The 57,377-nt window shown below is 61.5% G+C and carries 52 protein-coding genes and 1 tRNA gene (1 of these 53 running past the window's edge); 23 read left to right on the top strand and 30 right to left on the bottom strand.

The features are described 5' to 3' along the window. The 4 genes from K7H22_RS17455 to K7H22_RS17470 form a co-directional block, all read left to right on the top strand. Window positions 1–634 (top strand): NAD(P)/FAD-dependent oxidoreductase (locus K7H22_RS17455; RefSeq protein WP_230802130.1); only part of this gene is annotated, 634 nt, incomplete at its 5' end. After that, a complete protein-coding gene (locus tag K7H22_RS17460; protein WP_230802131.1) occupies window positions 624–1,445 on the top strand; it encodes an isoprenylcysteine carboxylmethyltransferase family protein in 822 nt (273 codons plus the stop codon). The genes K7H22_RS17455 and K7H22_RS17460, both read left to right, overlap by 11 nt. Then, window positions 1,432–2,145, top strand: a complete 714-nt coding sequence (ubiG, locus tag K7H22_RS17465) for a bifunctional 2-polyprenyl-6-hydroxyphenol methylase/3-demethylubiquinol 3-O-methyltransferase UbiG (RefSeq protein WP_230802132.1) — start codon at window positions 1,432–1,434, stop codon at window positions 2,143–2,145. The genes K7H22_RS17460 and ubiG overlap by 14 nt, the downstream gene beginning before the upstream one ends. Window positions 2,146–2,206: 61 nt before the next feature. Then, a complete protein-coding gene (locus K7H22_RS17470; RefSeq protein WP_230802133.1) occupies window positions 2,207–3,550 on the top strand; it encodes an ABC1 kinase family protein in 1,344 nt (447 codons plus the stop codon). Here K7H22_RS17470 and K7H22_RS17475 read toward each other — a convergent pair. Next, window positions 3,547–4,080, bottom strand: coding sequence for a hypothetical protein (locus K7H22_RS17475; protein WP_230802134.1), 534 nt, complete (start codon window positions 4,078–4,080; stop codon window positions 3,547–3,549). The two genes, K7H22_RS17470 and K7H22_RS17475, sit on opposite strands and share 4 nt — an antisense overlap. Next, entirely contained in the window at window positions 4,070–4,858 is a 789-nt protein-coding gene (locus K7H22_RS17480; RefSeq protein WP_230802135.1) for a helix-turn-helix transcriptional regulator, read from the bottom strand. The genes K7H22_RS17475 and K7H22_RS17480 overlap by 11 nt, the downstream gene beginning before the upstream one ends. Before the next feature lie 808 nt (window positions 4,859–5,666). On the opposite strand from K7H22_RS17480, the gene K7H22_RS17485 reads away from it, so the two are divergent. The 5 genes from K7H22_RS17485 (at window position 5,667) to K7H22_RS17505 (ending at window position 15,295) form a co-directional block, all read left to right on the top strand. After that, window positions 5,667–7,796, top strand: coding sequence for a hypothetical protein (locus K7H22_RS17485; protein WP_230802136.1), 2,130 nt, complete (start codon window positions 5,667–5,669; stop codon window positions 7,794–7,796). 96 nt (window positions 7,797–7,892) lie between these two features. Further along, complete coding sequence (locus K7H22_RS17490) at window positions 7,893–9,881, top strand: hypothetical protein (RefSeq protein ID WP_230802137.1); 1,989 nt, start codon at window positions 7,893–7,895, stop codon at window positions 9,879–9,881. Between the two features lie 38 nt (window positions 9,882–9,919). Continuing rightward, window positions 9,920–12,208 carry a type I secretion system permease/ATPase gene (locus K7H22_RS17495; protein WP_230802194.1) on the top strand — a complete coding sequence of 763 codons (2,289 nt, stop codon included), beginning with the start codon at window positions 9,920–9,922 and terminating at the stop codon, window positions 12,206–12,208. Next, on the top strand, window positions 12,201–13,541 hold the full coding sequence (locus K7H22_RS17500) for an HlyD family type I secretion periplasmic adaptor subunit (RefSeq protein WP_230802138.1): 1,341 nt from the start codon (window positions 12,201–12,203) through the stop codon (window positions 13,539–13,541). Before K7H22_RS17495 ends, K7H22_RS17500 begins: the two co-directional genes overlap by 8 nt. Window positions 13,542–13,897: 356 nt before the next feature. After that, window positions 13,898–15,295 (top strand): efflux transporter outer membrane subunit, encoded by a 1,398-nt coding sequence (locus tag K7H22_RS17505; RefSeq protein WP_230802139.1) that lies wholly within the window; start codon window positions 13,898–13,900, stop codon window positions 15,293–15,295. 68 nt (window positions 15,296–15,363) lie between these two features. On the opposite strand, the gene K7H22_RS17510 is transcribed toward K7H22_RS17505, so the two are convergent. The 4 genes from K7H22_RS17510 to K7H22_RS17525 all read right to left on the bottom strand — a co-directional run bounded on the left by K7H22_RS17510 (window position 15,364) and on the right by K7H22_RS17525 (window position 19,623). Beyond that, window positions 15,364–16,428, bottom strand: coding sequence for a GGDEF domain-containing protein (locus tag K7H22_RS17510; protein WP_230802140.1), 1,065 nt, complete (start codon window positions 16,426–16,428; stop codon window positions 15,364–15,366). After that, complete coding sequence (locus K7H22_RS17515; protein ID WP_230802141.1) at window positions 16,429–17,040, bottom strand: heme NO-binding domain-containing protein; 612 nt, start codon at window positions 17,038–17,040, stop codon at window positions 16,429–16,431. It lies immediately after the preceding gene. 202 nt (window positions 17,041–17,242) lie between these two features. Continuing rightward, window positions 17,243–18,802: a trimethylamine methyltransferase family protein gene (locus K7H22_RS17520; protein WP_230802142.1), complete on the bottom strand. Its 1,560-nt coding sequence runs from the start codon at window positions 18,800–18,802 to the stop codon at window positions 17,243–17,245. Between the two features lie 119 nt (window positions 18,803–18,921). Beyond that, window positions 18,922–19,623 (bottom strand): HAD family hydrolase, encoded by a 702-nt coding sequence (locus K7H22_RS17525; protein ID WP_230802143.1) that lies wholly within the window; start codon window positions 19,621–19,623, stop codon window positions 18,922–18,924. Between the two features lie 81 nt (window positions 19,624–19,704). Here K7H22_RS17525 and K7H22_RS17530 point away from each other — a divergent pair, with 81 nt between their 5' ends. After that, complete coding sequence (locus K7H22_RS17530; protein WP_230802144.1) at window positions 19,705–20,199, top strand: MarR family winged helix-turn-helix transcriptional regulator; 495 nt, start codon at window positions 19,705–19,707, stop codon at window positions 20,197–20,199. A gap of 18 nt (window positions 20,200–20,217) precedes the next feature. Here K7H22_RS17530 and K7H22_RS17535 read toward each other — a convergent pair whose 3' ends face one another. Further along, window positions 20,218–20,502, bottom strand: coding sequence for a DUF3572 domain-containing protein (locus tag K7H22_RS17535; RefSeq protein WP_230802145.1), 285 nt, complete (start codon window positions 20,500–20,502; stop codon window positions 20,218–20,220). 99 nt (window positions 20,503–20,601) lie between these two features. On the opposite strand from K7H22_RS17535, the gene K7H22_RS17540 reads away from it, so the two are divergent. Beyond that, window positions 20,602–22,089 (top strand): diguanylate cyclase, encoded by a 1,488-nt coding sequence (locus K7H22_RS17540; RefSeq protein ID WP_230802146.1) that lies wholly within the window; start codon window positions 20,602–20,604, stop codon window positions 22,087–22,089. Between the two features lie 25 nt (window positions 22,090–22,114). Here K7H22_RS17540 and K7H22_RS17545 read toward each other — a convergent pair whose 3' ends face one another. From K7H22_RS17545 to K7H22_RS17560, 4 genes are all read right to left on the bottom strand, one after another. Beyond that, window positions 22,115–22,648, bottom strand: a complete 534-nt coding sequence (locus K7H22_RS17545; protein WP_230802147.1) for a periplasmic heavy metal sensor — start codon at window positions 22,646–22,648, stop codon at window positions 22,115–22,117. A 2-nt stretch (window positions 22,649–22,650) separates the two neighbouring features. Then, entirely contained in the window at window positions 22,651–23,046 is a 396-nt protein-coding gene (locus tag K7H22_RS17550; RefSeq protein WP_230802148.1) for a hypothetical protein, read from the bottom strand. Further along, complete coding sequence (locus tag K7H22_RS17555; RefSeq protein ID WP_230802149.1) at window positions 23,039–23,623, bottom strand: RNA polymerase sigma factor; 585 nt, start codon at window positions 23,621–23,623, stop codon at window positions 23,039–23,041. The genes K7H22_RS17550 and K7H22_RS17555 overlap by 8 nt, the downstream gene beginning before the upstream one ends. A 120-nt stretch (window positions 23,624–23,743) precedes the next feature. Then, window positions 23,744–24,283, bottom strand: a complete 540-nt coding sequence (locus K7H22_RS17560) for an EF-hand domain-containing protein (RefSeq protein ID WP_230802150.1) — start codon at window positions 24,281–24,283, stop codon at window positions 23,744–23,746. Between the two features lie 195 nt (window positions 24,284–24,478). Here K7H22_RS17560 and K7H22_RS17565 point away from each other — a divergent pair, with 195 nt between their 5' ends. Beyond that, entirely contained in the window at window positions 24,479–24,907 is a 429-nt protein-coding gene (locus K7H22_RS17565; RefSeq protein ID WP_419248193.1) for a DUF983 domain-containing protein, read from the top strand. Between the two features lie 24 nt (window positions 24,908–24,931). Further along, window positions 24,932–25,636 carry an NUDIX hydrolase gene (locus K7H22_RS17570; protein ID WP_230802151.1) on the top strand — a complete coding sequence of 235 codons (705 nt, stop codon included), beginning with the start codon at window positions 24,932–24,934 and terminating at the stop codon, window positions 25,634–25,636. Here K7H22_RS17570 and K7H22_RS17575 read toward each other — a convergent pair. After that, entirely contained in the window at window positions 25,599–26,501 is a 903-nt protein-coding gene (locus tag K7H22_RS17575; RefSeq protein ID WP_230802152.1) for a DMT family transporter, read from the bottom strand. The two genes, K7H22_RS17570 and K7H22_RS17575, sit on opposite strands and share 38 nt — an antisense overlap. Before the next feature lie 21 nt (window positions 26,502–26,522). After that, the gene (locus K7H22_RS17580) at window positions 26,523–27,437 is read right to left on the bottom strand and encodes a fatty acid desaturase (protein WP_230802153.1); all 915 of its coding nucleotides are present in this window, start codon (window positions 27,435–27,437) and stop codon (window positions 26,523–26,525) included. 104 nt (window positions 27,438–27,541) lie between these two features. On the opposite strand from K7H22_RS17580, the gene K7H22_RS17585 reads away from it, so the two are divergent. Then, window positions 27,542–28,402 (top strand): helix-turn-helix domain-containing protein, encoded by an 861-nt coding sequence (locus K7H22_RS17585; protein WP_230802154.1) that lies wholly within the window; start codon window positions 27,542–27,544, stop codon window positions 28,400–28,402. Between the two features lie 38 nt (window positions 28,403–28,440). On the opposite strand, the gene K7H22_RS17590 is transcribed toward K7H22_RS17585, so the two are convergent. From K7H22_RS17590 to K7H22_RS17620, 7 genes are all read right to left on the bottom strand, one after another. Then, window positions 28,441–29,940, bottom strand: coding sequence for a carnitine 3-dehydrogenase (locus K7H22_RS17590; protein WP_230802155.1), 1,500 nt, complete (start codon window positions 29,938–29,940; stop codon window positions 28,441–28,443). Beyond that, window positions 29,940–30,455, bottom strand: a complete 516-nt coding sequence (locus tag K7H22_RS17595; protein ID WP_230802156.1) for a lipocalin family protein — start codon at window positions 30,453–30,455, stop codon at window positions 29,940–29,942. The genes K7H22_RS17590 and K7H22_RS17595 overlap by 1 nt, the downstream gene beginning before the upstream one ends. Then, window positions 30,452–31,366, bottom strand: coding sequence for a 3-keto-5-aminohexanoate cleavage protein (locus K7H22_RS17600; protein ID WP_230802157.1), 915 nt, complete (start codon window positions 31,364–31,366; stop codon window positions 30,452–30,454). The genes K7H22_RS17595 and K7H22_RS17600 overlap by 4 nt, the downstream gene beginning before the upstream one ends. 101 nt (window positions 31,367–31,467) lie before the next feature. After that, window positions 31,468–32,721, bottom strand: coding sequence for an organoarsenical effux MFS transporter ArsJ (gene arsJ / locus K7H22_RS17605; RefSeq protein ID WP_330165863.1), 1,254 nt, complete (start codon window positions 32,719–32,721; stop codon window positions 31,468–31,470). Window positions 32,722–32,723: 2 nt separating this feature from the next. Beyond that, window positions 32,724–33,734: an ArsJ-associated glyceraldehyde-3-phosphate dehydrogenase gene (locus K7H22_RS17610; protein WP_230802158.1), complete on the bottom strand. Its 1,011-nt coding sequence runs from the start codon at window positions 33,732–33,734 to the stop codon at window positions 32,724–32,726. After that, on the bottom strand, window positions 33,731–34,585 hold the full coding sequence (locus K7H22_RS17615; RefSeq protein WP_230802159.1) for a helix-turn-helix domain-containing protein: 855 nt from the start codon (window positions 34,583–34,585) through the stop codon (window positions 33,731–33,733). The genes K7H22_RS17610 and K7H22_RS17615 overlap by 4 nt, the downstream gene beginning before the upstream one ends. A 50-nt stretch (window positions 34,586–34,635) precedes the next feature. Beyond that, on the bottom strand, window positions 34,636–35,682 hold the full coding sequence (locus tag K7H22_RS17620) for an aldo/keto reductase (protein WP_230802160.1): 1,047 nt from the start codon (window positions 35,680–35,682) through the stop codon (window positions 34,636–34,638). Between the two features lie 109 nt (window positions 35,683–35,791). Between K7H22_RS17620 and K7H22_RS17625 the strand changes: the two genes are divergently transcribed. From K7H22_RS17625 to metG, 3 genes are all read left to right on the top strand, one after another. Beyond that, complete coding sequence (locus tag K7H22_RS17625; RefSeq protein WP_230802161.1) at window positions 35,792–36,427, top strand: ImuA family protein; 636 nt, start codon at window positions 35,792–35,794, stop codon at window positions 36,425–36,427. A 105-nt stretch (window positions 36,428–36,532) separates the two neighbouring features. Beyond that, window positions 36,533–37,762, top strand: a complete 1,230-nt coding sequence (locus K7H22_RS17630) for an MFS transporter (protein WP_230802162.1) — start codon at window positions 36,533–36,535, stop codon at window positions 37,760–37,762. 67 nt (window positions 37,763–37,829) lie between these two features. Beyond that, window positions 37,830–39,551 (top strand): methionine--tRNA ligase, encoded by a 1,722-nt coding sequence (gene metG / locus K7H22_RS17635; RefSeq protein ID WP_230802163.1) that lies wholly within the window; start codon window positions 37,830–37,832, stop codon window positions 39,549–39,551. 96 nt (window positions 39,552–39,647) lie between these two features. Here the strand turns inward: metG and K7H22_RS17640 are convergent, their stop codons facing one another. From K7H22_RS17640 to K7H22_RS17655, 4 genes are all read right to left on the bottom strand, one after another. Beyond that, the gene (locus K7H22_RS17640; protein ID WP_230802164.1) at window positions 39,648–42,842 is read right to left on the bottom strand and encodes an efflux RND transporter permease subunit; all 3,195 of its coding nucleotides are present in this window, start codon (window positions 42,840–42,842) and stop codon (window positions 39,648–39,650) included. Then, window positions 42,839–43,804 (bottom strand): efflux RND transporter periplasmic adaptor subunit, encoded by a 966-nt coding sequence (locus K7H22_RS17645; protein ID WP_230802165.1) that lies wholly within the window; start codon window positions 43,802–43,804, stop codon window positions 42,839–42,841. Before K7H22_RS17645 ends, K7H22_RS17640 begins: the two co-directional genes overlap by 4 nt. A 229-nt stretch (window positions 43,805–44,033) precedes the next feature. Next, window positions 44,034–45,884, bottom strand: a complete 1,851-nt coding sequence (locus K7H22_RS17650; RefSeq protein ID WP_230802166.1) for an ATP-binding protein — start codon at window positions 45,882–45,884, stop codon at window positions 44,034–44,036. Window positions 45,885–46,160: 276 nt separating this feature from the next. Continuing rightward, a tRNA-Leu gene (locus tag K7H22_RS17655) sits at window positions 46,161–46,246 on the bottom strand. A 189-nt stretch (window positions 46,247–46,435) separates the two neighbouring features. Between K7H22_RS17655 and K7H22_RS17660 the strand changes: the two genes are divergently transcribed. Further along, the gene (locus K7H22_RS17660; RefSeq protein ID WP_230802197.1) at window positions 46,436–47,236 is read left to right on the top strand and encodes a rhomboid family intramembrane serine protease; all 801 of its coding nucleotides are present in this window, start codon (window positions 46,436–46,438) and stop codon (window positions 47,234–47,236) included. A 2-nt stretch (window positions 47,237–47,238) separates the two neighbouring features. Further along, window positions 47,239–47,622, top strand: coding sequence for a GFA family protein (locus tag K7H22_RS17665; RefSeq protein WP_230802167.1), 384 nt, complete (start codon window positions 47,239–47,241; stop codon window positions 47,620–47,622). 10 nt (window positions 47,623–47,632) lie between these two features. Here K7H22_RS17665 and K7H22_RS17670 read toward each other — a convergent pair whose 3' ends face one another. Both K7H22_RS17670 and metF read right to left on the bottom strand, forming a co-directional pair. Then, window positions 47,633–48,121: a PaaI family thioesterase gene (locus K7H22_RS17670; protein WP_230802168.1), complete on the bottom strand. Its 489-nt coding sequence runs from the start codon at window positions 48,119–48,121 to the stop codon at window positions 47,633–47,635. A 59-nt stretch (window positions 48,122–48,180) separates the two neighbouring features. Then, complete coding sequence (gene metF, locus K7H22_RS17675; RefSeq protein ID WP_230802169.1) at window positions 48,181–49,047, bottom strand: methylenetetrahydrofolate reductase [NAD(P)H]; 867 nt, start codon at window positions 49,045–49,047, stop codon at window positions 48,181–48,183. Between the two features lie 95 nt (window positions 49,048–49,142). Between metF and K7H22_RS17680 the strand changes: the two genes are divergently transcribed. Continuing rightward, the gene (locus tag K7H22_RS17680) at window positions 49,143–50,048 is read left to right on the top strand and encodes a LysR family transcriptional regulator (RefSeq protein WP_230802170.1); all 906 of its coding nucleotides are present in this window, start codon (window positions 49,143–49,145) and stop codon (window positions 50,046–50,048) included. A gap of 69 nt (window positions 50,049–50,117) precedes the next feature. Here K7H22_RS17680 and wrbA read toward each other — a convergent pair whose 3' ends face one another. After that, window positions 50,118–50,711, bottom strand: coding sequence for an NAD(P)H:quinone oxidoreductase (gene wrbA, locus K7H22_RS17685; RefSeq protein ID WP_230802171.1), 594 nt, complete (start codon window positions 50,709–50,711; stop codon window positions 50,118–50,120). A 197-nt stretch (window positions 50,712–50,908) separates the two neighbouring features. On the opposite strand from wrbA, the gene K7H22_RS17690 reads away from it, so the two are divergent. Then, a complete protein-coding gene (locus K7H22_RS17690; RefSeq protein WP_230802172.1) occupies window positions 50,909–51,703 on the top strand; it encodes an inositol monophosphatase family protein in 795 nt (264 codons plus the stop codon). A 15-nt stretch (window positions 51,704–51,718) separates the two neighbouring features. On the opposite strand, the gene K7H22_RS17695 is transcribed toward K7H22_RS17690, so the two are convergent. The 3 genes from K7H22_RS17695 to K7H22_RS17705 all read right to left on the bottom strand — a co-directional run bounded on the left by K7H22_RS17695 (window position 51,719) and on the right by K7H22_RS17705 (window position 56,356). Then, entirely contained in the window at window positions 51,719–52,780 is a 1,062-nt protein-coding gene (locus K7H22_RS17695; RefSeq protein WP_230802173.1) for a DUF2235 domain-containing protein, read from the bottom strand. Continuing rightward, complete coding sequence (locus K7H22_RS17700) at window positions 52,755–55,064, bottom strand: xanthine dehydrogenase family protein molybdopterin-binding subunit (RefSeq protein ID WP_230802174.1); 2,310 nt, start codon at window positions 55,062–55,064, stop codon at window positions 52,755–52,757. Before K7H22_RS17700 ends, K7H22_RS17695 begins: the two co-directional genes overlap by 26 nt. 161 nt (window positions 55,065–55,225) lie before the next feature. Next, window positions 55,226–56,356, bottom strand: coding sequence for a type III PLP-dependent enzyme (locus K7H22_RS17705; RefSeq protein ID WP_230802175.1), 1,131 nt, complete (start codon window positions 56,354–56,356; stop codon window positions 55,226–55,228). Window positions 56,357–56,476: 120 nt separating this feature from the next. Here K7H22_RS17705 and K7H22_RS17710 point away from each other — a divergent pair, with 120 nt between their 5' ends. Continuing rightward, window positions 56,477–56,908, top strand: coding sequence for an Lrp/AsnC family transcriptional regulator (locus K7H22_RS17710; RefSeq protein ID WP_230802198.1), 432 nt, complete (start codon window positions 56,477–56,479; stop codon window positions 56,906–56,908). Between the two features lie 79 nt (window positions 56,909–56,987). Continuing rightward, on the top strand, window positions 56,988–57,377 hold the start of the coding sequence (locus K7H22_RS17715; RefSeq protein WP_230802176.1) for a valine--tRNA ligase. It continues 2,724 nt past the right edge of the window; 390 of the gene's 3,114 nt are visible here — the first part of the coding sequence; the start codon lies at window positions 56,988–56,990; its stop codon lies off the right edge, out of view.

The following is a 57,377-nucleotide window of genomic DNA, read 5'->3' on the forward strand; positions in this document are numbered from 1 at the left end:
TTTGCGCCGCCACGTGGCCGGTTTTGTCTCCGCCGTTGACAGCAGCGCAAACGGCTGGGCTATCACCAGCGCCGACCAGACAACGCGCCATGCAGCACAGATCGTGCTGAACATCCCAGCGCCGCAGGCGTTGCGGTTGCTGGGGCCGGATCACCCGTTTGCCGGCGCGCTGAACGCCGTGCAGATGGCCCCTTGCCTAACGCTCATGGCGGCCTTTGCCGCTGACGCGCCGCGCCCTTTTGCCAACCGCAGCGATCCCGACCATCCGCTGGCATGGATCGCACAGGACAGCAGCAAACCGGACCGCACGGGCCCTGTGACGACATGGGTCGCGCAGGCCAGCCCCGCATGGAGCGCGCACTATCTAGAGGAGTCACCCGAGCAGATCGCTGCCCGCATGCTGCCGCTACTGGCCGAGGTGCTGGGGCTTTCCGCAGCGGATGCACGTTACGCCGCCGCCCATCGCTGGCGCTATGCCCGAGTGACAACACCGCTGGGCCAACCGTTCTTGCACAGCGGGCAAGACGCGCTTTATCTGGGGGGTGACTGGTGCATCGGGCCACGGGTCGAGGCCGCATGGCAAAGCGGTGACGCGATCGCGCAAACTATCATCAAGGCCCGCGATGCTGGATGATCCCCGCATCAAAGGTCTGTGGACACTGATCAACGCGGCGCTGCATCCGCCACGCGGTGCCGGACGGATCACGCTGGCGCTGGTGATGGGGGCCTCGTGCCACCTTGTCTTTGCGGCAGCGGTTCTGGCGATGATCGTGGCCATGTTCTTTGGCATGAGCAAAAGCCTTGGCAATGCGCCATGGCCTTGGGCGGTCATCGCCAATGCAGCGCTTCTGGTACAATTTCCGCTGGTCCATTCCTTGCTTCTGACCGGACCGGGTGGGCGCTTTCTGGCCGGGCTGATCCCCGGACCACATGGCCGGACATTGACCACAACAACCTATGCGCTGATCGCCTCGTTCCAGCTTCTGGCGCTTTTCGCGCTCTGGACACCCAGCGGGATCGTCTGGTGGCAAGCGGAAGGTGTGACGCTCTGGCTGGTCTGTGCGGCCTATGCCGCATCGTGGTTGCTGCTGCTCAAGGCCAGTTTTGACGCCGGTGCCGAAGTGCAATCCGGGGCGCTGGGGTGGATGTCGCTGATGGCAAGAATCAAGCCGGTTTTTCCGGATATGCCAACTTTGGGGATGTTCCGCGTGATCCGACAGCCGATCTATGTAGCCTTCGCCCTGACCCTCTGGACCGTGCCGGTCTGGACACCGGATCAACTGGCGGTGGCGTTATGCCTCAGTGCCTATTGTCTTGCTGCACCGCGCCTCAAGGAACGCCGCTTTGCCGCGCGCTATGGCGAGCGGTTCCAGAGATACCGTGCCAGCGTGCCCTATGTCCTTCCCGATGTTCTGCCACAGCGAGGTCCCCATGACGCGCAATGACTTGACCATCTATGACGACGTGGCCGATCAATGGTGGTCGGACAAGATCCGCTGGGTCCGCACGTTGAAAAACCTCGTGCCCGGACGGTTGTCATGGTTTGACCGGCAGATCGACTGGCAAGGCAAAACGGTGCTGGATCTGGGTTGCGCAGGTGGCTTCATGGCCGAGGCGCTCGCCCTGCGCGGGTCGCAAGTCACGGGAATCGACCCTGCTCGCGCCGCAATCGACGCTGCGCGCGCCCATGCAGGCCAGTCGGGTCTGGACATAGCCTATGACGTGGGTGTCGGTGAGGCGTTGCCCTATGACAGCAAGGCTTTCGACGCTGTCGTCTGTGTCGATGTGCTGGAACATGTCAGCGACCTGACCCTTGTGCTGTCCGAGGTAACGCGTGTCCTGCGTCCGGGCGGGCTGTTCCTGTTCGACACCATCAACCGCAACCTTTTGGCGCGTCTGGCCACGATCACGGTGGCCGAGGATGTCTTGCGCCTGCTGCCGCGCGGGACGCACGATCCGGCCATGTTCATCACACCAACGGAATTGCGCGACGGTCTGGCCAAGGCTGGGCTGGTGGCGGGGCCAATCACCGGATTAGGGCCGCGCGGCATCAACCGGCGCGGAGACCTGACCTTTGGCCGCCTGCCGCTGACGACGATCCTGTATATGGGAACCGCGCGCAAACCCGTTCTGCCGGCAAACTGACCGGCCTCTACACCCTTGCCGCCCTATCTTGCCTAGCAACCCACAACCGGAAGTGCCCGCCATGTCCGAGGACCAGACTGATCAGGATGCCGCCCCCGTGCCGGATGGCAGGGTGGGACGGTTGCTGCGTCTGGGGAGTATGACCTCGGGATTAATGGGAGATATGGCGATCAGTGGTCTGCGCCAGATCGCCAAAGGTCAGCGTCCCAGTTTGCAAAACATGCTGATGACCCCGATGACCGCAACGCGCGTGACCCGCGACCTGCGAACAATGCGGGGTGCCGCCATGAAAATGGGGCAGATGTTGTCGATGGACCCCGGCTTTGTTCTGCCGCCCGAGATGACCGTGATCATGGCCGCCCTGCGGGACGAGGCGCGGCACATGCCGCCACAGCAGTTGCGCGATGTGCTCAATGCCGAATGGGGCCCTGACTGGCGGCACCGCTTTACACGCTTCGATGTCCGCCCCTTTGCCGCCGCCTCGATCGGACAGGTGCACCGGGCGCGCACGACCGACGGACGCGATCTGGCGATCAAGGTGCAATATCCCGCAGTGCGTGACAGTATCGACAGCGACATCGACAATATCGCGGCCCTTTTGCGCCTGTCAGGTATGGTGCCGCGCGGAATGGATATCGACCCGATGTTGGCCGAGGCGCGCCAGCAACTGCATCAGGAGGCCGATTATAAGGCCGAAGCCGACAACCTTGCCGCCTTCAATGCCTTTCTGGCGGAGTCGGATGATTTCCTTCTACCCGCCTGCCATCCTGACCTGAGCACGCCGCGCGTGCTGGCGATGACCTATATCGACAGCCAGCCGATTGAAGCGCTGGAGAGCGCATCGCAATCTCTGCGCGATCAGGTCGCCGCGCGGATGATTGATCTTGTCTTGCGCGAGCTGTTCACCTTTCGCACCATGCAAACCGATCCGAATCTGGCAAACTATCGCTTTGATCCCGTGACAGGCCGCATTGTCTTGCTGGATTTCGGGGCGGTAACCCGCCTTGCCCCTGCACTGACCGCACAATTCCAAAACCTTCTGGACGCGACCCTGTCAACGGATCGTCACGCAACCCGCGCGGCGATGCACGCGATCGGGTATTTCGGGTCCGCAACGGCTGCGCATCACAGCGATCTGATCTTCGAGATGTTCGAGACAGCCATGATTCCGATAAGGCAGGAAAACCCGTTTGATTTCGGCACGTCCGACATAGTGACACGGCTGCGCGATATGGGGATCGCACTGGGGCGTGACCGTGATCTGGCGCATGTGCCCCCCGCCGAGACGCTTTTCCTGCATCGCAAGATCGCGGGTATCTACCTGATGGCTGCAAGATTGAAAGCGCGGGTTGCGATCAGACCGATTGTTGCGCCCTATAGCCGGATCGGAACAGCAGCCTTCTAACGCGGATAGCCGTAAGCCGCGATATGCGCCCAGATATTCTGATTGATGCGTGACAGTTCGGAAATCGAGCGCCGGATCGTGTCCAGCGCCGCGGCGTCCAGATCAATGGTCTGGCCCATACGGATCTCGTCTTTGCGATCGGCAATCCGCATCAGGATGGATTTGGGCGGCCCGCCATCGGGGTCGAAAGCATAGATGCAATGGTTGTAGCGGTTGCGCGCACCAGACAGTTTCATCATGTCGCGGGTCAGGGCCAGCACGGCATCGCGCTCGGCCTTGGCCTGATGGGGCATCTTGGCCAGCCTCTCGACCAGATCGACACGCGCACGGGTGGTGTTCAGCGTCAGGAAAATGACCACGGCCACATCCTTGGTCGTGCCCGACAGCCCTGCAATCAGATGCAACAGCAGGCTTTCGGTATTCGTCCACGTATAGTTCAACCGCCCGACCAGCAACAAAATCTCGTCGAAGGCAGCAGGCTGCGCCCCGAAACCGCCCTGCCCGACCACGGCTTTACTGTCAGAGTTCATGGCCCCCCTCCATCTGCCGCGACAGATACCAAGTTGCGGCTTCGGTTCGGTTACGTGCACCGATCTTGGTGATCGCATTGTGCAGATGCAGCTTCACAGTATGTTCGGACAGCGACATCTTATGCGCGATTGTCTTGTTGCGCCCGCCTTGCGACACCAGCGCGAGCACCTCTTTTTCGCGGCGCGTCAGACCGTGCTCGCCGCCAGTCTGGCACTGTACCTCTTCGGCCATCTCCACGGCTTCATGGGCATGTGGCGCGGGACTTGCGCGTTCGCCGCTTTCCTTACGACGCGCCTGCGGAGCATCCACTGGCCCGATTAAGTCACCCGACGCAATGAACTGGCCAGCAAGGACAAGCCGCAACATGGCGGACCAAGGACAGATCGGCAGGTTCATCGGCAAGAGCAGGATATCGGCCAAACCCTGTGAGGTCTCCCGCGCACGCAGCAATCGGCGCGCAATCCTCGGGTCGCGGTAAGCCAGTATCCAGTCCGCCTTTGGCAGTCCGGCATGATACAGTTCGAGGTCACGCAATATCTCGGTTGCAAGCCGATCGTCGAAGAAAACCTTTCGTACAGAAATCGACCTGTCACGGACCAGAGACAGCAAGTCCCTGACCGACTCCAGCCGGATCGCGTGAACACTCCCCGCCTCTTGCTCGGCGATGCGGAGGATCGAATTTGGAAACTCGAGTATGCTCCCGAGAAACACGAAAACTTCAGTACATTCGTTACGGTTGAAAATAGTGGCAACTTTATTGGAATCACGTTCAAACATGGCAACCTCCCCAGGCTGTCAAACGCTTAATATGTCTAAAAAAAGGCAGCTCTACATAACCGGATTCACCAAAACATCCTTATTGATATACTACATTTCGCTAGTTTGCGTAACTACCCGAAAGATTAAGGTCAAAATATGGCAACCCTAGCCAAAGCTTTATAAGGCCCATTGTGACATCGCCGAAGCTGGTCGTTGAAAAAGGTTCTGATTCTTCCCAAGGCTGTTGGGCTTGGATTAGCAAGCGAGATCATGCCGCTACGGGACAGATGCCGTTCGGGAAGGCGCTATGAAACCCCAGGAAACAACGGCAGAAAATTGACATTTTCTTTCAGCAAAAATGATCTATCTAAAATTGATTACTGTCTGTTCTCAATTTCGATACAATAAAAATTAGCAATAAAACCAATAAGTTGATGAATCCTTAATCATTCGTCCAACTTCCGAATCTGGGGCGGGAATGTGACCTTTTCGGTGTCGCTCAACTTCAGAGTGACCATTGCAGAAAACATATTTGAATCGGCCGGACGCTGATCGTCCCTCGTACGTGACCACCGGCCCGCAGTGGCCAACGCCCGGACCCTTTGGTCCGGACGCGGAACCTCTGCACCCTGACGAAGGAGGACCGCAGACACGACCTCGAATAGACGGGCCGCGCTGTTGGTATGGCAGTACCGCATGTTCGGCCATCTACACCTTAATCTGAAACCCACATACGCCGCGCAGTTGTCACTTTTGAGATGATTGGTGACCAGTCCGGGGCGTTCCGGAGGAAAGTACGATGAATACCCAAAATAGAAACACGAACATGATCTTGGACGATATCAATATCAAAGAGATCGACGCCGATTTCAACACAGTTGCTTTCGTGGACGACGCGGAGATCGAGCTGGACGTGCAAGCACAGCAGCAAGACGCCAGCGCCGAAGCCGAGGTTGAGGTCGAAAACGAGAACAAGAACGACACCGACGTCGACACTGACCAAGGTCAACTTCAGGGCCAGCAGCAAGCGCAGCAGCAAGGTCAGGATACTACCCAAACTCAGGGCACAATTGTTGCCAACGAGAATGGCGACAATGACAATTCCACAGTCGTGAAAAACGACATCGACATCGACTTCGGCGAAGGCGAGTGGATTCCGCGCGATGACGATTTCATCGACATCGACATGAAGGGCAGCGCCTCGATGGGCGATGTTCTGGGCGTCAACGGTGACTATGACCCCGGCAACGACCTGAGCATGTCCGATGTGCTGAACGACCTGACCTTCGGGGATGGCAACAGCAACGCGTTCAATATCGGCCAGTCCAACAATCTGGTCGACAATGACACGCTGAAAAACCCCACGGTCGCCAACAATGACTCGTTCGAGCAGAACGGTGATGCAAGAGGCGGCACCGCAAGGGCTGAAGAAGGCATCAACGCGGCCTCTGTCGGTGGCCAGGGCGGCGGCGATGCCGACGCGGATGGCGGCGACGCAACAGGCGGCTTGGCGGCTGGCGGTTTTGCCATCGCAGGGACCGACGCTGAAAGCGAAGGTGGCGAAGGCGAAGGCGAATCCGGCAACGGCGGCAGCGCCGATACCGAAGGCGGTTCCGTCCTTGGTCTGGCCGTTGGCATTGCTGCAACCGACAGCGACAGTGAAGGCGGAAATGGCGGCGACGCTGACGCCGAAGCCGAAGCCGAAAACGAAGCAGAAAGCGAACAAGACGGGGAAGCCGACGGCGGCAACAGCGGCGATGCCGGTGCCCTTGGTCTTGGTCTGGGTGTCGGCCTTGCCGGTTCCGAAGCGGAAGCCGAGGACGCGGAAGGCGGAAATGCCGGTGCTGATGGCGCGGGTCTGGGTCTTGGCTTGTCAGGCGCAGGTGCGCTTGCAGGTGGCGGCACAGGCGGCGAGTCCGAAGCCGAAGCCGAAGCGGACGCCGAAGCGGACGCCGAAACCGACGCTGATGCTGATGGCAGCTTGGGCGGCGACTCGGGTGCACTGGGCTTGGGCGCAGGCCTTGGCGATGGTGACAGCGACGCAACAAGCGGTGCAATCGGTGGTGGCGCTGGTGCTGCCGCAGGTAGCCTTGGCCTTCTGGCCGCATCACTGGCTGGTGCTGACGGCGGTGACGCCGGAAGCGGTGCAACCTCGGGCAATGCGAATGGCACGGGGACCGGCACAGGCACGGGCGCATCGAACGGCGGCGCTGCTGGCGCGACCGACGCAACATCGGGCAATGCCTCTGCGCCTGCAGACGCAACGGCCGATGCCGATAGCGAAGGCGGGCTGGGCACTGGTGGTGTAGCGGACGCCAACTCGGACGGCACCGGAACCGGTACCGGCACGGGTGGCACGGCAGGCGGTGGTGCCGCAGGCAATACCGCAGGTTCCACAGCCGGAGCCGACTCTGATGGTACTGGCGGTGCCAATGCTGCAAGCGGTGATGGTGGTCTTGGCCAGGTCTTCGCCCTGAGCGACATCGACGGCAGTGCCGACAGTGTGGCTGATGCGATCGCGGGCTACGGCGGCAACGGTTCGTCCGATGACGACGCGTCCAACACCACCGGCTTCAGCGGCACATCCGGCACTGCTGGCGGTGCTGGCGGAGGTTCGGGCGCGGCCTATGGCACGGGCGGCGATGCTGGAAACATCATGGGCGGTGACGCTCTTGGTGGGAACGGCGTGGTCGGCGATGCAATCGGCGGCATGGGTGGCTATGCCACAACCGGCGCAGGTGGCGCAGGCGGCAGCGCAGGCTCGTGGGGGTCTGGCAACGGCGATGACGGCTTTGTCACCGGGGAATCCTATGCCTCGGCTGCGGCAGCGGTCAACGTCACGGCCTTCAACCAGAGCATCGTGATGGGCGCCAATGTCCTTGGCAACGCGGTCGACATGACCGTGGTTGGTGGCTCGTTGAGCTCCAGCGTGGTTGGCGACGACGACCTGACCTGAGCCTGACAAACAAGAACCGGGGCCGGTTTCCGGCCCCGGTTTTTCCACAGCGTCATACCTAGCGACGCCGCACGGACAAACAGGGGGGACTGCGACATGGCACTGGACCGCATCAGCGAGGAGATTTCCCATTTCGTCGGATTGTTCCACCTTGAAATTGAAGCTGCAAAACTGCGCCTCGACTATCAGGCCTTCCGCCTGAAGGAAGATGGCCCCGGACTTGATCCGCTGACGGAAGATCCGTTCTCAGGCCGCTCTGAACTGTCTTTGCGCGACTATAATCCGAAGCAGAAACACCCCGACGCCAAAGCGGCGCCCCCTTCCCCGACCCCGTCCAATGTGGCAGCGCAACAGCCCGGTGACACGCGCGCCGATCCCGTCATCATGCAGGCCGATCTGACCGATCCGGACAGCCCTGCGGCACCGATGACAAAGATCTCGGTGACCGGACCCAGTTTCGAGATCATGCCGAACTCGATCGTGATGTCGATCTCGCAGACGGCATTTCTGGACGATAACGACCTGCTGATTTTTGACGGAAGCGCCGATTTCGTGGACCCCGCGCATTTCCTGACGCTGCTGATGGATCTGGGCGCGCTGGCGCAATCGCTGAGCCTGATCAATCCGTGGATCTGGTCGCCCGTGGACGGGCCTGCCTTTGACGCGGCAATGCAGCTTATGCAAAGCCTTGACGAGATCGAGCCCCCGCAAGTCGACGGGCTGGAAACTGTAATCCTGCGCGGCGACGAGGCCGAGGGTATTTTTATAGATGGCGAAAAGGTGGATGAAGCCCCCGTCATCAAGGATCTCTTGCCTGAATTCCTGCAACTCGAGGAGGAGGATGAGGCAGAACTGGCCGCAGCCGAGATTCCGTCCGACGGTGTGACAGATTATGACCCCGGCCCGTTTGCTGTTGATCCCGGCCACCACGTCGTGACAGGCGGCAACCGCGTGATCAACGAAACCGTGCTGAAATCTGTCTGGGTCGATGCGCCGGTGATTGCCGTAGGCCAGAACGTGCTGCGCCTTGATACAATCCAGCAGATCAATCTGCGCGTCGAGACCGCAGACCTGCCTGATCATGGCACACCTGCCCCGTCAAGTTCGATGAATATCGCGCATTTGGAGCAGACATTCTCGATGATCGAGGATGACGACAAATCCGACGGACCCGATCACTATGACGGGATGCCCAGCTTCTGGAATGTTACCCGCCTTGAGGGCGATCTGATGCTGATGAACTGGGTTCAGCAGCATATTTTCGTGACCGACACCGACCGCGTCGAGGTCAAGTTCACGGGGGCCGCCACCTATATGGGCACTGGCGAGAACCTTGTATTCAACGAAACGATGATCCTGAATCTGGGCTTCCATTACGACCTGATCATGATCGGCGGCGATATGGTCACGGTGAACCAGATCTCGCAGATCAATGTGCTGCTGGATCAGGACAAGATCACTGGCGATGTGCCCGCAGGCGCAACCCTGCATGCCGGAGACAACCTGCAGGTCAATTCAGCCAGTATTTTGACCACCGGTGTCGACAGTGAAATCAACTCAAGCCCCCATTTCGCGCAGGCATTGGCCGATTTGAAGGCAGGCGCCACAACCCTTTCCGCAGATGTCGCCAAGGACGAGCTTTTTGCCGGAAAGGAAATGCTCTCGGTACTTTATATTGAGGGCGACATGATCCAGACCAACGTGATTGAACAGATCAGCTATCTGGGAGACGCGGACCAGATCCACTTCATTCAGGATATGTTCTCGACCGCTGCCGGAGCCGATGTGACGGTCACCAGCGGGTCCAATGCACAGATCAACTCTGCCGCCATCGTGGCCGAAGGACTTGACAGTCAGGTGATGGCGGGCGGTGAAACCTATAGCGACGCATTGATTTACCAAGCCAATTTGATTGACGAAACAGCAAACCCGACGGGCGTCCAGATGGACAAACTGGCCAACGAAGCCGTGGCCTTTCTGGTCGACGATATGATCGACCCGAAAACCGTCGACGACTGCACCCCTGACAGCACGGTCCATGACAGCGTTGGATCAGTGGATGTGATGCAGACCATGCTTGCCTGAGCCGATCCCGAATTGACCGGAGATAAACTTTGAACAAGATGATTGAAAGACCGTTGGAATTCAGGACGGTCCGGGGCGGCGCACCCGACCCTGACCGCAGCAAACCGTTGCACCTGAACGCACAACATAGGGTCTGGCCGGATCACAAGGACTCCGCCCCCGCTGCAGCCAAGCCGGAACATACGGTAACGCAGTCTGCCGATAACGCCACCGATACCAAAGCGGAGGCTGTGCCGCCCGCGACATCCTCACCGAACAGCGCCAAAGTCCAGCAGAACGGCACCGCGCCCGAAACCGCAAAACCCGCGCCAGACAATGCTGCGCCGCAAGGCAAATCCAGCACGCCGGACACGCAAACCAGCGCCAAGGCACCGTCCGACGGAGTCGACGCCAAGCCCGATGCCGCGAAAATGGAGGCCCTGCGCGACAGCAATGCAGGCTCGCTGGCGGGCGTCACGATTGAGGGCAAAACCGGCGGTCCGGTCGTGCCCGGCCCCGGAAAGGCGGTTCCCGGTCAAGGCGGCGGGCGCGATGGTGGCGAGGGGGGCGCGAAGTTCCACAAACGCATGGGCCCCGAGAATTTCAACGAAAGCCTTCAAAAAGGCATTCGTCTGGTCTGGCGCAACCTTAGCTTTGTGATGCTGATGACTTGCGCTACCAATGTGCTGATCCTTGCGATCCCGATTTATCTGTTCCAGATTTCTGATCGCGTTCTGACCAGCCGTTCGATTGACACGCTGATCATGCTGACACTTGTGATCGCGGGCGCTGTCATCCTGCAGGCCGCATTCGATGCGGTTCGGCGTTTCATGCTCATGCGGACGGCTGTCGAGGTGGCGACAAGACTGGGCGCGCCGGTCCTGAGCGCGGCCGCAGCCGCCTCGTTGCACGGGTCGGGGCGCGAGTATCAGACCTTGGGCGATCTGCAACAATTGCGCGGATTTCTGGTGTCCGGCACGCTGATCTCTTTTCTGGATGTGCCCTTCGCACCGCTGTTCATCACGGTAATTTTTCTGATCCATCCCCATCTGGGTATGATCGTTGTCGGCAGCGCATTGTTGCTGCTTGTAGTGGCGCTGGTGAACCAGCGGATCACCGCCAAACCCTTTGCCGAGGCGAATTTCGCGCAGGCCAAGGCAAATATGCATCTCGACTCGATGTCGCGGAACAGCCAGATCATCAATGCGATGGCGATGATCCCCGAAGCGGTGACGATCTGGGGGCGCGATACTGCCGCCTCGCTGATCGCGCAGGTGCGCGCGCAGGATCGCAACATCGTCAGCGCCTCGGTCAGTCGCGCGGTGCGGATGCTCACACAGGTGGGCATGCTGGGGTGGGGGGCTTTTCTCGCCATTGACGGGCAGATCACAGGAGGCATGGTGATCGCAGCCTCGATCATCGCGGGTCGTGCGCTGGCCCCGATCGAGGGCTCGATCGAGGGATGGAACAACTTTATCCTGTCGCGCGCCGCCTATGGTCGTGTCGCGGCCCTTCTCAGATCCTCGCGCTTGCAGTTCGAACGCCTGTGGCTGCCGCGCCCCGAGGGGCGGCTGAATGTCGAACGTCTGCTGTTCGTGCCGGGCGGCACCAAGCAGGTCATCCTGAACGGGATCAGTTTCGCGCTGGATCCCGGCGATACGCTGGCGGTGATCGGCAATTCGGGTGCTGGCAAAACGACCTTGGGCAAGATGCTAGTCGGGTCGATCCTGCCCACATCCGGCAATGTGCGGCTGGACCTGATGGATCTGCGCAACTGGGACCCCCGCCAGTTGGGCGAGAATATCGGCTATCTGCCGCAGGATGTGCAGCTCTTCCCCGGCACGATCAAGGACAATATCGGACGTATGCGTGGTGATGCAACGGACGAGCAGATCCATCACGCAGCGGTTCTGGCCGATGTCCACGAGATGATCGCAAGCCTGCCGCAAGGCTATGAGACCATGGTGGCGGCAGATGGATCGCCCTTGTCGGGCGGCCAGAAACAGCGTATCGCGCTGGCCCGCGCCTTTTTCGGTAATCCGCGCCTTGTGGTGCTGGACGAGCCGAATTCGAACCTCGACACGGCGGGCGACAAGGCCTTGGCCCGCGCCATCGACCATGCGCGCAAGGAAAAGATTACCGTGGTCGTGATCACGCAAAAACCCTCGCTGCTGAATGTGGTCGACAAGATCATGCTGCTGGCCAATGGCGGCGTGGCCCTGTTCGGGCACCGCGACAAGGTCATGGCACAACTGAACCCGGCCGCCGCCACCTCGGCGCAACTGGGCAAGGGCGGCCCTGCAAGCATCGCCAAAACCCCGCAGGGAGGCACCCCCGGACATGTCTGATCTGTCTATCACACCCCGCAACGACCTTTGGTATCAGGAAGTCCCCCGTTCCATCGGAAAGCAGGCTTTCTTCGGATTTCTTCTGCTGGTTCTGACCTTTGGCGGCTTTGGAAGCTGGGCAATGCTGGCGCCGCTCGCCGCTGCCGTGATCGCGCAGGGCAGTTTTGTGGCGACCGGCCAGAACAAGATCGTCCAGCATCTGGAAGGCGGCATCATCTCGGACATACTTGTGAAAGAAGGGGACCATGTCACCGAAGGCCAGATCATGCTGACACTGGACCAGACATTGGCGCTGGCTACCAATCGCGAACTGGACTTGCGCCGCATTCGGCTTGAAGCCACTCAGACGCGGCTTGTGGCAGAGCATGAGCACCACGAAACCCTGACATTTCCGCCCCATCTCGAGGCCGAGCGCAGTGACCCCGAAGCCGCCATGATCCTTGACGGGCAATCCCTTGCCTTTCAGGCATCCACCGCCAGCCTTGCCAATGATGTCAGCGTGATCAGCCGCAACCTCGAGGCGCTGGACATCCGCACCACCGGATATAGCATCCAGTTGAAGGCCACGCGCAGCCAGCTTGGCCTGTTGGGAGAAGAGCTTGAGTCGAAATCCAAACTGGTCGAAAGCGGCCTGTCGCGCCGCAGCGAGGCGTTGGCGCTGCGCCGCGCCATGTTCGAGGCCGATGGACAGGTCGGACGACTGGAGGCCGAAATCGCGGAACTGACCGAGATGCGCGCGAAATTCGAGGCGCAGATAATCAAGACGCGCGATGAATACAGCCGCAACGCGCTGACCCAGTTGCAAACCATCGAAAGTGAACTTGAAAGCGTGCGCGAACAGTTGCGCAAATCCGCCAATATTCTGGACCGTACCCATGTGATTGCCCCGGTCTCGGGCACCGTGGTCCGGCTTTACTACCACACGACGGGCGGCGTTGTGGAAACAGGTCGGCCGATCGTCGAAATCCTGCCCGCCGATGCCCCGCTGATCATCGAGGTTCTGGTGCCACGCGCCAATATCGACAGCGTGAATGTCGGCCAGATGGCGACGGTCCGGCTGACCGGTCTGAACCAGCGCACGACGCCCGTCCTGCACGGAACGGTCGATTATGTCTCGGCTGATGCCATCGCCGATGGCTCGAACGGGACCCGCCGCGAGGTGTATCTTTCGCGTGTGACCGTGTCCTCTGCGGAAATGCAGCGTGTTCAGGGTTTCTCGCCCACGCCCGGCATGCCAGCAGAAATCATGATACAGACAGAAGAGCGCACATTCGCGCAATATCTCGCAAAACCGGTGATGGACAGCATGACACGCGCGTTCCGCGAAGAGTAAGGATAGCCTCTTAATTGGCTGTTTTTGTAATAAAAAAATCGGCAAACAGGCATGCAGACGATTGTTGCCGCGCAATAAATGCAGAACTGCGGCATCATTGATATCCGGCGCGAAACGCGAGGTCGCAACCCCGAAGGCGGTCCCATAAACCAAGGCAAGTGCAGTGATGTACCAAGGCAATAACAACCCTTGAACAACCCTTGGAATATTGCAACCAAGCCACACTCTACCTTGACGGTTTTACTTTTCCTTGTTTTTGAAGGCTTTTGACCGCACGATCCCGTCCAGAGCAAGCCTGTGAAAACAGCCGGCATCCAAGTCTGGCGGTCACGGGACGAAACAGGCAGGACATAGACATGGCTGGACTTCTCTGGCGCAGGGCGGGACGCGGGACCGTTTTATTGGCAGCGCTCTCGCTGGGTGCAGGCTGTAGCGATGATCCCTATAACCCGCCGATTTTTCCCTTTCTCGCATCCTACAAAGCGCAAGCCGACAGCGTGCCGCGCGTTCTGGACAATCTGGGATGGTGGACGGGTTTCAACGATCACACCCTCAACAGTCTTGTTGAAACGGCCCTAGCCGGCAGCCTGAACCTGAGCCTTGCCCAGGAACGAGTGATCGAGGCGCGCGCTGCGCGTGACAGCCTGCCGATGGCCGCCTCGCTTTCGCCAAGTGCGCGGGTGCAACGGGAACGGGTCGATGGTGGCTCTGATCTGACACGGTCCGAGGCGACTTTGGGTTTCGACTGGCTGCTTGATATCTACGGCGCGCGCCGCGCGCAGATCGAGGCCGCCGGTGCCCGTATCGAAGTTGCGGATGCCGAGGTCGACGCCGCGCGCCTGTTGCTGCTGCTTAATCTTGCCAATGCCTATGTGGATCTGCGTTTCCAACAAAACAGTCTGCACTTGCGGCGCGCCGAGTTGCGTTCGCGCGGGCAGACGCTGGATCTGGTGAAATCGCTGTTCGAGGGCGACGCCGCCACACGGATCGACGTCGTGCGCGCACGGGCGCTGGTCTCCGAGACGCGCGCGGAATTGCCAGGGATCGAGGCTGCTATTGCGGGGCTGAAAAACCAGATCGCCGTCCTGTCGGGCCGGATTCCCGGCCTGCCGATGATTGATCTGGATGCCCGCACGCCGCAACCGCGCCCTTCGCTGTCGCCGCAAGTGGGCATTCCCGCCGATCTGCTGCGGAACCGGCCCGATATCCGTATCGCCGAACGCAGCTATTATGCCGCGCTGCGCGACGTGAAAACCGCGACCGCCGCGCTGTATCCCCAGTTGTCGCTGGGTGGTACCCTCAGCCTTGCCTCGCTGTCGGGCAGCCGGACCACCGACTATGTTTTCGGCCCTGCCTTGCGTCTGCCAGTCTTGCCGGTAAGCGGGCAGCGCGCGTCCGTTGAACTGCGCGAGTCGCGGGTAAGACAGGCGCATACCGGATGGCGCATTGCCGTTCTGGAAGCCATTGGCGAGGTTGAAAGTGCCCTTACCAATTACGAGGCCAGCGGGAAGGCGCGACGCGACGCACAAGAAACAGTGCGCCTCTACACTGAAGCTGTGAACCTGACGCGCGAGAGTGTGACGCGCGATGGCGGCACGGTGCGCGACCTGATCGACGCCGAGCGCAACCTGTCCGTCGCGAATATCGGCCTTGCAAACGCATTGCGCCAGCTTGGACGCAGCTATATCGCGCTGAATGTCAGCCTTGGCGCGGGCAACAGCTATGGCAGCGCGCCACAGATAGCCGCAAAATAGCGTCAAATACGCAAGGCGCTGACCCCATCCGCGCGGAATATGTGCTGGTGGGGTGGCAGTAATCCGCTTCACGATGCGAAAAACCTGTGGCAGCCGCGACCGTCCCGTTTGGCTGCGTAAAGCGCCTGATCGGCGTCTGCCAGCATGCGAGCGGAATCCGGCGCATCATAATCGCCGGACAACACCGACCCCGCACTACAGGATATCCGGCACAGATTGTCGCCATAGGGAACCGGTTGGCTGATCCGCTCGATGATCCGCCGCGCGAGACGGTCAAGCTGGTCGGGATGCTGCAACCCGGGAAACAGCAGCACGAATTCATCCCCGCCGATCCGCGCGGCCAGATCGCCGCTGCGCATCTCGCCTGTCAGGATCGCAGCAACATGGCGCAGCACATGATCGCCGGCGGCATGGCCGAAGGTGTCGTTCACCACCTTGAACAGATCCAGATCAAGATGCATCAGGGCAAAGCCGTCACGCTCCCGCTCAAGTCGGGCAAGCCGCTGATCCAGCGCGCGACGGTTGGCCAGCCCTGTCAGCGTATCGGTCAGCGCCTGCGCCTCGGCTGCGACCATGGCACCGCGCAGGCGCAGGTTCAGCTTGCGGCTCTCCTCCATCGCGGCCGACTTCGCCTCAAACAGATAAAGCATTTCGACCGTCATATCCGTTGCCGCGAAATCGGCGCTGCTGAGGGCATAGTCGCCAAGCGCATCCATGATTGAGATCCCGAATGACAGGTTCAGGACGGATCCCCCCCCGAATGGCACAAGGCTGGCCTTGAAGGTCGTGCGCGGTGGATCGCGGAACACCAGTCGCATCTTGCCGCCCCGCAATTGCGAAAACGCGGATGCTGTGTCGATCCTGCGCGGACGTGTGACCGCGAATAGGTCCAGAAACGGGCGTCCCGCCATGTCCAAGCCCGCCCGCAGCTTCTGCAAGGTCGGCCCAGCATGGATCACATCGCCGCAAGGTGACAAAAGCAGATGCATGGGGCAAAGCACGTCAAGGACGGGGCGCAGCCCGTCAAGCGCGGCGTGGTCCTGCACCGGCGACTGTGCCTGCGGATCACCGGCTTTCCCGCGACATCCGCAGGACCGGACGCGGCTGTCATCTGTCGGGCCAGCCTGTGCCATCTATCCTGCCCTGCGCCCAAGCTCGAACCGTCGCCCTGCGCTATAACCTTGTTCAATCAGGGAAATCTCGATCACCTCACCGCCTGCCCCGCATTTGACAATATCCAGGACGACAAGCGCGCCATAGTCATCCGCCATGGCGCGCAGCACACCCATCATCACATGTCCGAAGCCTTCCAGCGGATCGTCTGACCGGTAGAGTGCGCCCGTCATGCACTGCAGGCTGAAACGGTCGGCGGCGTGGTCCTGCAGTTCCAGTTCGGGCAGGTCCAGATCTGCCACAGCCAGCCGCGCGCGGTCGCGCAGATCGTCAAGCGAATGCAGAAAATCAACATATCCCTCACCACCGAACCGCAGCAGGCGGCGCAGCGCCTCGACATGCGGGTGCGAGACAAGATAGGTGCCCATGTCCTCCAGAAGATCGGCCCTGCTTCGTCGCAGCACGACCGTTGCCGCGTCGATCAGGTTTCGCGTCACCGACGGATCATGCGGCAACAGGGTCTCGAACCCTGCGCTATCCAGTCCGGCATGGCGCAATACGCTTTGCCAGAGGGTGGCCCCATGCGTATCGGTCACAAAACACTGGATTGCCCTGTTGACCAGCGCATGCATCCAAGACCCTTTCCCGCCGCTACATCCAATTCCGGATCATCATCGGCAAGAAGGCTTAACAATTACCCAATATCCTTAATTGGAAACAGTTTTACACCCGCAACACCCGCGTCTTCTTGCGTAAAATATCCTCGGGGGGAGCGTTCCATCACATGGAACGCGGGGGGCCGAATGCCCCCTGCCCGGCTTGCAAAAACAAGGATCAGAAATCGGTCGGCGCGCCGCCCTCGGCCTTGCGGCGGCTGACGAAAGATAGCAGTTCTTCATGCACCGCGATGTCCATCGGCGGGGCCTCGAACGCCTCCATGATCTGGCGGTAGATGCCGTGTGCGCGCTCATGCGTCCAGACCGCCCCCGCGATATCCCACGCTTCGTAATTGCGCCAATCCGACAGAAACGGCTGATAAAACGCCTTCTCGTAACGGTCCTGCGTATGCTGGATGCCAAAGAAATGCCCGTTCGGACCAACCTCGCGGATCGCCTCGAGCGCCAGATCCTCGGGCGTGGTGCCAAAGGTCGCCGGCTCCATATAGCGCTGGATCTGCTGCAAGACCTCGCAATCCATGACGAATTTCTCGGGGCTGGCAATCAGCCCGCCCTCCAGCCAGCCTGCCGCGTGATACACCATATGCGTGCCCGACTGCACCGCCGCCCAGAGACTGTTCGAGGTTTCCCACATTGACTGTCCGTCAGGCACATTGGCCGCGCAGACACCCGATGACCGCATCGGCAGACCGTAGAACCGCGCCAGTTGTCCGGTCATCTGGGTTGCGCGCATATATTCGGGCGTGCCGAAAGCGGGCGCGCCCGATTTCATGTCCACGTTCGAGGTGAAGGTGCCGATCGCGCAAGGCGCCCCCGGTCTGATCCATTGCGCCAATGCTATGGCACAGAGCGCCTCGGCCAAACTTTGCGCGACCGCCCCGGCCATCGTGACAGGCGCCATTGCGCCTGCCAGCGTGAAGGGTGTAACGACCAACCCCTGCCCCCGCCGTGCCAGCCGCATCCAGCCATCCAGCATCGGCATATCGTGCTTCAAGGGCGAGGTCGAATTGATGTTGGTGAACATCCGCGGGCTGGCGTCGAATGCCTCATGGCTCAGCCCGCCTGCGATGCGGACCATCTCCATCACATCCTCGACCCGCTCTTTGCCAAGGCTATAGGCATGTGCGACCTTGTCGGTCAGGGTCAGCGTGTCATAAAGCACATCCAGATGCCGAACCGACGCATGGACATCCACGGGTTCCACCGGATAGCCGCCGATGAAATGGATGCAGTTGAAATATTGGCTAAGCTTGAGCAGATCACGGCACATCTCGCGCGTGCCGGACATCTTGCGGCCCGTCGCCATATCCCAATAGCTGGGTGGCGAGGAGACATTGCCGAACAGGATATGCTCGCCCCCGATGGTGATCTTGTGCGCGGGGTTGCGCGGTGTGATCGTCCATTGCCGCGGGGCGCGGGCGACCATCTCCATCACGAAGTCACGGCCCATGCGGACATTCTCACCCGTGACGGTGCACCCGGCCTCGCGCAGGATGCCGAGCGCCTCGTGGTTCAGGAACTCGATCCCGATCTCTTCGAGGATGATCATCGCGGCCTCGTGGATGGCCTGCACGCCTTCAGGTCGCAGCGGCTCTATCGGCCGGTCGGTATTGATCGGCAGCCGCCAAGACATCTGGTCGATCACCGCCGTGCCACGACGTGTCGCGTTGCCGGCCCGCCCGCCGCTGCGTTTCTTGCGCTGCGCCTCTTCCAACATCACCGGCCTCCTGTTGCTGTTCCCCAGCAAACTACCGGCGCGCGGAATACGCCTTTCCGATTGCGACCGATCACGTCGCTTTTTGCAGATGCGGTGCGGAAGGCTGCTTTAGACCTCGTTCAGGCAGGCACGGGCGCGTCGATCCAGCGCGGGATATGGCCGATATCCGGCAGAACCGCATCGGCGAGCGGGGCTAGATCGGCTGTTACTGCCGTGCCGGTCAGCACACCCAGCGTCTGCATACCTGCCGCGCGCCCCGCGATCAGGTCGTGGCGGCTGTCGCCGACCATAACCACCCGCGCGGGGTCAAGTCCCGTGCTTTGGCAAAAGGCCAGCAAGGGGGTCGCGTCGGGTTTAGCCCCGTGCCCGCTGTCAAAGCCTGCGACAAAATCGAAATGCGCCAGCACGCCCGCCGATCCCAGATGCGCCAGCGCGCCCGCCTCGGTGTCGTTGGTGATCACGCCCAGCGCCAGCCCGCGTCCGACAAGTCCCGCAAGGTAGGGATCAAGCGGCACCGCAGGGACCAAAGGCGCAACAGCGGCGCGCGCGCTCAGAAAGGCCTCGATCGCTTCAATGGGGCGCTCTGGCAGGGCTGCCCCGATAGCCTGGGCAGCCTCGCGGTTGGTGCCCGCGATAATCGGACTGTCGGGCAGGAACGCACGAGCCGCCAGATCGAATACCGCCGCATCCGCGATGCGCTGGGCAAGGGCCGGATCACCACCCGACAAATCTGTAATGACACCCAGCGCCCAGACATCCCATGTCGCCCGAAAATCGAACAGCGTGCCGTCCTTGTCGAAGATGATCCCGTCTACACGCATGTGTCTTTCCCTTACATGGCCCGCCACCTTGCAGACCTGCCCTAAAGTGGCTTCATGACAGGCCAGTTACAAGAGCGTCAGATGCTTGACTTTCTGCCCTTGATCCTGTGGCTTGACGACATGGAAAAAACTGCACCCTACCGTTTGCACGCCTCGTTGGGCTATCACCTGTCTATTGCCGCACGCCTGCAGGAACGGCGTCTGGACGAGCAGTTGAAAACGCTTGGCCTGACGCGCACAACCTGGTGCGTTCTTCTGGCGGTCGGAAACGAGAATCTTTCCCAACCCTCGGAGATCGCCGAATTTGTCGGGATTGACCGCACCGCTACCAGCCGCGCCCTGCGCCAGATGGAGGCGGACGGCCTGCTGGCCCGTTCCAGCGGCACTGAAGATCGCCGCACAAGGCGGGTCGAACTGACCCCGAAAGGTTGCGAGGCGATCGTGACAGCCACCCCTTTTGCGCGCGACAATGCTGCGATCATGGCCGAAAACCTTGAACCGGGGGAACAGGCGGAACTGATCCGCCTGCTGGCCAAACTGCGCCCTGCGGACGGGGCGTTGCTCAACACGCTTTAGGCTGCTGACAAAACAGGCCTATGTCCAATGCATCTGCGCGCCGCCGGGCAGTTGCGCCCGCGCACGCATCGGCGCGTCATAGGGCAGGCCCGCACTGTCGCAAAAGGCGGTGATCCATGCATCCTCCAGCATCAGGAAATCCAGCAAGCCCCCCAGAAACGCAGGATCGCCCGCACCGCTGCGCAGATCATCGACCGAAGCCCCGCTGGCACCCAGAAACTGGCCCAATACCTCGTCGTTACCGGCCATCCAGCCCAGAGCCTGAATAGCCACCATCTCGGCGCGTTCCTGTTCGGCTGCCATTTTTCTCGCTTTCGGAAAGGGTTTCTTAACTACTCGCAATAGAAACTGTCCTGACGCAGGAGGCAAGAAGGCCCCGCTGCGGTGTGAAAGTGCAGGACCATGCCTGGCAAAATCTTGATCGTGGATGATATTCCGACAAATCGCATAATTTTGCGGGTCCGGTTGTCAGCAGCCTTCTATGATGTGATGCAGGCGTCCAGCGCGGTTGAGGCGCTTGATCTGCTGGAACGGCAAACGCCCGATCTGGTTCTGCTCAGCGCGGGTTTACCAGATTGCGACTGTCTTGATCTGTGCCGCAGGATCAGGAAGCGCACGCCCCCTGTTGGCACGGACAACGGGCATGAAACAGGCGCGGGCATGGACCGGATTACACTGTTTCCAGATGCCGGACTGGTCGAGGATACAGCCTGCCCCGCTGTGCTGATCCTTGCCCCCGACAACAATGCAGCCTTGCGCCTTGCCGCGCTGGATGCAGGGGCCGAGGATGTTCTGACCCATCCGCTGGACGACGTGATGTTGCAAGCGCGGCTGCGCAGCCTGATGCGCGTGGGCGAGGCGGCGCAAGAAACCCATATGCGCGACACGACCAGCCGCGCGCTTGGTTTTGCCGAAGCACAGGCACCTTTTCCCCCGCTGGCGCGGATCTGTATTCTGACGGGCGAGTCAACAGCCGCGCAGCCTTGGCTGGCAGGGCTTGACAGATTCAGGGTCGGCCAGATCACCTGCCATGATAGCCAAGGTTTCCTGCGCGAGATGACACAAGGCGCGATGCCCGATCTTTGTGTGATCGTCGTGGAAACAGGCAACCAACCCGCCGCTGCCTTGCGCGTTGTCTCGGGGTTGCGCACCCATCCCGAAACACGACACGCCGCGATCATGGTACTGCTGGACCTGCCGGACAGCCAGCTTGCCGCAGATGCGCTGGATCTGGGCGCAGGCGACGTGGTGTGCGGAAGTGTCAGCCCCGCGGAACTGAGCATGCGGATGGACAGGCAGATCAGGCGCAAACGTATGGCCGACCAGTTGCGCAGCACGCTTCGCGACGGTTTACGCGCGGCTGTGACCGATCCGCTGACAGGACTTTACAACAGGCGCTATGCCCTGCCGCATCTGGCGCGACTGGCAGAACACGCCACGCAAAGCGGGCGACGCTTTGCTGTCATGCTGGCCGATCTGGACCATTTCAAATCGGTCAATGACAGGTTTGGCCATGCTGCAGGCGATGCGGTGCTGATCGAGGTAGCGCAACGCTTGCGCGGCAATCTGAGGGCGGTCGATATGGTCGCCCGCATCGGCGGAGAGGAGTTTCTGATCGTCCTGCCCGATACAGACAGGACCGAAGCAAGGATCGCGGCGCGCCGGTTATGCCGCATAGTCGCGCAGGACGGGTTCCACCTGCCCGGTCAGGACGGGCCAGTGGGCGTCACCCTCAGCATCGGCGTCGCGATGGGGCTTGCACCAGATGATTGTGATGACCAGCCGCTGTCGGACAGGGTGCAAGGTCTGCTGCACGAGGCCGATCAGGCACTTTATCAGGCCAAGGCCTGCGGGCGAAATCAGGTGACGATCCGCAAGCCGGCAGCCTGACCGCAAGGGTCAGGCAGGCCATGCGTCACTCGGCAGCGTCGGTGCGATCCTTCGGGCGTTGATCGCGCGACCTGTCCAGCCGCTCGGCCAGACGGTCGGCAAAGGCGGCACGCTCGGCCTGTGTCATGGTCTCGATCCGCGCCAGCAACAGCGACTGGCCGGTCTCCTGCCGTGCGATACCTGCGGCGAACTGACGGTCCATGATCGCACGCACTTGGGCGGGATCGAACGGATCGGCGCGCAGCGCCTGCACCACCGTGTCGAAGTCGGCACGGATTTGCGCGCGGTCAGGTCGCCCCTCGCCCTGCATCCGGCGCAACTCGCGCCAGATGGCGCGACGGTCCTCGCGGCTGAGTGCTGACGTATAAGGCCCGCCCATCTGGTCCACCCGCAAAGGGCGCTGCTCTTTCATGCTGCCATGTCGCAGCACCGCGCCCACCGCCAGCCCCGCCACAGCAAGATTCAAGGCCAGCGAGACAAACAATAGTGCCTTGATCCAGCGGCGCATCGGTGCGCGGGCTGGCAGTTTGGGGGATTCAGGATCGATCGGATATGTCATGCTCAGCCCTCGTTCAGCTCCATCGCGATGTCAAAGTCCAGTTCTGGCATCAGATCGACAAGATAGCTGTCGGTCTCGGACGTGGTGCCCAGCACTGCAACGGTCAGATCACCGAGAGCGGCTGGCGCACTGAACCCGATGAGCAGACCAGCCACCCCCGCCGCGGCCAGCCCGCCAAGGGCAGGCCATCCACCCAGAGCGTCGCGCAATTGCGTCCAGAAAGGCACAGTCCGGCGCGCGCCCCGCGCGGGCGGCGCCTGTCGCGCCTGTGAATCCAGTGCATCCGCCAGAACACGCGCCATCAACCCATCAGACGGATCGGGCCGGTCGCGTTGCGCGGCGTCAAAGAACAGATCAAGCTCTGCATCATCGTTCCGGTCGTGATTTCGGTTACTCATCGCGATACCCCAATTCTGCCCGCCGTCCGGTCAAGACCGCCGCAAGCGCACGTTTGCCCCGCGCGACCAGACTTTCGACCGCCTCGGCGCTGATGTCCATGATCTGGGCGATCTCGGGATTGCCCAAACCTTCGATATGACGCAGCACGACCGCCTGTCGCTGCCGTTCCGGCAAGCCGTCCAGCGCCTGCTGCAAGGCTTGTGCGCGGCTTTCATCCTGCATGGCCTGCATGGCGCTTGGCGCCCCGTCTTCCGGCTCGGGCACCGAATCGAGCGCCACGCCACGCCGTTTGCGCAGACGGTCTGTCGCCAGATTGGCCGTCACACGGTAAAGCCATGTCGTGATTCTGGCCTCACCCTCGCGCCAGTCGGGCGCGATCCGCCACAATCTCAGCAAAGCCTCCTGCGCGACATCCTCGGCCTCGGCCCTGTCGCCCAGCAGACGCAGCGCGTGGCCGAAGACCCGCGGTGTCAGACGCAGCGTCAATTCACGCGCCGCCGCTGCATCACCCGCGGCAAAGCGTCTGAGCAGCAGGTCGTCAGGGTCTTCCGATCGGGCATCAAAAGGCATGTGCATTGTCCCTTTGGCCTATCCTGTCCGGCTTGTTTCGGCAATTCATTGTGCAGAAGAACTGCCTTGCCGTTCATGTGTTTGGGGCGGCCCTGCCCGACCGCCCCGGTCCATCACCCGAACGGATCAGTCCGCCTTGGGTACCGGACGATCGCCACGCGGGCCGCGTTCGGCCCATGCGGCACGGGCCGATTCCATCTCCTCGCGCGAGATGGCACCATCGCCGTCGGTGTCCACGCGGTTGAGCATCCGCGCGAAACGGTCACCACCGCGCGGCCCTGCCTGCATCTCCTCGGGCGACAGCTTACCATCCTTGTCGGCATCCATCCGTTCGATCATGCGGGCGCTGCGGTCCTGCATCCGTGCGGTGGCCTGCGCCTGCATTTGGGCCTGTAACTCGGCCACATCGACGAACCCGTCGCTGTTTGCATCGGCCGCATCAAAACGCAGGCTTGCATGGGCCTGCATCTCTTCGGCTGTGATCTTGCCATCAGAGTCGGCATCCAACTCGTCAAAATTCAGCATCGCGCCACGCTCGCCCATCACGTGCCCCCCCATTGCATGGTGGCCCATTCCGGCATTGCCATGGGATGCGGCGATGCCGACAGCAGCGGTGCCCGCCAGCGCAAGGGCGGTAAGCCCAGAAATCAGAACGGCACGTTTCATAGTGGTCTCTCCAGTTTGGTTGTCTTGTGAAGCACCGGCTTCTTGCCCGTGTTCTGGATGTGATACGCAGGCCGTTGCGCGTTCCGTCGCGGCCCACCGCAATTTTCGCGACATGAGGACGCGGCAACAGCTTCCACCCTTTCATCCGCCCCCGATTTCACGGATGTTGCGACCTTGACCAACCCAGAGGCACCTATGCGCGATTCCAACCCCTCCCTTGCCGACGACACGACGGATACCGACACCGCCCCGTCCGGAACGATGCGCGCAAACTGGCCCGCCATGCGCAAAGGCTGGTGCGGCAAATGCCCCAATTGCGGCAGCGGCCCCCTGCTGAGCGGCTATCTGACCGTGCGGAAATCCTGCCCCGTCTGCCGCGAGGAGTTCTATCACCACCGCGCGGATGACGGCCCTGCCTATCTGACGATCCTTCTGGTCGGCCATATCATGGCCCCCCTGCTTTTGATCGTGTTCGAGACCTTCCGCCCCGAACCGCTGATCCTGTTTACAATCTTCGCCCTTGGCTCTGTCGTTCTCTCGCTCTACCTTCTGCCCAGATTGAAAGGGGCAATCGTCGGCCTGCAATGGGCGCGCCTGATGTACGGGTTCGCCAAGGCCGCGTGATCCTTTCGGTATGAAGGGAACGACATGAACATCGACAAGACTGCAATCCGCAACGCCTCGACTGTGATCGTGCTGCGTAACCGCCATGACGATCCGCATGTCCTGATGGGTCAACGCGGATCAACCGCCGCGTTCATGCCCGATAAATTCGTCTTTCCGGGCGGAGCTGTCGATGATGCGGACCGATCGGTGCCGCTGGTCACACCCCTGCCCGATCTTTGCGCGGGCCGTCTGTGCGATGATGCGCCGCCCGATCTGGCCAATGCGCTGGCCGCCGCCGCCATCCGCGAACTTTGGGAGGAAACGGGCCTTGTGCTGGGGGCCAAGGGCCTTTGGACCAGCCCGCCGCCCGACTGGCAGACCTTCGCGGCGACCGGCCATATGCCTGCTGCCCATCCGCTGCAATTCGTCTTCCGTGCGATTACCCCACCGGGCCGGCCACGACGTTTCGACGCTCGGTTCTTTCTGGTCGATGCCGATGATCTGGCCAGCGATCCTGACGATTTCGGCGCCGCCTGTGACGAGCTTTCGCATCTGCAATGGATACCGCTGCCGCGCGTGCGCGAATTCGATCTGCCCTTCATCACCGAGGTAGTTCTGGCAGAGGTCGCAGCGCGTGCACGCGACACGGAACCGCCCGCAAGCGTGCCCTTCTTCAAGAATTCTGAGGAGGAAAGCCTGTTCCTGCGCCTTAAAGGATTAGGACCAATGACAGGACGCTCGCACTGAGCAGTGCAATCCCTGCCGCCTCGCGGCGGGTGAGTTTTTCGTTGAAAAACAACACCGAAGCCGCCAGCGAGAAGATCAGCTCGACCTGTCCGACCGCATTGACATAGGCCGCGTTCTGCAAGGTGAAGGCCGTGAACCAGCACAGGCTTCCCGCCATCGAGGTGAGGCCGATCCAGACCGCGCGACGCCGCGCTGCGATCACCGCCCCGATCTGTCCCGGCTCGCGCCAGTGTAACCACAGGATCATGGCCATGGTCTGTGAAGCCGTCACCGCGCCAAGTGTGACCATGGCGCGCAAGAAAGGATCGTCGCTTCCCAGTTCCAGCGAAGCCCCACGATAGGTAACCCCCGAAATGGCGAAAAGGATACCCGACAGCAGACCAAGCCCTGCCGCACGCGTCGCAATTCGCTGCCACAGATTGCCGGTCAGACCCGGTGTGCCCGACAAGAACAACACGCCTACCAGCCCCACCAGAATCGCAGCAAGACCTGCGGCACTGACCCCCTCGCCCAGCACGACAAGCCCGACAAGCGCTGTCTGGACAACCTCGGTCTTTTTGAAGGTGATGCCGACCGCGAAATTGCGCTGGCGGAACAGCGCGACAACACAGACGGTTGCCAGTATCTGCGCCAGCCCGCCGGTCAACGCATAGGCCCAGAAAAGACCGCTGAACGCGGGCAAAGCCAGCCCTTGGGTGCCAAGATAGACGGCAACCAGCAGCAAAACCAGCGGGGCCGAATAGACAAAGCGCGCGAATGTCGCCCCTGCCGTCGACAAAGCCCCCATGCTGAGCTGCTTTTGCAGCATGAAGCGCGCTGTCTGGAAGGCGGCGGCAAGGATGGTGGCGATGACCCATGTTTCCATGGGCGCACTCATGCCCTCAAATCACGGGCGACGCCAGAGGGGATGCGGTACAGGGTCTTTGGCCTTGAACAGGTAGCGGCGGAACACCTCGGCATAGGAGGCGAACATATAGCCGTCATTGCGCGCCAGATAGCGGGCGCGATTGGGGAAATACAAAGCCGGCAGCCGGTACCAAGGCAGTTTGGGATGCATGTGGTGCACGACATGCAGGTTGTTGTTCAGAAACAGAAAAGCCAGCAATCCGCGATCCTCGATGATCACGGTTCGCCCACGCGCGCGCGCATGGGCCTGATGCTCCAGAAAGGTGCGGATCTTCAGGATCGACAACGCGGCGTAGCTGGACAACACAAACGCCCAGACCGGCATTTGCCCCAGTGCGACCATCCACCATACCACCAGCGCCAGCGCCGGAAGATGCCACAACCAACCCGCCAGAACGCGCTTGTCACCCGCACGGATCGCGCGCCAGTCCGATACCATGAACGCCACCTGCCCGATCATCGGTCCGATCAGAAGCCGCCCCACCAGCCTGTTGTTCAAGTTCAGCACTGCCTGTTTCAGCGGCGACAGGCGGTTCCAGACGCCCTGATCCAGATAATTGCTTTCCGGATCGTCATAGGGATCGGTCAGGATCGAATCCGTGTGATGCGCCAGATGGGTATCGCGGAACCGCTGATAGGGGATGCACAGGGACAGCGCCGGAAAGACCAGCGCCTCGTTCAGGATACGGCGCTGGAAGGGATGCCCGTGCAGCGCCTCGTGGCAAAGCGAGGAATGCAACACCGCCGCCAGCGTCACCATCAGCATGCCCAAGGGCAGGAACCAGACAGCGGCCCATGTCGTGCCAATTCCCCAGACAAGATAGCACAGGCTCAACAGACCAAGTGTCGGCCATTCCACAGGTTTCGGCAAAACCGGGCGCGGGGCAATTTCCATTTTTACCTACGGTGAGTGTGCGCTTCAGCGGTACTGCGCGCCGCTGTCTGTGTGAATTCTGAATATGATTAACAAAAGACGACAACTGTGATAGTTATCACCGTATGCGACAAATTATCGACAAACGACAACGTGCGATCCAGTTCCGCCAGCGCCTTGCCACGGCGATGGACGCGAAACATCTCAGCCAGAGCGCGCTGGCCCGTCAGATCGGCGTTGACCGCTCGACCCTGTCGCAACTTCTGGGCGGTGACGGGGCGCGCTTGCCCAATGCACAAGTCGTCGGCGAATGCGCGGCGGCGCTGGGTGTCTCGGCCGATTGGCTGCTATCCTTGTCGGACAGGCCCGAAAGTGCCGCCGATCTGATGGCGACATCGCTATCGCTGACCGAGGCCCCCCGCGCGCTAGTGGACGAACAGATTTTCAGCTGGCACCGCGAGGCTGCGGGTTACAAAATCCGCCATGTGCCCGCTGCATTGCCCGACATGCTCAAGACCCAAAGCCTGCTGGAATGGGAATATAGCCCCCATCTGGGGCGCACCACGACACAGGCGATCAATGCCTCTCAGGACCGACTGAACTGGATGCGGGGGGCGCATTCGGATTACGAGATCGCCCTGCCCTTGCATGAGATGGACAGCTTTGCCTGCGGCACCGGCTATTACAGCGGCCTCGCGGAGGAGTTGCGGATGGAACAGATCGACAGGTTCCAGTCCCTGCATGATCAGTACTACCCCGGCCTGCGGCTTTATCTCTTCGATGCGCGCCGCGTCTATTCGGCGCCCATCACGATTTTCGGCCCGCTTCTGGCCGTTCTCTATGTCGGGCGCAATTACGTAGCCTTCCGCGATAGCGAAAGGGTTCAAGCCTTCACCCGCCATTTCGACCATCTGGTGCGCGAGGCCGCAATTTCCCCGCGCGACCTGCCCGCATACCTTGGCAAGTTACGCGCCGGCATCGTTTGACCACAGCAGCGCTTCATCTTGCCAGACACATGCGAACTCTAACTCTGACGCGGATCACCCACGGCACGGCCCATCCCTTGGGGCCGGTCCAGCGCGGCATGGGCCTGCGCCAGCCTGTCCAGAGCCGCCCTGATCTGCGGGGCCGGATCACTGGCGCGACGCGTGCCCAGATCGACATGGACCAGCATATGCTCTGCCGTGGCCAGCACACGCGCGCCCGATCGCATCTCGTGCCAAAGCTGCATCCGCTTTCCCGTCGCGGATAGCAGCGTGGTGCGGATCTCCAGCGCGGCCCCTGCTGTCACTTCGTCCAGATGGCGGATATGCGTCTCGACCGTGAAAAAACTACCACCTGCCGCGATATAGGCCGCATCGCAGCCCACTATTTCCATCACCCGGTCGGTCGCATTGCCGAAGGCGTGCAAATAGCGGGCCTCGGTCATGTGGCCATTGTAATCCAGCCAGTCCAGAGGCACAGCCCGCGCCACTGTCAGCAGCGGTTGTGTCAGGTCAGCCAGATCGTCCAGCCGCCGCACCAGACCCGATGCCGCCTCGCGGCTGGCATCATGGGCATTCTGGAGGGCACCCGCGCCCCAGTCCCTTTCAGCCAGACTCCGCATGATCCCCACCATATTGCGGTCGCGGATACGCTCCAACTCGCGGATCGTGTGCATGCCCGATTGTGTATCGGACTGGTCTGCGACCCTGTCGATCAATTCATCGGTCAGGTCGGGCACATCGGTCAGCTTGGTCCAGGGCCATTGCAGGCAGGGGCCGAACTGGGCGATGAAATGGCGCATACCGGCCTCGCCGCCTGCGATACGGTAGGTCTCGAACAGACCCATCTGCGCCCAGCGCAGACCAAAGCCGTAGCGGATCGCGTTGTCGATCTCTTCCGTTGTGGCGATCCCGTCGCGCACCAGCCACAGCGCCTCCCGCCAGACGGCTTCCAACAGTCGGTCTGCGATATGGGCGTCGATCTCGCGCCGCAGATGCAGAGGCATCATGCCCAGCGAGGACAGGATCGCACGGGCGCGGGCTGTCATATCCTCGGGGTTCGCCTCTGTTGTAACCAGTTCGACCAGCGGCAACAGATAGACAGGGTTGAACGGATGGGTCACCACGATCTGTTCGGGCCGCGTGGCGCATCCCTGCAACTCGGACGGTTTGAAACCCGATGTGGACGAGCCGATAATCGCATCCCGCGCGCAATGGGTTTGCAGAGTCTGGAACACCTTGCGTTTGAGGTCCAGCCGTTCGGGCACGCTTTCCTGTATCCAGCTTGCGCCCGCCACCGCATCGGACAGGGTTGTATGAAAGCTCAATCTGCCCTCTGGCGGCAAGGCCACATTGCCTAGTCCGGGCAGAGCGAGTCGGGCATTGTCCAGCACATGGTTGATCTTGCGCTCGGCCTCGGGATCTGGGTCGAAGACCCGCACATCCCAGCCATTCAGCAAAAAGCGTGCGGCCCAGCCACCGCCAATCACGCCCCCGCCAATAATCGCGGCCGTGCCGCGCTGGTCGTGCTGATCCACCATTACATCGCCCCTTCGAGTTGCGCCAAATCGTATCCGTACCAATTCAGGATTTCGCGCGCGGCGCGCAACCTGTCAGGCGCGGGTGTGGCGCTGCGGTCCAGAATGAAAGCACGCGATCCCGAGGGCGTTCCCAGAACAGCCGTGCGGAACCCTTCATCCACCCAGAGCACCCATAGCTCCTCGGCCTGCGCCTCGCTGCCCGTAGCGCGCAACCGCCCCGGCGCTGGCTGATCATAGACCTGCCGCCGCGTCACGCCATCTGCCTCTGTTATGTCGGCGACCAGTTGTCCTGTCGTGGCAAGACGGTAGAGATGCGTTTGTGGCGTAATCCCCTGACCGGATTGCATGAATTCGGCAACCCGCACCCATTCCCCCAGAAAACGCGGAATCTCGAAACGCGAGATCGAGGCGAAAGGCGCTGACGGATCACGGAACCCCCGTTCGGCCACAGGGGCTGTGCAGGCCAGCAGCGCGGTCAGGACCGCAAGAAGGCCAAACGCGAGAATTCCCCTCATGCGCCCACCGGCGCGCGCTTGACCAGCCCCAGTTTCGCGCGCAGTTCGGCAGGGGTCATCACCCTGGCGCCCATGCGCTCGACGATCCCCACCGCCCGCTCGACCAATTGCGCGTTGGTGGCCAGTGCACCCTTGTCCAGCCAGAGGTTATCCTCAAGCCCAACGCGCACATGCCCCCCTGCCAGCACGGCAGCAGCGGCATAAGCCATCTGGTTGCGCCCCAGCGAGAAGGCGGAAAAGGTCCAGTCCTCGGGGACGTTGTTCACCATCGCCATGAACGTGTTCAGGTCATCGGGCGCGCCCCACGGCACGCCCATGCAAAGCTGCACAAGGGCCGGGGCATCCAGAATGCCCTCGGATACCAATTGCTTGGCCAGCCACAGATGGCCGGTGTCAAAGGCCTCGATCTCCGGCTTCACACCCAGATCGGTCATCATCCGGCCCATGGCCCGCAGCATCCCGGGCGTGTTGGTCATGACGTAATCGGCTTCGGCGAAATTCATCGTGCCGCAATCCAGCGTGCAAATCTCGGGCAGGCATTGCGCGATATGGGCGACCCGTTCTGCCGCACCGACCATGTCGGTGCCCGCCGCCAGCGGAAACGGCGCGTCCGTGCCGCCGAACACGATATCGCCGCCCATCCCAGCGGTCAGGTTCAGCACGACATCGACATCCGCGGCGCGGATCAGGTCTGTTACCTCACGGTAAAGATCCAACCTGCGCGACGGCGCGCCGCTGTCGGGATCGCGCACATGGCAATGCACGACAGCGGCACCTGCACGGGCGGCATCAATCGCGCTGTCAGCAATCTGGCGCGGGCTGCGCGGGACATGCGGGCTGCGATCCTGCGTTGCCCCCGATCCGGTTACGGCACAGGTGATGAAAACCTCGCGGGTCATGGCAAGCGGCATGGATGGCTCCTGTCTGGCCGGAGGCTGCAAACACCCCTGGTTCGCCGCAACCTAAGGGGCTGCGGGCAGGCGGTGCAAGCCCCTTGCCAAGGCGATATGTGTCAAGGCATTTTCAACCGCCGCACCGCCCACCAGCTTGCCGCCGCCATTACGCCGGCCGTGCCAAGACACAAGGGAACGCCCCCGATCTGGTAGGACAGGCCGGATAGCAGCGTGCCCAACAACCGCCCTGCCGCGTTGGACATGTAGTAGAAACCCACATCCATTGTCACGCGCTCGGCACTGGTAAAAGCAAGGATCAGATAGGAATGCACCGCCGAGTTGATCGCGAAGACAAAACCGAAGGCCAGCAGCCCCGCCACAAGGGTCAGCGTTAGCCAGTCGGCAGGCGTGCCCGCCAGCCAGGCGAGCCCCGCCAGCACCAACGGAATCGGCACCAGCAGTCCCGCCCATCTGATCGCCTGCGCCACGATCTGCTCTTCCGGTTTGGTCGCGGCCCGCAACAGGCTTGGCGCATTGGCCTGCACGGCCCCGTAAGCGATGATCCACAGCGCCATAAAACCGCCGATCAGGAAGAACGCGGCCCTTGCGCCCTCGGGGGTGCCATCGGACAGGACGGACTGGAAATAGATCGGGATTCCCACCACAAACCACACATCGCGCGCCCCGAACAGGAACATCCTTGCCAGTGAAAGCCGGTTGATCCGCCTGTCTTTGGACCAGACCTGCGAGAATTTAGCGTCCTTGCGCCCTGCGGGCAGACCTGCGGGCATGAACAAGGCAACCGCGATCAGGATCGTCAGCAGCACAGCCGCAATCGCCCAGACCGCCGGAACAAAGCCCACCCATCCCAGCAAGGCCGCCCCCAGAAAAAAGCCGCCCCCCTTGACCGCGTTTTTCGATCCGGTCAGCAGCGCCACCCAGCGGAACAACCCGCCATCCTCTTTGGGGGCCAAGACCTTGACCGCCGATTTCGACGCCATCTTGGACAGATCCTTGGCCACACCCGATGCCCCTTGCACCGCCATGACAAAAGCAACCGAGGCAGCAACACTCCAGCTTGGATCAAGCTGGGCCAGCGCCGCCAGCGCCGCGATCTGGATGGCCAGACCCGCATAAAGCGTCACCGTCAGACCGAAACGCGCAGCAATCCAGCCTGCCGACAGGCTGGTGACGATGCCTGCCACCTCGTAGAGCAGAAACAGCCATGCCAGTTGCACAGGGCTGAAACCGAGGCTGTTGAAATGCAGCAGCACCAGCATCCTGAGCGCCCCGTCCGACAGCATGAAAGCCCAATAGGCCGCCGTCACCGTTACATAGGCGCGCAAACCGTCGGGAGCGGCTTTTTCGGTCACGCTCACATCGCCTCTGCGACCATGCGGGCGATATCGGCCATACGGCAGGTATAGCCCCATTCATTGTCATACCAAGCGTAGATTTTGACCTGCGTGCCATTGATTACCATCGTGGATGGCGCATCAATAATCGCCGAGCGCGGATCGCCGCGATAATCGCAGGACACCAGCGGGCGCGCTTCATAGCCCAGAATGCCCTTCAGCTTATCCTCGGACGCGGCTTTGAACAGCGCGTTCACCTCCTCGGCGGTCGTGGCGCGCTCGACCTCGAAAACGCAATCGGTGATCGAGGCATTCAGCAGCGGCACGCGCACTGCATGTCCGTTCAAACGGCCCTTGAGTTCCGGATAGATCAGTGTGATCGCCGTGGCGCTGCCAGTTGTCGTCGGGATCAGGTTCATCAGCGCGGACCTTGCGCGACGCATATCCTTGGCGGGACGATCCACAATCGTCTGCGTATTGGTGACATCATGGATTGTCGTGATTGATCCGTGCCTTATGCCCAGTGTCTCATGCAGAACCTTGACCACAGGGGCCAGACAGTTCGTCGTGCAACTGGCTGCCGTTACCAGATCATGCTGCGCCGGATCGAAAAGGTGGTGATTGACCCCGTAGACCAGATTGAGCGCCCCGCCATCCTTGACGGGCGAGGATACGATCACCTTTTTGACCCCCGCCGCATAATAGGGCGCGACCTTATCGGCGGTCTTGAACACGCCGGTGCAATCCAGCACCAGATCCACGCCCATTGCGGCCAGCGGCAGATCCTCGATCCGCTTATGCGCGGTGACCTGCATACGCTGCCCGTTCAGGGTCAAGCTGTCGGCGTCATAGGCGATTTCGCCTTGCCAGCGACCTTGTACGCTGTCGAATTCCATCAGCAGCGCATGCTGTTCCGCCGTGCCGGACGGATCGTTGAGCAGGACAATCTGCCCCTGCGCGGGATTGTCCGCCAGCGCACGCAACAGCAATTTACCGATCCGGCCAAATCCGTTCAGGGCAATACGGGTCATGTGGTCTCACCTGTGATCTGGGCCGCGCGGCCGATTTCGTCGATACTTTTCTGCAAGGCAATCCGGTCCAGCGCATCCATCGGCAGGGCGACAAATGCCCCGATCCTGCGGCGCAGCGCGTCGAAGGCCACGGCGAAAGCCAGCGCCTGTTCCGCCTCGCTGCCGGTTTCCTTGACAGGATCGGGGATACCCCAATGCGCACTAAGTGGATGGCCGGGCCATGGCGGGCATTCTTCCGAGGCAGCACGGTCGCAGACGGTAAAAACGAAATCCATCTGCGGTGCATCCGCGCCCTCGAATTCCGACAGATCCTTGGATCGCAGATCCGATGTCTCGAAACCGGCACGTGACAGCAGGTCGATGGCGCGCGGATGCGGCGTGCCGCGCGGGGTGGTGCCAGCCGAAAAGGCGCGGAACCGTCCTTGCCCCATATCGTTCAGCAAAGCCTCGGCAAAGATCGAGCGGGCTGAATTGCTGGTGCAGATGAACAGCACATTGAACATTCTTGTCTCCTGTCCTTGGGAGGAAGCCATCAGGTGAGCCGGCAACTGGGCGCAGATATCCGGCCGCCCGCGGCAGCAATCCTCGACAAGAAATGTAACAAGCTGACCCGCGCGCGCCAGATCGACCGAATAGAAAAGCGAGCGCCCCTGCCTGTCGCTGCGGATCAATCCCGCACGTTCCAGATCGGACAGATAATGCGACAGCGTGTTCTGCTTAAGGTGCAGGACCTCGGCAATCTCGGTCGGGCGCACGCCTTGCGGCGCATGGCGCATCAGCAAGCGGAAAACCGACAAACGTCCGGCATGGCCGAGCACGGAAAAGGCAGTGATGGCAAGATTTGTATCCATATTTCCTAAATACCGGAAATATGGATACAATCAAGACGATTCGTAACCCCTTAATAGGGCATGGGATGCGCGCGGTGCAGGCTGTCGATCCTGTCTGCCAGACCGTCGGGCATGACCAGTCCCGCGCCCGCCAGAATCTGATCAAGCTGCGAATGTGTGCTGGCACCGAAGATCACCGATGTCATGAAAGGCCGCGAGGCGCACCAGGCCAGCGCCATATGCACAGGGTCCAGATCGAATTCTGCCGCCAGATCCAGATAGGCCTGCACAGCAACAAAGGCGCGTTCGGTGATCCGCCCGCCCAAATCGGAGGTAAGACTGCGGCGCGAACCATCGGGGATGGTGTCACCTTGATACTTGCCCGTCAGCAATCCGGCCGCCAGAGGCGAGAATGCCAGCAGCCCCACATCCTCGTTAGCCGTGACCTCGGCCAGATCGGTATCGAACATCCGGCACATCAGCGAATATTCGTTCTGGATCGAGGCCACGCGCGGCCAGCCCTTTTCCTCGGCGATCCGCGCCCATTGGGTTGTGCCCCAAGCGCTTTCATTGGAAAGACCGAAATGGCGGATATTGCCCTTGTCGACCTCGCGTTGGAGCGCCTCCAATGCATCTTCCATGTGGGCGATGGTGTCTGCACGGTGCTGCGACGACGGATCATAGCCCCAGTTACGCCGGAACATGTAGGAGCCGCGATTGGGCCAGTGGAACTGGTAAAGGTCGATCACATCGGTCTTGAGCCGCTTGAGCGAGCCTTCGATCGCGGCCGGAATCGTGGCCGAACTGATCGGCGCGCCTTCCCGCGCATGGGCCATCCCCGCGCCGCTATGCTTGGTGGCAAGAATATAGTCGTCGCGCCGCGACGGGTTCGCCGCTTGCCAGTGGCCGATCACCTCTTCGGTGAGGCCGATGGTGTCCTTGGCAATGGGGTTCACGGGATACATTTCCGCCGTGTCGATGAAATTGATCCCGTGATCCAGCGCGGTCTCGATCTGGCGATGGGCGTCCGTCTGCGGCGTCTGGGTGCCCCATGTCATTGTACCAAGGCACAATTCGCTGACCATCAGGCCGGTGCGGCCAAGCGGGTTCATTTTCATTTCTGTGTCTCCTGCGCGGGTTTGTCGCGGCGGACCCTAGCGCTTTTTCCGGCAGGGTCACCCCTGAAACGGGCTTTGGAACAAATAGAGAACATGCTAAAATGCGAGCATGACGATTCCCGTGAGCCCCGCCCTGCTGACCCGCGCCCCGCATCGCAACCGCCCCGCTTTGCTGCTGGAGGATGATATCCGCCTGACGCTGGCCCGCTTGCACGAAGGATGCGGCCCCGCAAGGCGCAGCTTTGCCATCTGGCTGGCCGGTCATGTGCAGCGCAAAAGCCATGGTCCGGTGATCTGGATCGCGCCGCGCTACCTGCCCGACCGACCCAATCCCGACGGGATGGTGGGGCTGGCGCGCCCCGAGGGGTTCATCCACCTGACCCCGCAACGCCCCGAGGATCTGCTATGGTGCATGGAAGAGGCGCTCCGCAGCGGGGCCGCCCCGCTGGTGGTGGCCGACCTGCCCGCGCCGCCTGCCCTGACACCGGTGCGGCGGCTGCATCTGGCTGCCGAAACCGGCGCGTCCGAGGGCACATGCGCGCCTCTTGGCCTGATCCTGACACCGGACGGGGGCGGCGCGCCCGGCGTGGAAACCCGCTGGCATATGACCCCCGCCCATAGCGCGACGCAGCAAGGCTGGACCCTGCGCCGGCTGCGCGCCCGTCAGGACCCGCCGAAGGACTGGCATCTGACGGGGCCAGACCAGGCCGCAACCGGCACCATCCGGATACAACCGGCAAGATAAGTACTTGAAGCAAGATGAAACAGCGGCGCGCGTAAGACGCTGCCAAAGCTACAAAAACCGCCATGCCCCCTTGCCATCCCCTGCCGGATGGGCAGGACTGTCCCTATGCGCATGATGATCTCTTTCGCGGCCCTCTTTCTGTCGGTCATCCTGCTCCAGCTCTCGACCGGGGGTGTGGGGCCGCTGGATGCGCTGTCGGGGCTGACACTGGACTTCTCCAATGCCCAGATCGGCCTGCTGGGTTCGGCGCATTTCTTCGGGTTTTTCATCGGCTGCTGGTGGGCCCCGCGCCTGATGGGCACCATCGGCCATTCGCGCGCCTTTGCGGCGTTCACGGCGGCGGGCGCCATCGGCCTTCTGGCGCATATGCTGGTGATCGACGCCTATGCCTGGGCTTTGATGCGCGTCGCCTCGGGCCTGTGCGTGGCGGGATGCTATACGGTCATCGAGGCATGGTTGCAGGCCAAGCTGACCAACGAGACACGGGGCCGCGCGATGGGCAGCTACCGTGTGGTGGATATGGGCGCCTCATTGGTCGCGCAGATGCTGATCTCGGTGTTGGAGCCTGCCTCTTACGTGTCCTACAACCTGCTGGCGCTGCTGTGCTGCGCCGCGCTGCTGCCGATCACGCTGACGCGCACAGCCGAACCCGAAACACCGGGCGCGCTGCGGCTGCGCCCGATGCTGGCGGTGACACGCTCGCCGCTGGCGGCGGCCGGGGTCGTTGTCGCGGCGCTGTCCAGCGCCTCATTCCGCATGGTCGGGCCAGTTTACGGGCAAGGCGTGGGGCTGGCGGTCGACCAGATCGCATGGTTTCTGGCGGCTTTCGTCGCAGGCGGGGCGCTTGCACAATATCCCGTTGGCTGGCTGGCCGACAAATACGACCGCCGCTGGGTGCTGATCTGGCTCTCCATCGCGTCAATCGCCAGTTCCGCGCTCACAGCCCTTACCGGCGATCTGGGCACGGCGGGCGTGCTGCTGACGGCAACCCTGTTCGGAGCCACGACATTCCCGATCTATTCGGTGGCCGCCGCCCATGCCCATGATTTCGCGGAATCCTCGGAACGGGTCGAACTTTCGGCGGCCCTGATGTTTTTTTTCGCACTCGGCGCCATTGCAGCCCCCTTGCTGGCCTCGACATTGATCGAGGTTTACGGCCCCTCGGCGATGTTCGTGATGATCGGCGTTGGTCACGGCGCGCTGGTGATCTTCGGCCTGATCCGGATGCGGATGCGCCCGCGGGCAACGCGCCGCACACGCTATGTCTGGGCGCCACGCACCTCTTTCCTGATCGGACGCCTGACGGGACGCACCCGCGAGGATGACGACGCGTGACAGCGCCGCTGGAACACCGCCGCCCCTTGCGCTAAGGAAGGCGCAAACCGGACAAGGGCAAGACGACATGGCACGGCACCTGATCACATCCGCGATCCCCTATATCAACGGGATCAAGCATCTGGGCAACCTTGTGGGCAGCCAGTTGCCCGCCGATCTTTATGCACGCTACCAGCGCGGGCGCGGCAATGAGGTGCTGTTTCTCTGCGCGACAGACGAGCACGGCACCCCCGCCGAACTGGCTGCTGCCAAGGCGGGCAAGCCCGTGGCCGAATACTGCGCCGAGATGCACGCCGTGCAGGCCACCATCGCGCGCGGCTTCCGCCTGAGCTTTGACCATTTCGGCCGCTCCTCCAGCCCGCAGAACCATGCCCTGACCCAGCATTTCGCAGGGCGGCTGGCCGATGCCGGACTGATCCGCGAAGTCAGTGAAACACAGGTCTATTCCCCCACTGATGGCCGCTTCCTGCCCGACCGCTACATCGAGGGCACCTGCCCCAATTGCGGCTTTGAATCCGCGCGTGGCGATCAATGCGACAATTGCACCAAGCAGCTTGACCCGGTCGACTTGATCAACCCGCGCTCGACCATTTCGGGTGCGACCGATCTGGAGCAGCGCGAGACCAAACACCTTTACCTGTGCCAAAGCCAGATGCGCCAGCAATTGCAGGACTGGATCGACAGCAAAGCGGATTGGCCGATCCTGACGACCTCCATCGCCAAGAAATGGCTCAACGATGGTGACGGGTTGCAAGACCGTGGCATTACCCGCGATCTGGACTGGGGCATTCCCGTGAAACGCGGCGATCAGGACTGGCCGGGGATGGAGGGCAAGGTCTTCTATGTCTGGTTCGACGCGCCTATCGAATATATCGCCTGCGGCGCCGAATGGGCCGAGGCGCAGGGGCAGGACGCGCAGTCATGGGAACGCTGGTGGCGCACGGATAAAGGCGCGGACAACGTGACCTATACCCAGTTCATGGGCAAGGATAACGTGCCGTTCCACACCCTGTCCTTCCCCGCCACGATCCTTGGCTCGGGCGAGCCGTGGAAGCTGGTCGATTACATCAAATCGTTCAACTACCTTAATTATGACGGTGGCCAGTTCAGCACCTCGCGTGGGCGCGGCGTCTTCATGGATCAGGCGTTGGAGATCCTGCCGGCTGATTACTGGCGCTGGTGGTTGTTGTCACATGCACCGGAATCCTCGGATGCCGAATTCACTTGGGAGAATTTTCAAACCTCCGTGAACAAGGATCTGGCCGACGTTCTGGGCAATTTCGTCAGCCGCATCACCAAGTTCTGCCGTTCGAAATTCGGCGAGGTGGTGCCCGAAGGCGGCGAGATTGGTGCGCAGGAGACCGCCCTGATCGACGCGCTGACCACACGCCTGCACGCCTATCAGACCTTCATGGACGACATGGAAGTGCGTAAATCGGCGCAGGAATTGCGCGCGATCTGGGTGCTGGGCAATGAATATCTGCAATCTGCGGCACCTTGGGTCACCATAAAGGAAGACCCTGAGCGCGCCGCGATGCAGACACGCCTCGGCCTGAACCTGATCCGGCTTTATGCGGTCCTGTCCACCCCCTTTATCCCCGATGCCAGCGCAGCCATGCTGGCCGGTTTGCAAACGGATGACGCGGACTGGCCCGAAGGCGATCTTGGCGCGTGGCTGTCGGCCCTGCCCGCAGGCCATGCTTTCACCGTGCCCGACGTGCTGTTTACCAAGATCACTGACGAGCAGCGAGAGGATTGGCAAACCCGCTTCGCAGGCATCCGAACCTAGCAAAACAAGGAGGGCGCACCCGACCAACACGCCCCCCTTTTCTTCTTGCCAAAAAATATCTGCAGGGGTCCGGGGCGTGCGCGCCCCGGTCTGCCCTCACGTCTTGAACACGCGGTAAATGGCAGGGATCACCAGCACGGTCAGCAGTGTCGATGTGAACAGACCAAACAGCAGTGACAACGCCAGCCCCTGAAAGATCGGATCGGCCAGAATGACCGTGGCCCCGAACATCGCGGCCAAAGCCGTCAGCAGGATTGGCTTGAACCGGATCGCGCCCGCCTCCAGCAGGATATCCACCTGGGATTTGCCTGCAGGGTCGGTATGGCGGATGAAATCCACCAATAGGATCGAGTTGCGCACGATGATTCCCGCCAGTGCGATGAATCCGATCATCGACGTGGCCGAGAATGGCGCCCCCCAGAGCCAATGGCCGAACATGATGCCCAAAAAGGTCAGCGGCACAGGCGTCAGCACCACAAGCGGCACGCGGAACGAACCGAACTGCGCCACCACAAGCACATAGATACCCAGAAGCGCCACACCAAAGGCCGCGCCCATGTCGCGGAAGGTCACCCATGTCACCTCCCATTCGCCATCCCACAGGATCGTCGGGCGGCTGTCGTCGATGGGTTGGCCGTTCAGCAGGACAAGAGGTTTCTCGCCCTCGGCCCAGTCCATCGCCTCCAGCGCCTTGCCTACTTCGACAATGCCATACAAAGGTGCCTCGAAGCGGCCTGCAAGCTCGGCCATCACCATCTCGGCGGGGCGACCGTTGCGGCGGAAGACGGGATAGGACATCACCTCTTCCTCGATCCGCAGCACATCGCCCAGTTCCACCACACCGCGCGCGCCGGGCAGGACATTGGCGGGGATCGGTGTGGACAGGAACCGCTCGTCCATGACACGGTCCGACAGATCGCGGGCCACAGTGATCTGGATCGGGCGGCGGCCCTCCTCGCGATGCGAATAGCCCACAGCGGTTTCGCCGTTCAGGATACCGATCGTGTCGAAGACATCGCTTTCCTGCACTTGAAAAAACTCCAGATCATCGGGCGAGATCACCGCTCGCAAGCGGCGCGGCGGATTGCCGAAACTGTCATCCACATCAACGATGAAATCGACGCTTTCGAAGGCTGTCCGCAGCTTGCGCGCGGTTTCGCGGCGGGCTTCGGGTGTGGGGCCGTAAACCTCGGCCAGCAGGGTCGCCATCACAGGCGGGCCGGGCGGAGGTTCGACCGTCTTGAGGCTTGCGCCTTCGGGAAGGTCCAGCGCCTTGAGCCTCTCGCGCAGCTCCAACGCGATTTCGTGGCTGGATCGTGCGCCGTGGCCGACCTCGGACAGGTTGATCTGAACATCCCCCATCTGCGGCTCGGCCCGCAGGAAATAGTGCCGCACCAGCCCGTTGAAGTTGAAAGGTGCGGCTGTACCGGCATAGGTCTGCACGCTCAGCACTTCAGGCATCTGCATCGCGATGCGCGCCACAGATTGCGCTACGCCGTCGGTTATCTCGACGGCCGTGCCTTCGGGCATGTCGATGACAACGGCCAGCTCCTGCTTGTTGTCAAAGGGTAGCAGTTTCACCGTCACATGCTGCGTATAGAGCAAGCCAAGCGAGCCGAATGACAGGGCCGCCGTGACCAGCAGAAAGGTCAGGCTGCGCGCCTTGGTCGCCAGAACGGGGCGTGCCACACGGGAAAATGTGCGGCCCAGAAAGCCACCATCGCCCGCATCATGGCCATGCATCGGCGCATTGCCCGCGATCTTGACCATCAGCCAAGGGGTTACCATCACCGCGATAAAGAACGATATGATCATCGCCGCCGAAGCCACAGCCGGAATCGGGCTCATATAAGGCCCCATCAAACCCGAGACAAAAAGCATCGGCAGCAGGGCCGCAACCACTGTCAGGGTGGCGACAATGGTAGGGTTGCCCACCTCGGCCACCGCATCAACAGCGCGGGTCACGCGGTCGCGCCCGTCCTTCATGCCCCAGTGGCGGGCGATATTCTCGATCACTACGATAGCATCATCAACAAGAATACCGATGGAAAAGATCAACGCAAATAGCGAGACGCGGTTCAGTGTATAGCCCATGATCCACGCGCCAAAGAGCGTCAGCAGGATCGTCACCGGAATGACCACCGCGACCACGATGCTTTCGCGCCAGCCAATCGCCACCAGCGTCAGCACAATGATCGATAGCGTCGCCAAAAACAGCTTCAGCAGCAGCGTATCGGCCTTTTTTTGTGCCGTTTCGCCATAGTTCCGCGTGATCTCGACCGCTACGCTATCCGGGATCAATGTTTCTTGAAGCGCGGCGGTGCGGCCAAGAATATCCTCGGCCACCACAACTGCGTTCGCACCTGCGCGCTTGGCAAAGGCGAGCGTCACAGCGGGGCTGCGTGTCACGCCACCAACCGCATCGCGTGTCACATGCGCGACGATCCTGTCGGACATGTCCGGCACAAACTCGATCGTGGCGACATCGCCCACATAGACAGGCCGCGCGTCGCGTGTGGTCAGCAAAAGGCCCGCAATCTCGGACGGGGCGGTCAGGCTTTGCCCTGCAACAAGGCCGATCTGCTGGCCCGCATCGCGCAGATTGCCCGCGTCCATCGTGCGGTTGGCCGATTGCACCTTGCCTGCAAGCTGTTGCAGCGTGATGCCATACATCGCCATACGCTCGGGATCGGGGGCGATACGGATCGCCTCGGACGCCTCGCCCACGATATAGCTCAGGCCCACATCCTCGACGCGGGAGAGATCGGCACGCAATTCGCGGGCCAGCCGCGTGAGATCGTTGGCACTGGCTTCCGCGCCGTCTTTTGCGGTCAGGGTCAGGGTGACGATAGCGACATCGTCGATCCCGCGCCCGATGATCAGGGGTTCCGGAACTCCTATCGGAATCCGGTCCATATTGGCTCGCACTTTTTCATGCACCCGCAAAATGGCCGCATCGGACGAGGTGCCCACGACGAAGCGTGCCGTGACCATCGCGCCGTCATCCATCGTCTGCGAATAGACATGCTCGACACCATTGATCGCCTTGACGATGGTTTCCATCGGTTCCGACACCAGACGCACCGCATCCTCGGCCTTCAACCCCGGAGCCTGCAACAGGATATTCACCATCGGAACCGAGATTTGCGGCTCTTCTTCGCGCGGGACAACCATCAGCGCGATGATCCCCATCGCCAATGCCGCCAGCATGATCAGAGGGGTCAGGGGCGAGCGTATAAACCCGCGTGTCAGGTTCCCCGCAAGACCCAGCGATTGTGGTTTGTCGCTCATTTCAGCACCAGCGTTTCGCCGTCCCGCAGGCCCGACAGGACCTCGCGCAGGACAATTCCCCCGTCCACGTGGCGCTGGCCCAGCATGACCGCGCGTTCACCTTGGTTGGGGCCTTCTACGGTGACAAAATCAAGTCCCGAACGGGTAGTCACGGCGGTCTCGGGCACCAAAAGCGCCGTACGCAAGCCGACGGCCAAACGCACCAGCACGCGGGCATCGACAAACGCCTCGTCCAGCCCCTCGACCGCGACATCGGCCATCACGCGGCCATTGGAAATCTGGGGATAGATCCGCGCCAGACGGCCCTTGGCCCCCTCGCCCGCGCCGTTAATTTCAATCTCGTCGCCTTCGGACAGGCTGTCTGCATGGCGTTCGGGAATCGCCAGCCGCAAAAAGAAGCCGCCACCGCCTAGTGTCGCCACCGCTTCGCCCGGCAAGACAACAGCGCCCGCAGCCGCAGGCACTGTCAGCACAAGGCCCGAGATCGGAGCCAGCACATCGCCCTCGTTCGCTTGCTGTTCAACAACAGAGCGTTCCGCGCGGGTGGCCTCGATCTGGCCGCGTAGCACGTCAACCTGTGTCCGCAGCGCATCCAGCCTTTGCACCGTAGTCACGCCGCGCTGCAAAAGGGCTTCACCACGTTGCAGTTCGCTTTGCGCGTTCTCAATCTGCGATTGCAGTGATTGCAACTGCGCGTCGACCGAGCGCAGGCGCAGGTCCAGCTTTTCGTCCACGACACGGGCCAGCACCTGCCCCGCCTCGACACGGTCGCCCTCGACCACCGTGACCGAAACCAGAGTGCCCCCCAGCCGCGCCCTTGCCGGCAGACGTGTCTGTGCCTCGATCTGGCCATAGACCGCTTTCCAATCCGTGACCTGCTGTGCTGTCACTGTCAGGGATTCGGCGTGAGCCGCCGACGATAAGGCCAAAAGACCAATCAGAGCAAGAACTTGCGCTTTCATTTGCGCCTCCATGAAGACAGGATGACCCGCATCTGGATCATTTTCATATTCAATATAATGAATATTACAATCCGGCACAATGCCGTGGGCTGGAAAATCGTAACCGGTATTCGATTACCTGTATGCAGTCCCGTGTAGCCCAGGCCAAAGCGCAGTGCCCTGATACAGATCAAGACAGCCGCTCGGACTATTTACGGCAGTTATCCGCGTGATAGGGGTGCCGCGCCGGTCATGCTGACTGACCCATGCGGGACAGAATTGACTTCAACACAGCTTCGATATCATCGCGCAGGATGGGCTTGGGCAGATGCATATCAAAGCCCGAAGACAGATAGGCATCGACATCGTCACGCAAGACATTGGCGGTGGTGGCAATCGCCATCGGGATCGGGATCGGGATCGGGATCGGGCCATGACCGCGTCTGTCGCCTTCGCGCAAGGTGGAAAGCGTTTCGATACCGTCCATGCCTGGCATCGAAATATCAATCAGATAGGCATCAAAACGCTGCAATCCGGCCAGACGCACGGCTTCATGCCCGTCCTCGGCCATGACAGGGCGCACGCCGTAGCTTTCCAGCATGGCCTGCAGAACCATCCGGTTGATCGGGTCGTCATCGGCGCACAGGATGGCAAGCGACCCGCAGCGCCCCAGCCAGGCGGCCTGTTCGGGCGCCAAAACCTGCCTATCTTCCGCGAAAAGGGAAACCGGCGCGTCGGGCAGTGGCAGGTTGACCGAAACTGTCGTGCCACGCCCTGGCTGGCTATCAACACGGATCTGCCCCCCCATTGTATCGACCAGCATCTTGACGATGCTCATGCCCAGTCCGGTGCCACCAAAACGCCGCGCGGTATCGGCGCTGGCCTGCTGGAACGGAATAAAGAACGAGGCAAGCTGTTCCTGCGTCATACCTATTCCGGTATCGGCCACCTGTATGCTCATCGAGCCATCAGGCTGACGCACCAACCTGACCCCGATTTCGCCTTCTCGGGTGAATTTCAGCGCATTGCTCAGGATATTGTGCAGGATCTGGTTCAGCCGCATCGGATCGCCCATCACAAGCGGCATCGGATCAGGCGCGACATACAGGGTCAGCGCCACATTCTTGCTGGCTGCTAGCCTGCGGTAATGGGCAGCGGCACTTTCAAGCAGGGATTTCAGGTCCAAGGGCAGGTTTTCCAACCGCACCTGCCCCGCCTCGACCTTCGAGAAATCAAGCACTTCGTTCACAATAGACATCAAGAGGTTGCCAGAATTCTCCAGTTCTTGCAGCAAGGCAGTAGCCTCGGGCTTGTCCACATGGGGTTTCAACAGCTCGGTCACGCCCAGAATACCGTTCAACGGCGTGCGAATTTCATGATTCATCTGAGCAAAGAACTGCGCCCGCTGGCGGCCCATACTTTCGGCCTTCAGCCGCGCATCCTTGAGCTGGATATTCAGGATCGCCTCGCGCTGCACGATCAGCGCAAAACCCCAATAGGCTGACGAGACGCCAAGCACAAAGGCGATTGCCGCCGTCGTTGTCAGCAGTGGCACATTGCCCGTCACCTCGAACACCAGCGCCAGGCGCCCCAGATAGGTCAGGCTGATAAACGCAAAAGGCAGGCTAAGCAGGAACGCCCCCCAACGGTCTGTCTGGCGAGTCAGCCGCACAAGATCGACAGCCGCCACAAGCCCGAAAACGCCGTTCACCACAGAAGACGTGACCATCAGCAGGATTACATCCTGATAGACCACAGCAAGCACGCCCTGCGCCAGGCTTGTCAGCGCCGGAACCACAATCACCCACAGCCAGTGCAGCCGCGCAAAGGATGCATGCCGAAAGGCGGCATAGGCAAAGACGATGCCGAAATGCGCACCTGCAATGATCAGCACCGCATTCAGGGCAAAAGGCAGAAGATCAAGGGTCATCACCCCCAGCACTGCAACCATCAGCGCGACGGTACTGGCCGCATACCAGTGAACCGCCCCCCGAAAGCGCCCGCTGGCCGTCCGCAACAGATAGCCCACCAGCACCAGCGAGATCATTGTCAGCACGGCGGACATGCTGACGAGAAGGCTGATATCTATTTGTGTAGCCATAAACCCTTAGAAACCCTTTCGCACAGTCGCGGACGACAATGATCAGAACTGACTGCACGATGTGGCAGACAACTGTGTACATATTGGTCCGCAATTGAAGCAGAAAAAAGATATCCAGCAATTGACGGTTATACGACCGCTCGTTTCAGCTTGCCATTGATCGGCGGCGGTTCGCCCACAGCCGTCACCCGCCAGTCACGCCCGACAGCGCGTGACAAAGGCTGGAAAATGGAAGCGTGATCCAAAAAGGTTTACGACTAAAGCCCAGATGCAGAATGGTGCCCGCGGCCGGATTCGAACCGGCACGGCCTTGCGGCCTGAAGATTTTAAGTCTCCTGTGTCTACCGTTCCACCACGCGGGCACGCGGGTCGGGGTCGCGCGACAATAGCCACGCAACCGGCAGTGTAAAGTGATCTTGCAGGCCATGTATCACGTTGCAAAGCCGCCCTTGCGCCGGCGACCTCTTTTGGCAATGCAGGAACGGTTTGCTTTCGGCGCGGCGCTGCCCCACGTGCTTGACGCGCGCAACAAAACCCTAAATCGTGCCGGCATGTTCCCGATCCGCGATCATAACCCGTCCGAGAAGACACCTTATGTCACCTATGTGCTGATCGCGGTGAATGTGCTGGTCTTTGTCAGCTACTGGCCGCTGTTCGCCGATCCGCGCGCGTTGAACGCGTTTTTCGGCAGCTATGCAATGATCCCGGCAAGCGTGACGGGTGGTGCGGACTGGAGCACACTGCTTACCTCGATGTTCCTGCATGGCGGGTTGATGCATCTGGGCGGAAATATGCTGTTTCTCTATATCTTCGGCGATAACCTTGAGGAAGAACTGGGCCACCTGCGCTTTTTGGGCTTCTACCTGCTGACAGGGTTGCTGGCGGGGACGGCGCATGTGATCTCGGCCCCCTATTCCTCGGTGCCGACAGTTGGCGCATCGGGGGCAATTGCGGGGGTGATGGGGGGATATCTGCTGATGTTCCCCAAGGCTCGGATTGATGTGCTGTTCATTTTCATCATCTTTTTCAAGGTCTTCCCCGTGCCTGCATGGGTAATGCTGGGCCTGTGGTTCGGTTTGCAACTGTTCAACGGCGTGGGCGTTGATCCGCAATCGGGCGGTGTCGCCTATTGGGCGCATGCGGGCGGTTTCATCGCGGGGCTGCTGCTGATGCTGCCGCTCTGGCTGAAACTAGGCGGTCCCGCCTACTGGCAGCGCAACAAAGGGCATCCGCCACATCCAGAAGCAGAATACACCATGGTGCGTAGCGTGATCCCGAAAGCGGGGCAGCGCAGGAACGGCGATCCGAAACCGCGCATCACCGATATCCCGCGCAGCGGACGCAGGCGGTAGATATGGACAACGGAATACCCCACCGGCTGACCTGCCATTGCGGCGCGGTTGAGCTGTCGGTGCGCCTGACAGACGGGTTCGCAACGGCGCGGCGCTGCGATTGTTCTTTCTGCCGCAGACGCGGAGCCATCGCTGTTTCCGCGCCGCTCGACGGGATCACGATTCTGCGCGGAGCGGATAATCTGGCGCTATATCAATGGGGCACAGGGACCGCGAAACACTGGTTCTGCAAGACCTGCGGGATTTACACGCATCACCAGCGCCGGTCTAACCCGCATCAATACGGCGTCAATGTCGCCTGTATCGAAGGAATCAATCCACGCGATCTTGGGGCGGTGCCTTGGGTGGACGGGATCAACCATCCCGCGGATCAGAAGACCGGCTGAGCAGGCGCCCTCAAGCCATTTTCATGATGATGCAGGTCGTCGTGCCGGTCGCGTAAAGCTTGCCATCGTCTATGCCCCTGATCTCGCCCTCGGCCACGCCGGTCGAGCGGCCTGAATGCTGCACCCGTCCCGTGGCGCGCACCTGCATCCCGATCGGAATCGAACGCAGGATGCTGATCTTGTATTCCAGCGTCGTGTAGACCGAGCCTTTCGGCACGCGGGTCATCACCGCGCAGGCCATGCAACTGTCCAGAACGGTGCCATACCAGCCGCCATGCACAGTGCCCATCGGGTTGGTATGCGCGAACAGCGGTGCGCCGACAAAGACCACTTCGCCATCTGCGACGGATTCGGGCCAGTAATTCAGAGTGATGCCGATAGGCGGTCCTGCCAGTTTCCCCGCCAGCATGTCCTGCATGAATTCCAGACCCGACCGTGACAGCATCTCGTCGGACGAGGCCAGTTCTTCGGGTTTGGTGGCAATGAAGCGCTTATTCATATCTGTCCCCCTGTTACCGCGCCAGAGTGGCGCGGGCAGGCGGCACAGGCAAGTCCGTATTACGCAACGTTCTCCAGTTGCACGCGAGGAGTCACGCCCAGCGCATGGCAGACATCGCGCGTCAGTTCCGGACGGTTGAGCGTGTAGAAATGCAGGTTCTCGACGCCACCCTCGATCAGGTCGCTGCAAAGTTCGGTACAAAGGGCTGTCGCCAGCAGGTCTTGACGCCCATCACGGATCGCCTTGTCGAAAGCTTCGTCCAGCCAAGCGGGCACCGTTGTGCCGCAGCGCAGGGCAAATTTGCGCGCACCGACCCAGTTTTCAATCGGCAGGATGCCGGGAATGATCGGCGCAGTGATCCCCGCCTTGGCACAGGCATCGCGGAAGCGGAAGAATGTGTCGGCCTCGAAGAAAAATTGTGTCAGTGCCTCGGTCGCGCCAGCATCCAGCTTGCGCTTGAGGAAATCGACATCGGCCGCCGTATCGCGCGCATCGGGATGCTTTTCAGGATAGGCGCCCACTCGAATGGTGAATTTTCCTGTCGCGGCCAGCGCTTCGATCAGTTCCACACTGGATGCGTATCCATCGGGATGCGGGCGGAACCCGTCGCTGCCTTTGGGGGCATCGCCACGCAGCGCCACAATATCTTTTACACCGGCAGCGGCAAAGCTGTCGGCGATTTCAAGCGTTTCGGCTTTGCTGGCATTCACACAAGTCAGGTGGGCTGCCACGTTCAGACCGCTCGACTTGTGCAGGGTGGCCACCGCATCGCGGGTCAGGTCGCGGGTTGTACCGCCCGCGCCATAAGTTACCGAGACAAAGCGCGGAGCCAGAGGCACCAGAACCTGCACCGTATCCCACAGGCGAAACGACGCCTCGAGGTTCTGCGGCGGGAAGAATTCAAACGAGACGGCGGGCGTTTTCATGTCACGATTCCTGTTCTGTGTTGTCCTCTTGTCGCAAACCAAACTATGTGAGACAACTTCATAATACTCAAGGTCATCATGAGGACGACCACATAATGCATATCGAGTTTCGCCATCTCCGCACGATCAAGGCCATCCATGAGGCGGGCGGCCTGGGCCGTGCCGCAGATGTTCTGAACATCACCCAGTCCGCTTTGAGCCATCAAATCAAAGGGTTGGAGGATCAGGCAGGAGTCGAGCTGTTCCTGCGCCGGTCCAAACCGCTGAAACTTTCAGCAGCAGGCATGCGCCTGCTGCGCGCCGCCGAGCGCATCCTGCCGGAAGTGGCCGCACTGGAGGAAGAATTCAGCGGACTGCGCGAGGGCAAGGCAGGTCGACTGCACATCGCCATCGAATGCCACGCCTGTTTCGAATGGCTGTTTCCGGTGCTCGAAACCTTCCGCAAGACATGGGGCGACGTGGATGTGGATATCCGCCCGGGTCTCGCCTTCGACGCCCTGCCCGCCCTGATGAAGGAAGAGGTCGATTTGGTCGTATCATCCGACCCCGAAGACTTGCCCGGCATCTCGTTCGAGCCACTGTTCGACTATGCGCCTGTTTTCGTAGCCTCCAGCCAGCACCCGCTGGCGCAGAAAGACTGGATCGCCGCCGAGGATTTTCGTGGTCAGACCCTGATCACCTATCCGGTGGAACGGTCGCGTCTGGATATCTTCAGCCAGCTTCTGACCCCCGCGAAGGTCGAGCCCGCACAGATTCGACAGGCCGAATTGACCGCCGTGATCCTTCTGCTGGTCGCCTCGAACCGTGGCGTCGCCGTGTTGCCCGACTGGGTGGTGCGCGAGGTAAAATATTCCTCGGATTATGTGACCCGCCCTTTGACCGAAAAAGGTCTGAGCCGCAGGCTTTACGCCGCTGTGCGGACCGAAGATCTGGACAAGCCCTATATGTCCGGCCTGATCGCGCTGGCAGGACAGGAAGCACGGCGCTTACAGGCGGCCTAGAGCCGCGCATGATAAACAAAAAGGGGCCAGCGCGTCGCGCCAGCCCCGTCATGCTTGCCGCAGAACGGTTTATGCAGCCAGTTTTGCCGTCATCTCGACCAGGCGTTTGGCCTGATGCGCGACAGCAGCCCGGCCCTTGTCGTCCAGCGCGCCGGGTGCGGTCGAGAACCCGTAAGGGTTGCCGCCAGCGTCGGCAATCGATTGGTCGGTGAAGCCCGGTGCCACAATTACGCTGCCCCAGTGCATCGCTGTCGTGTAAAGACCCAGCAAGGTGCTTTCCTGCCCGGCATGCGCGTTTTGTGCGCTTGTCGCCGCCGTGAAGGTCTTGTTGGCCAGCTTTCCCGCGAACCACAGACCGCCCAGCGTGTCGATGAAGGCCCGCATCTGGCTGGCCACCGTGCCAAAGCGTGTGGGCGAGATGAAGAAATAGCCGTTGGCCCATTCCATATCATCCGCGGACGCCTCGGGGATCTCCTGCGCTTTGTCAAACTGCGCTTTCCATGCCTCTTGCGAGGCAACAACTTCGGCGGGCGCTGTTTCGGGGATACGGCGCAAACGCACTTCGGCACCTGCGGCGCGGGCGGCTTCGGCGGCGGCTTCGGCAACCTGATGGTTGGTGCCATAGGTGGAATAGAAGACAATCGCGATACGTGCTTGTGTCATGGGTCTCTCCTGAGGATATGGGGCGCTTGGCGCTGGTTTCGCTCTGGAGTGCATATAGGCTTTGCCTGTGGCGCTGTCCTGTGCAGGGCAACGCAGCACCTGTGCGGAATTTCGCAGATCGGTCTGATCGGCGTTCTGCCCTTGGCAAGCGGCAGCCTTGCGCGTATACGCGCGCCCTGACAAACAGGAGCCAGACCATGCAAGGCAGCGCAAATCTCAACATCATGATCAAGGCTGCCCGCAAGGCCGGCAGATCGCTTGTCAAGGATTTCCGCGAGGTCGAGAACCTGCAGGTGTCGATGAAAGGTGCCGGCGATTTCGTCAGCCGCGCAGATCTGGCAGCCGAGAAAATCCTCAAGGAAGAACTGCTTGGCGCGCGTCCGACCTATGGCTGGCTGGCCGAGGAAGAAGGCGGCATCGCAGGGCAGGACCCGACACGCCGCTGGATTGTCGATCCGCTGGACGGCACAACCAATTTCCTGCACGGGTTGCCGCATTGGGCCATTTCCATCGCGCTGGAACATAAAGGGCAGATCGTGTCCGCTGTCGTCTTCGACGCCGCCAAAGACGAGATGTTTTATGCCGAAAAAGGTCAGGGCGCGTGGATGAACGATTCCAAGCGTCTGCGTGTGTCGGGTCGCACCAAGATGATCGAGGCGATTTTTGCCACAGGTATCCCCTTTGCAGGCAAGCGCACCCTCCCCGCCACCCTTCAGGATCTGGCGCGCTTGATGCCAGAATGCGCAGGCGTGCGGCGCTGGGGTTCGGCGGCGCTGGATCTGGCCTATGTGGCGGCCGGCCGCTATGACGGGTTCTGGGAGCGCGAGTTGCAGATCTGGGATCTGGCCGCAGGCATGCTGATCGCGACCGAGGCAGGCGCCATGGTCGGACCGATCCGTGACGGGCATGATCCGCTGCAACATGGTGATATCTTGGCCGCCAATGGTGCGCTTTTCGACCATTTTGCAGGCATCATCCGCGCGCGCAGCTAGGCCGCTATTCCCGCCTCAGACCTGACGCTCTACCAGCCCCGCCGCGTGGCGCGGCACCTGTTTGACGGTGCTGTGCAACCTCTCGGACGGATCACGCCCGACGGCACGAGCGCGGCGCATCACGAACAACCGCCCGAAACCGCGCCACGTGCCCACGCGCGGCGCATCCGGATCGCAAGGAAAGCGCGCATGCCAGCCTGCGGGCAGAGTCAAGCCACAGCTTTCCGCCCGCTCGAGCATCCAGACCAGCGGAATATTCGCCAAGGGGCGCGCGGCATAAAAGCCGCCCAACTGCCCGCCCACATCGCCATGCGCGCCATTGAACCAGACCTGTTCGACATATCCCCTGCAATCGGGCGGACAATGCCACAGCACCGGCGCATAGGCCTCGCGGGTTTCATGCAGGGCCAGCGCATGAAACCCGAATTTCACCGATGCGCCAATCTGGTGCGAGTGGAAGGAATGCGCATCTTGTGACCATTGCCAAAGCAGCGGCAGACGCAGGCCCAGCGCCTTGACCGTATCCCAGACGCCCACCATCTCGATCTCGACCTGTGGATGGCAATGGATGCGGTGGAAATCGCGCGCCACCGGACCACCCGGCAAGGCCTGATAATGACGGTAGGCTGTGCGGATATTCCGCTCTGTCGCGCAATCGGCGCGCAGCAAGCCGACCTGGTCAATCACGCCCGCCAGCGACCGCACCGCGAAAGCACCGCGCGAATAGCCCATCAGGAAAATCCGGTCGCCGGGCCGGTAGCGGCTGGCCAGCCAACCATAGGCACGCCGGATCTGCCGGTTGATGCCGCGCCCCAGCGTCACATCGGGCGCACTACGCCAGTCGGTCCACTGGATGCCAGCCTCGTAATAAAGTGATACATCACCCAAGCCCGCCAGCAGCTTGTAGGTCAGGCCTGCATTTGTCTCGTCTCCGGGCGCGAGGGTCGACATCGTCCCGTCCAGAATGATGACATGATTGACTGGGCCACGCCTTGGCCGGTCCGGACTGGCCTCGGCGCGGTTGCCGCGCCGGAACAGTCCGAAAAATGTGTTACTCAGCCGCCTCAAGCCGGTCATTCAGCAACATCCACACCCTGTGCGGGGTGAAAGGCATATCCGCCCGCCTGACCCCGCTATCCCATAGCGCATCCAGCACCGCATTCGCCGTTGCCGCCATTGCACCAACCGTGCCCGCCTCGCCGCAACCCTTCATGCCCATCGGGTTTGCCGTTGAGGGGACGGGTTCGGTCTCGAACACGAACATCGGCAAATCATCCGCGCGCGGCATCGCATAGTCCATGAACGTTGCCGTGAGCAACTGGCCATCCGCATCATAGACGACATGTTCGGACAAGGCTTGCCCGATACCCTGCGCCACCCCGCCATGCACCTGACCTTCGGCCAGGACCGGATTGATCAGATTGCCGAAATCATCCACCACGCTGTAGCGATCGACAGTGACCACGCCGGTATCGGGATCAACCTCGACCTCGGCCACATGCGCACCATTGGGATAGGACCGCCCCGGCAAAGTGGCCCGCGCCTCGTGCACCAGCAGATCGGCGCGACCATCGGCTGCAGCCATTTCCGCAACCTCCAGAACGGTCGGCGTCAGGTTCGATCCGTTCGCGCGAAAGCGTTCGTCGTCAAAGCTGATCGCCGCGGGCTGGACCCCCATCTTGTCGGCCAGATAGGGGCGCAGCGCCGTCATCATCACATCCACCATCGCCAGCGTCGCATTGGCCTGCGTCGTGACCGAGCGTGACCCACCCGTACCGCCGCCCTGTTCGATCAGATCGCTATCACCCTGCACTACGCGGATCAGACCGGCGGGAATCCCCGTTTGGTCAGACAGGAACTGTGCATAAACAGTCTCGTGGCCCTGTCCGTTGCTTTGCGTTCCGACATAGATCGTAGCGGTCATACGGCCCTGATCATCGGTGGCAAATTCCACCTTGGCCCCTTCGGACGGATCGCCAAGAATGCTTTCGATGTAATAACACAGCCCCATCCCGCGCAGCTTGCCGCGTGCCGCACTCGCCGCCTTGCGCGCGGCAAAACCGGCGCGGTCGGCGGTGCGCTCGGCATGGGCCAGAACGCGGGCGAAATCGCCCACGTCATAGGTCTCGCCCGTGGCGCTGGTATAGGGAAACCGCTCAACAGGGATGAAATTGCGCCGCCGCAAGTCCCAACCATCAACGCCCAGTTCCCGCGCGGCCATATCCATGGCCCGTTCCAGCACATAGATCGCCTCGGGGCGGCCTGCACCGCGATAGGCATCGACCTGCGTTGTGTTGGTATAGTAACCCTCGACATGCAGATAGGTGGTCTGCACGTCATAGACCCCCATCAGGACCTTTGAGAACAGATCGGTCTGGATCGGCTGTCCGAACTGGCTGTTATAGGCCCCAAGGTTGCAGCGCGTATCGACGCGGTAGGCAAGGATCCTGTGATCCGCATCAAAGGCCAGTGCCACATCATGCACCAGATCGCGGCCCGCATTGTCCGACAGCATCGCCTCGGTGCGTTCCGACATCCAACGCACGGGACGGTCAAGAACACGGGCGGCATGGGCCACGGCGAAGGATTCCGGATAGCTCATGGATTTCATCCCGAAACCGCCACCAACATCTGGATTGGTGACGCGCACCTGATCCGGCTCAAGACCCAGAATCTCGGACAGATGCCGCTTGATGACCCAGACGCCCTGCCCGTTCACCGCCAGATGCAAACGTTCATCGGACCATTCCGCATAACAGCCGCGCGGCTCCATTGCGTTCACAATGATGCGGTTATCCTCGACCTTCAGTCGCACCACGCGGGCGGCAGCGGCAAAAGCCGCCTCACAAACCGCTTCGTCGCCTTTGGACCAGTCAAAAGCGCGGTTGTCCGGTGCCTCGGGGTGCAACGCCTCGCCACCGGGCAACAGGTCCAGTTTGGCTGGCAGATCGTCGTAATCCAGCTCGATCAGTTCCGCCGCATCGCGCGCTTGTGCTGCCGTATCCGCCACGATCAGGGCAATCGGCTCGCCCACGAACCGCAACCGCCCCTCTGCCAGAATCGGCCGCTTGGGGGCCGCCGCTTTCGTCCCGTCACGATTGGTCAGCACCGTCGCCACCAGCCCGCGCGAGATGCCTGCCGCCGCCAGATCATCGGATGTCAGCACCAGATGCACGCCTTCGGCTGCGCGAGCCGCCTCGATATCCAGCCGTGTGATCACCGCATGTGCGACGGGTGAACGGAAAACAAAGGCCTGCAACGCGTCGGCAGGCGCGATATCGTCCACATACCGGCCATGTCCGGTCAGAAAGCGGACATCCTCAACCCGTTTGACTGGTTGGCTTTTTCCGAATTTTTCCATGGCTCTGTCTCCGCTTGGGCTGGCTACGAACCTAGCGGACCCCACGCCAGTGTCCAGAGGACGCGCGCCCGGGGCCCAGCCTGTGCAGATCAGCATTTCCCGCAGGATGAAAAAAGACCCCAGCGCCCTGCTTCATCCTGCTTCAAATATTCAAAAGAGCCTCAGGCGGAAAACGCCGCAACAGTCACCATGGCGTCGGGACCGTAGCCGTTGAACCTTGTCGCAATAGCGCTGCCATAAGCCCCCATGCCCGCGAAGATCACGTAATCCTCTTCCGACAGATCGGAAGGAAGCAAAACCGGATCAGGCAAGCGGTCGATACTGTCACAGGTTGGCCCGAAAACAATGCGCGGCACCAAGGCACCCGCACGCGTGGCACCATCTGCTGTCACGACACGCAGGCGGTCATGCCCTGTGATATCACGCCACTCGGCCAGCGCGCCATAGATCCCGTCATTCAGATAGACCGCATCCCCGCGCAGGCTTTTGACGCGGGTCGCCAACTGGCAGGCCTCGGCCACCATCGCGCGGCCGGGCTCGCAAACAAGCTGTGGGGCATCGGCACCAAAGGCCGCGTGGGTCTCTTGTGTAATACGGGCAAAGACCGCCCCGAGGTCCGGGGCAGCGCCACCGCGATGCGCGGCAAACCCGCCGCCGACATTCAGTCTCGCCAGACGCACATCTGCGCGCACAGCCACGACAGCGCAGGCGTGAATATAGGCGGCCCATGCCCCCGCATCGCCGCATTGTGTGCCGGGGTGGAATGTCATCGCCGGCGTGAACCCCATCGCGGCCACCTGCGCCAGCAAGTTCACCGCCTGATCCGGCCCAGCCCCGAATTTGGTCCCGAAATCATAGGCTGCCCCCTTGACCGGCAACGCCAGCCGCACGGAAATTTCCGTCCCGCGCGGCAGAACCGCCAGTTTCGCCAACTCCCCTGCACAATCGACGGAAGCCGAGGCTATTCCGATCAGCGCGGCTTGCGCGACCTCAACACGTGAGCGCACGGGATTGTTGTAATGCAGCACCGCATCGGGACAGACGGCCCGCACCGCGCGCATTTCCGCGACCGAGGCCACGTCGAAAGCGTGCAGCCCCGCCGCCACCAGATTTTCCAGAACTTCAGGCGCGGGGTTGGCCTTGACCGCATAGCTGACCAGCCCCGAAAACCCCGCCTGAAAGCGGCGCGCCATGCGCTGCACCTCGGCGGGACAGAAATAAAGCTGCGCCGTATCGGGCAGCGCCTTGCGCAGATGGTCGTCAGGGGTGGACCAGATCGGATCGGATTTCATCGCTCTGCCTCGGGGTTGGTTATGGTGGTCTTTTGCCCAAGTTTGCGCCAGCATCCTGTCGATTCATCCCGTCACTTCTTGCAATCCGCATCATTTGACTGTCATATTGACGAAATGGATATACAGATTGACGATACGGACCGCGCGCTGCTGGCACAGCTGGCCGAAAACGCCCGCCTGCCCGTGGCAACACTGGCGCGGCGTCTTGGCCTTGCGCGCAGCACCGCACAGGCGCGGCTGGATCGACTTGAACAATCGGGCGTGATCGCGGGCTATGCCCTGCGATTGGGCGCGCAAGCGCGCGCGCCGCTGCGCGCGACCGCCCTGCTCCAGATCGAACCGCGCAGCGCGCCTACAGTGCTGGCACGGCTGAAATCGCTGCCGCAAGTGGGCCGCGTGCATACAACATCGGGCCGCTTCGATCTGATCGTCGAGGTCACCGCCCGCACCACCGAGGAGTTGGACGAAACCCTTGATCGCATCATCGAGGCCAAGGGCGTGCGCTCCTCGGAAAGCCTGATACACCTGTCGACCAAACTGGACCGCGGCTGAGGCGTCAGGCAGGTCTTTCCCTTGCCCGCCCAATTCGCTACAGGGTTTGCGACCCCGAATTCACGCAGGATCAGGCATTATGGCGATGGACAAGACCTTTGATGCGGCCACGGCCGAGGCACGACTTTCCGCAGCATGGGAAGCCGCCGGATGTTTCCGCGCAGGCGCGAATGCCAAAGCGGGCGCGGATACGTTCTGCATCATGCTGCCGCCCCCCAACGTCACCGGATCGCTACATGTCGGCCACGCGTTCAACCACACGCTGATGGATGTGCTGATCCGCTGGAAGCGCATGCAGGGCGTCGATACCCTGTGGCAGCCGGGCCTTGATCACGCAGGCATCGCCACGCAGTTGCAGGTCGAAAAGCTGCTGGCCCAGACCAAACAGCCGGGACGCCGCGAACTGGGACGCGAGAAATTCCTTGAAAAGGTCTGGGAGTGGAAAGCCCAATATGGCGGCACCATCGTC

It is taken from the genome of Seohaeicola saemankumensis (assembly GCF_021021435.1).
Classification (GTDB): Bacteria; Pseudomonadota; Alphaproteobacteria; order Rhodobacterales; family Rhodobacteraceae; genus Seohaeicola.

Bases quoted from the DNA above. Each gene is read 5' to 3' on its own strand.
- K7H22_RS17505 (WP_230802139.1), top strand. From the start codon at position 13,898: ATGGCTGGACTTCTCTGGCGCAGGGCGGGACGCGGGACCGTTTTATTG.
- K7H22_RS17550 (WP_230802148.1), bottom strand. From the start codon at position 23,046: ATGAGTAACCGAAATCACGACCGGAACGATGATGCAGAGCTTGATCTG.
- K7H22_RS17475 (WP_230802134.1), bottom strand. From the start codon at position 4,080: ATGAACTCTGACAGTAAAGCCGTGGTCGGGCAGGGCGGTTTCGGGGCG.
- K7H22_RS17570 (WP_230802151.1), top strand. From the start codon at position 24,932: ATGAACATCGACAAGACTGCAATCCGCAACGCCTCGACTGTGATCGTG.
- K7H22_RS17610 (WP_230802158.1), bottom strand. From the start codon at position 33,734: ATGACCCGTATTGCCCTGAACGGATTTGGCCGGATCGGTAAATTGCTG.
- K7H22_RS17670 (WP_230802168.1), bottom strand. From the start codon at position 48,121: ATGAATAAGCGCTTCATTGCCACCAAACCCGAAGAACTGGCCTCGTCC.
- K7H22_RS17535 (WP_230802145.1), bottom strand. From the start codon at position 20,502: ATGGCAGCCGAACAGGAACGCGCCGAGATGGTGGCTATTCAGGCTCTG.
- K7H22_RS17470 (WP_230802133.1), top strand. From the start codon at position 2,207: ATGTCCGAGGACCAGACTGATCAGGATGCCGCCCCCGTGCCGGATGGC.
- metF (WP_230802169.1), bottom strand. From the start codon at position 49,047: ATGAAAACGCCCGCCGTCTCGTTTGAATTCTTCCCGCCGCAGAACCTC.
- K7H22_RS17525 (WP_230802143.1), bottom strand. From the start codon at position 19,623: ATGCGTGTAGACGGGATCATCTTCGACAAGGACGGCACGCTGTTCGAT.
- K7H22_RS17650 (WP_230802166.1), bottom strand. From the start codon at position 45,884: ATGGCTACACAAATAGATATCAGCCTTCTCGTCAGCATGTCCGCCGTG.
- K7H22_RS17545 (WP_230802147.1), bottom strand. From the start codon at position 22,648: ATGACATATCCGATCGATCCTGAATCCCCCAAACTGCCAGCCCGCGCA.
- K7H22_RS17630 (WP_230802162.1), top strand. From the start codon at position 36,533: ATGCGCATGATGATCTCTTTCGCGGCCCTCTTTCTGTCGGTCATCCTG.
- K7H22_RS17480 (WP_230802135.1), bottom strand. From the start codon at position 4,858: ATGTTTGAACGTGATTCCAATAAAGTTGCCACTATTTTCAACCGTAAC.
- K7H22_RS17600 (WP_230802157.1), bottom strand. From the start codon at position 31,366: ATGCCGCTTGCCATGACCCGCGAGGTTTTCATCACCTGTGCCGTAACC.
- K7H22_RS17565 (WP_419248193.1), top strand. From the start codon at position 24,479: ATGCGCGATTCCAACCCCTCCCTTGCCGACGACACGACGGATACCGAC.
- K7H22_RS17580 (WP_230802153.1), bottom strand. From the start codon at position 27,437: ATGGAAATTGCCCCGCGCCCGGTTTTGCCGAAACCTGTGGAATGGCCG.
- ubiG (WP_230802132.1), top strand. From the start codon at position 1,432: ATGACGCGCAATGACTTGACCATCTATGACGACGTGGCCGATCAATGG.
- K7H22_RS17585 (WP_230802154.1), top strand. From the start codon at position 27,542: ATGCGACAAATTATCGACAAACGACAACGTGCGATCCAGTTCCGCCAG.
- K7H22_RS17590 (WP_230802155.1), bottom strand. From the start codon at position 29,940: ATGGTGGATCAGCACGACCAGCGCGGCACGGCCGCGATTATTGGCGGG.
- K7H22_RS17515 (WP_230802141.1), bottom strand. From the start codon at position 17,040: ATGCATGCGCTGGTCAACAGGGCAATCCAGTGTTTTGTGACCGATACG.
- K7H22_RS17645 (WP_230802165.1), bottom strand. From the start codon at position 43,804: ATGAAAGCGCAAGTTCTTGCTCTGATTGGTCTTTTGGCCTTATCGTCG.
- K7H22_RS17705 (WP_230802175.1), bottom strand. From the start codon at position 56,356: ATGAAATCCGATCCGATCTGGTCCACCCCTGACGACCATCTGCGCAAG.
- K7H22_RS17495 (WP_230802194.1), top strand. From the start codon at position 9,920: ATGATTGAAAGACCGTTGGAATTCAGGACGGTCCGGGGCGGCGCACCC.
- K7H22_RS17665 (WP_230802167.1), top strand. From the start codon at position 47,239: ATGGACAACGGAATACCCCACCGGCTGACCTGCCATTGCGGCGCGGTT.
- K7H22_RS17530 (WP_230802144.1), top strand. From the start codon at position 19,705: ATGCTTGACTTTCTGCCCTTGATCCTGTGGCTTGACGACATGGAAAAA.
- K7H22_RS17490 (WP_230802137.1), top strand. From the start codon at position 7,893: ATGGCACTGGACCGCATCAGCGAGGAGATTTCCCATTTCGTCGGATTG.
- K7H22_RS17575 (WP_230802152.1), bottom strand. From the start codon at position 26,501: ATGGAAACATGGGTCATCGCCACCATCCTTGCCGCCGCCTTCCAGACA.
- K7H22_RS17460 (WP_230802131.1), top strand. From the start codon at position 624: ATGCTGGATGATCCCCGCATCAAAGGTCTGTGGACACTGATCAACGCG.
- wrbA (WP_230802171.1), bottom strand. From the start codon at position 50,711: ATGACACAAGCACGTATCGCGATTGTCTTCTATTCCACCTATGGCACC.
- K7H22_RS17620 (WP_230802160.1), bottom strand. From the start codon at position 35,682: ATGAAAATGAACCCGCTTGGCCGCACCGGCCTGATGGTCAGCGAATTG.
- K7H22_RS17595 (WP_230802156.1), bottom strand. From the start codon at position 30,455: ATGAGGGGAATTCTCGCGTTTGGCCTTCTTGCGGTCCTGACCGCGCTG.
- K7H22_RS17555 (WP_230802149.1), bottom strand. From the start codon at position 23,623: ATGCACATGCCTTTTGATGCCCGATCGGAAGACCCTGACGACCTGCTG.
- K7H22_RS17700 (WP_230802174.1), bottom strand. From the start codon at position 55,064: ATGGAAAAATTCGGAAAAAGCCAACCAGTCAAACGGGTTGAGGATGTC.
- K7H22_RS17540 (WP_230802146.1), top strand. From the start codon at position 20,602: ATGCCTGGCAAAATCTTGATCGTGGATGATATTCCGACAAATCGCATA.
- K7H22_RS17485 (WP_230802136.1), top strand. From the start codon at position 5,667: ATGATCTTGGACGATATCAATATCAAAGAGATCGACGCCGATTTCAAC.
- K7H22_RS17690 (WP_230802172.1), top strand. From the start codon at position 50,909: ATGCAAGGCAGCGCAAATCTCAACATCATGATCAAGGCTGCCCGCAAG.
- K7H22_RS17510 (WP_230802140.1), bottom strand. From the start codon at position 16,428: ATGGCACAGGCTGGCCCGACAGATGACAGCCGCGTCCGGTCCTGCGGA.
- K7H22_RS17520 (WP_230802142.1), bottom strand. From the start codon at position 18,802: ATGTTGGAAGAGGCGCAGCGCAAGAAACGCAGCGGCGGGCGGGCCGGC.
- K7H22_RS17560 (WP_230802150.1), bottom strand. From the start codon at position 24,283: ATGAAACGTGCCGTTCTGATTTCTGGGCTTACCGCCCTTGCGCTGGCG.
- K7H22_RS17625 (WP_230802161.1), top strand. From the start codon at position 35,792: ATGACGATTCCCGTGAGCCCCGCCCTGCTGACCCGCGCCCCGCATCGC.
- K7H22_RS17660 (WP_230802197.1), top strand. From the start codon at position 46,436: ATGTTCCCGATCCGCGATCATAACCCGTCCGAGAAGACACCTTATGTC.
- metG (WP_230802163.1), top strand. From the start codon at position 37,830: ATGGCACGGCACCTGATCACATCCGCGATCCCCTATATCAACGGGATC.
- K7H22_RS17615 (WP_230802159.1), bottom strand. From the start codon at position 34,585: ATGGATACAAATCTTGCCATCACTGCCTTTTCCGTGCTCGGCCATGCC.
- K7H22_RS17680 (WP_230802170.1), top strand. From the start codon at position 49,143: ATGCATATCGAGTTTCGCCATCTCCGCACGATCAAGGCCATCCATGAG.
- K7H22_RS17500 (WP_230802138.1), top strand. From the start codon at position 12,201: ATGTCTGATCTGTCTATCACACCCCGCAACGACCTTTGGTATCAGGAA.
- K7H22_RS17640 (WP_230802164.1), bottom strand. From the start codon at position 42,842: ATGAGCGACAAACCACAATCGCTGGGTCTTGCGGGGAACCTGACACGC.
- K7H22_RS17695 (WP_230802173.1), bottom strand. From the start codon at position 52,780: ATGACCGGCTTGAGGCGGCTGAGTAACACATTTTTCGGACTGTTCCGG.